48 protein-coding genes, 4 tRNA genes and 1 pseudogene (1 of these 53 running past the window's edge) are annotated in these 56,648 nt (G+C 66.1%); 27 read left to right on the top strand and 26 right to left on the bottom strand.

Features of this window, described 5'->3' with window-relative positions; genetic code table 11:
• From Q8S38_RS11925 to Q8S38_RS11955, 7 genes and pseudogenes are all read left to right on the top strand, one after another.
• Positions 1-216, top strand: a pseudogene (locus tag Q8S38_RS11925) (hypothetical protein); the annotation flags it as partial.
• 2 nt (positions 217-218) lie between these two features.
• Positions 219-1,082 carry an ABC transporter ATP-binding protein gene (locus Q8S38_RS11930; RefSeq protein WP_305680949.1) on the top strand — a complete coding sequence of 288 codons (864 nt, stop codon included), beginning with the start codon at positions 219-221 and terminating at the stop codon, positions 1,080-1,082.
• A 196-nt stretch (positions 1,083-1,278) separates the two neighbouring features.
• A complete protein-coding gene (locus Q8S38_RS11935; protein ID WP_305680650.1) occupies positions 1,279-2,061 on the top strand; it encodes an ABC transporter permease in 783 nt (260 codons plus the stop codon).
• A gap of 32 nt (positions 2,062-2,093) precedes the next feature.
• A complete protein-coding gene (locus Q8S38_RS11940) occupies positions 2,094-3,137 on the top strand; it encodes an ABC transporter substrate-binding protein (protein WP_305680651.1) in 1,044 nt (347 codons plus the stop codon).
• A gap of 95 nt (positions 3,138-3,232) precedes the next feature.
• The gene (locus Q8S38_RS11945; protein ID WP_305680652.1) at positions 3,233-4,225 is read left to right on the top strand and encodes an ornithine cyclodeaminase family protein; all 993 of its coding nucleotides are present in this window, start codon (positions 3,233-3,235) and stop codon (positions 4,223-4,225) included.
• A complete protein-coding gene (locus Q8S38_RS11950) occupies positions 4,222-5,670 on the top strand; it encodes an amidohydrolase family protein (RefSeq protein ID WP_305680653.1) in 1,449 nt (482 codons plus the stop codon). The genes Q8S38_RS11945 and Q8S38_RS11950 overlap by 4 nt, the downstream gene beginning before the upstream one ends.
• On the top strand, positions 5,667-7,022 hold the full coding sequence (locus tag Q8S38_RS11955) for a dihydroorotase (protein ID WP_305680654.1): 1,356 nt from the start codon (positions 5,667-5,669) through the stop codon (positions 7,020-7,022). The genes Q8S38_RS11950 and Q8S38_RS11955 overlap by 4 nt, the downstream gene beginning before the upstream one ends.
• Before the next feature lie 102 nt (positions 7,023-7,124).
• Here Q8S38_RS11955 and Q8S38_RS11960 read toward each other — a convergent pair whose 3' ends face one another.
• Positions 7,125-7,991 (bottom strand): LysR substrate-binding domain-containing protein, encoded by an 867-nt coding sequence (locus tag Q8S38_RS11960; protein ID WP_305680655.1) that lies wholly within the window; start codon positions 7,989-7,991, stop codon positions 7,125-7,127.
• Between the two features lie 110 nt (positions 7,992-8,101).
• On the opposite strand from Q8S38_RS11960, the gene Q8S38_RS11965 reads away from it, so the two are divergent.
• The 4 genes from Q8S38_RS11965 to Q8S38_RS11980 are packed head-to-tail and all read left to right on the top strand — an operon-like array spanning position 8,102 to position 13,660.
• Entirely contained in the window at positions 8,102-9,064 is a 963-nt protein-coding gene (locus Q8S38_RS11965; RefSeq protein ID WP_305680656.1) for an extracellular solute-binding protein, read from the top strand.
• The gene (locus tag Q8S38_RS11970) at positions 9,061-10,200 is read left to right on the top strand and encodes an ABC transporter ATP-binding protein (RefSeq protein WP_305680657.1); all 1,140 of its coding nucleotides are present in this window, start codon (positions 9,061-9,063) and stop codon (positions 10,198-10,200) included. The genes Q8S38_RS11965 and Q8S38_RS11970 overlap by 4 nt, the downstream gene beginning before the upstream one ends.
• A complete protein-coding gene (locus Q8S38_RS11975; RefSeq protein ID WP_305680658.1) occupies positions 10,197-12,338 on the top strand; it encodes an ABC transporter permease in 2,142 nt (713 codons plus the stop codon). Before Q8S38_RS11970 ends, Q8S38_RS11975 begins: the two co-directional genes overlap by 4 nt.
• Positions 12,335-13,660 (top strand): aminotransferase class III-fold pyridoxal phosphate-dependent enzyme, encoded by a 1,326-nt coding sequence (locus tag Q8S38_RS11980; protein ID WP_305680659.1) that lies wholly within the window; start codon positions 12,335-12,337, stop codon positions 13,658-13,660. Before Q8S38_RS11975 ends, Q8S38_RS11980 begins: the two co-directional genes overlap by 4 nt.
• On the opposite strand, the gene Q8S38_RS11985 is transcribed toward Q8S38_RS11980, so the two are convergent.
• The 3 genes from Q8S38_RS11985 to pdxR form a co-directional block, all read right to left on the bottom strand.
• Positions 13,604-13,948 (bottom strand): RidA family protein, encoded by a 345-nt coding sequence (locus Q8S38_RS11985; RefSeq protein ID WP_305680660.1) that lies wholly within the window; start codon positions 13,946-13,948, stop codon positions 13,604-13,606. The genes Q8S38_RS11980 and Q8S38_RS11985 overlap by 57 nt on opposite strands.
• An 85-nt stretch (positions 13,949-14,033) precedes the next feature.
• Positions 14,034-15,644, bottom strand: a complete 1,611-nt coding sequence (locus tag Q8S38_RS11990) for a GMC family oxidoreductase (protein WP_305680661.1) — start codon at positions 15,642-15,644, stop codon at positions 14,034-14,036.
• Between the two features lie 110 nt (positions 15,645-15,754).
• Positions 15,755-17,239, bottom strand: coding sequence for a MocR-like pyridoxine biosynthesis transcription factor PdxR (gene pdxR / locus Q8S38_RS11995; protein ID WP_305680662.1), 1,485 nt, complete (start codon positions 17,237-17,239; stop codon positions 15,755-15,757).
• 144 nt (positions 17,240-17,383) lie between these two features.
• Here pdxR and Q8S38_RS12000 point away from each other — a divergent pair, with 144 nt between their 5' ends.
• The 7 genes from Q8S38_RS12000 to Q8S38_RS12030 all read left to right on the top strand — a co-directional run bounded on the left by Q8S38_RS12000 (position 17,384) and on the right by Q8S38_RS12030 (position 25,393).
• Positions 17,384-18,490 (top strand): mandelate racemase/muconate lactonizing enzyme family protein, encoded by a 1,107-nt coding sequence (locus Q8S38_RS12000; RefSeq protein ID WP_305680663.1) that lies wholly within the window; start codon positions 17,384-17,386, stop codon positions 18,488-18,490.
• Positions 18,487-19,980, top strand: coding sequence for an aldehyde dehydrogenase family protein (locus Q8S38_RS12005; protein ID WP_305680664.1), 1,494 nt, complete (start codon positions 18,487-18,489; stop codon positions 19,978-19,980). Before Q8S38_RS12000 ends, Q8S38_RS12005 begins: the two co-directional genes overlap by 4 nt.
• Before the next feature lie 23 nt (positions 19,981-20,003).
• On the top strand, positions 20,004-21,302 hold the full coding sequence (locus Q8S38_RS12010; protein ID WP_305680665.1) for an NAD(P)/FAD-dependent oxidoreductase: 1,299 nt from the start codon (positions 20,004-20,006) through the stop codon (positions 21,300-21,302).
• Between the two features lie 152 nt (positions 21,303-21,454).
• Positions 21,455-22,507, top strand: coding sequence for an ABC transporter substrate-binding protein (locus tag Q8S38_RS12015; protein ID WP_305680666.1), 1,053 nt, complete (start codon positions 21,455-21,457; stop codon positions 22,505-22,507).
• A 26-nt stretch (positions 22,508-22,533) separates the two neighbouring features.
• Positions 22,534-23,652 carry an ABC transporter ATP-binding protein gene (locus Q8S38_RS12020; protein ID WP_305680667.1) on the top strand — a complete coding sequence of 373 codons (1,119 nt, stop codon included), beginning with the start codon at positions 22,534-22,536 and terminating at the stop codon, positions 23,650-23,652.
• Entirely contained in the window at positions 23,652-24,563 is a 912-nt protein-coding gene (locus tag Q8S38_RS12025; RefSeq protein WP_305680950.1) for an ABC transporter permease, read from the top strand. Before Q8S38_RS12020 ends, Q8S38_RS12025 begins: the two co-directional genes overlap by 1 nt.
• 2 nt (positions 24,564-24,565) lie before the next feature.
• Complete coding sequence (locus Q8S38_RS12030; RefSeq protein ID WP_305680668.1) at positions 24,566-25,393, top strand: ABC transporter permease; 828 nt, start codon at positions 24,566-24,568, stop codon at positions 25,391-25,393.
• Between the two features lie 273 nt (positions 25,394-25,666).
• Here the strand turns inward: Q8S38_RS12030 and Q8S38_RS12035 are convergent.
• A tRNA-Asp gene (locus tag Q8S38_RS12035) sits at positions 25,667-25,743 on the bottom strand.
• A 253-nt stretch (positions 25,744-25,996) separates the two neighbouring features.
• Here Q8S38_RS12035 and Q8S38_RS12040 point away from each other — a divergent pair.
• A tRNA-Val gene (locus Q8S38_RS12040) sits at positions 25,997-26,072 on the top strand.
• A 39-nt stretch (positions 26,073-26,111) separates the two neighbouring features.
• Here Q8S38_RS12040 and Q8S38_RS12045 read toward each other — a convergent pair.
• The 6 genes from Q8S38_RS12045 to Q8S38_RS12070 all read right to left on the bottom strand — a co-directional run bounded on the left by Q8S38_RS12045 (position 26,112) and on the right by Q8S38_RS12070 (position 31,813).
• Positions 26,112-27,287, bottom strand: a complete 1,176-nt coding sequence (locus Q8S38_RS12045) for a tyrosine-type recombinase/integrase (protein ID WP_305680669.1) — start codon at positions 27,285-27,287, stop codon at positions 26,112-26,114.
• 332 nt (positions 27,288-27,619) lie between these two features.
• Positions 27,620-27,949, bottom strand: a complete 330-nt coding sequence (locus Q8S38_RS12050; RefSeq protein ID WP_305680670.1) for a DUF2190 family protein — start codon at positions 27,947-27,949, stop codon at positions 27,620-27,622.
• A gap of 3 nt (positions 27,950-27,952) precedes the next feature.
• Positions 27,953-28,162 carry a phage head-tail joining protein gene (locus tag Q8S38_RS12055; protein ID WP_305680671.1) on the bottom strand — a complete coding sequence of 70 codons (210 nt, stop codon included), beginning with the start codon at positions 28,160-28,162 and terminating at the stop codon, positions 27,953-27,955.
• Positions 28,163-28,167: 5 nt separating this feature from the next.
• Complete coding sequence (locus Q8S38_RS12060) at positions 28,168-29,952, bottom strand: prohead protease/major capsid protein fusion protein (protein ID WP_305680672.1); 1,785 nt, start codon at positions 29,950-29,952, stop codon at positions 28,168-28,170.
• Positions 29,949-31,325 carry a phage portal protein gene (locus Q8S38_RS12065; protein ID WP_305680673.1) on the bottom strand — a complete coding sequence of 459 codons (1,377 nt, stop codon included), beginning with the start codon at positions 31,323-31,325 and terminating at the stop codon, positions 29,949-29,951. Before Q8S38_RS12065 ends, Q8S38_RS12060 begins: the two co-directional genes overlap by 4 nt.
• On the bottom strand, positions 31,325-31,813 hold the full coding sequence (locus tag Q8S38_RS12070; RefSeq protein ID WP_305680674.1) for a hypothetical protein: 489 nt from the start codon (positions 31,811-31,813) through the stop codon (positions 31,325-31,327). The genes Q8S38_RS12065 and Q8S38_RS12070 overlap by 1 nt, the downstream gene beginning before the upstream one ends.
• A gap of 441 nt (positions 31,814-32,254) precedes the next feature.
• Between Q8S38_RS12070 and Q8S38_RS12075 the strand changes: the two genes are divergently transcribed.
• Positions 32,255-32,512, top strand: coding sequence for a hypothetical protein (locus Q8S38_RS12075; RefSeq protein WP_305680675.1), 258 nt, complete (start codon positions 32,255-32,257; stop codon positions 32,510-32,512).
• A gap of 211 nt (positions 32,513-32,723) precedes the next feature.
• On the opposite strand, the gene Q8S38_RS12080 is transcribed toward Q8S38_RS12075, so the two are convergent.
• The 4 genes from Q8S38_RS12080 to Q8S38_RS12095 form a co-directional block, all read right to left on the bottom strand.
• Positions 32,724-34,490: a phage terminase large subunit family protein gene (locus tag Q8S38_RS12080; RefSeq protein WP_305680676.1), complete on the bottom strand. Its 1,767-nt coding sequence runs from the start codon at positions 34,488-34,490 to the stop codon at positions 32,724-32,726.
• On the bottom strand, positions 34,487-35,545 hold the full coding sequence (locus Q8S38_RS12085) for a hypothetical protein (RefSeq protein ID WP_305680677.1): 1,059 nt from the start codon (positions 35,543-35,545) through the stop codon (positions 34,487-34,489). The genes Q8S38_RS12080 and Q8S38_RS12085 overlap by 4 nt, the downstream gene beginning before the upstream one ends.
• Entirely contained in the window at positions 35,529-36,044 is a 516-nt protein-coding gene (locus Q8S38_RS12090) for a hypothetical protein (RefSeq protein WP_305680678.1), read from the bottom strand. Before Q8S38_RS12090 ends, Q8S38_RS12085 begins: the two co-directional genes overlap by 17 nt.
• 358 nt (positions 36,045-36,402) lie before the next feature.
• Positions 36,403-38,505: an AAA family ATPase gene (locus Q8S38_RS12095; RefSeq protein ID WP_305680679.1), complete on the bottom strand. Its 2,103-nt coding sequence runs from the start codon at positions 38,503-38,505 to the stop codon at positions 36,403-36,405.
• Positions 38,506-38,614: 109 nt separating this feature from the next.
• Between Q8S38_RS12095 and Q8S38_RS12100 the strand changes: the two genes are divergently transcribed.
• Positions 38,615-38,682: transfer RNA gene (locus tag Q8S38_RS12100), tRNA-Val, on the top strand.
• Positions 38,683-38,703: 21 nt separating this feature from the next.
• Here Q8S38_RS12100 and Q8S38_RS12105 read toward each other — a convergent pair.
• The 6 genes from Q8S38_RS12105 to Q8S38_RS12130 all read right to left on the bottom strand — a co-directional run bounded on the left by Q8S38_RS12105 (position 38,704) and on the right by Q8S38_RS12130 (position 47,484).
• Positions 38,704-40,503: a methyl-accepting chemotaxis protein gene (locus Q8S38_RS12105; RefSeq protein ID WP_305680680.1), complete on the bottom strand. Its 1,800-nt coding sequence runs from the start codon at positions 40,501-40,503 to the stop codon at positions 38,704-38,706.
• A gap of 119 nt (positions 40,504-40,622) precedes the next feature.
• Positions 40,623-43,049, bottom strand: coding sequence for an endopeptidase La (gene lon, locus Q8S38_RS12110; protein ID WP_305680681.1), 2,427 nt, complete (start codon positions 43,047-43,049; stop codon positions 40,623-40,625).
• 420 nt (positions 43,050-43,469) lie between these two features.
• On the bottom strand, positions 43,470-44,738 hold the full coding sequence (gene clpX, locus Q8S38_RS12115; RefSeq protein ID WP_305680682.1) for an ATP-dependent Clp protease ATP-binding subunit ClpX: 1,269 nt from the start codon (positions 44,736-44,738) through the stop codon (positions 43,470-43,472).
• Between the two features lie 285 nt (positions 44,739-45,023).
• Complete coding sequence (locus Q8S38_RS12120) at positions 45,024-45,647, bottom strand: ATP-dependent Clp protease proteolytic subunit (protein ID WP_371125873.1); 624 nt, start codon at positions 45,645-45,647, stop codon at positions 45,024-45,026.
• A 176-nt stretch (positions 45,648-45,823) separates the two neighbouring features.
• Positions 45,824-47,257, bottom strand: coding sequence for a trigger factor (gene tig / locus Q8S38_RS12125; RefSeq protein WP_305680683.1), 1,434 nt, complete (start codon positions 47,255-47,257; stop codon positions 45,824-45,826).
• A gap of 142 nt (positions 47,258-47,399) precedes the next feature.
• Positions 47,400-47,484 (bottom strand) — tRNA-Leu (locus Q8S38_RS12130).
• A 187-nt stretch (positions 47,485-47,671) separates the two neighbouring features.
• On the opposite strand from Q8S38_RS12130, the gene Q8S38_RS12135 reads away from it, so the two are divergent.
• Together Q8S38_RS12135 and Q8S38_RS12140 are read left to right on the top strand one after the other, a co-directional pair.
• A complete protein-coding gene (locus Q8S38_RS12135) occupies positions 47,672-49,099 on the top strand; it encodes a multicopper oxidase family protein (protein ID WP_305680684.1) in 1,428 nt (475 codons plus the stop codon).
• Between the two features lie 38 nt (positions 49,100-49,137).
• Positions 49,138-49,500 (top strand): DoxX family protein, encoded by a 363-nt coding sequence (locus tag Q8S38_RS12140; protein ID WP_305680685.1) that lies wholly within the window; start codon positions 49,138-49,140, stop codon positions 49,498-49,500.
• A gap of 11 nt (positions 49,501-49,511) precedes the next feature.
• Here the strand turns inward: Q8S38_RS12140 and Q8S38_RS12145 are convergent, their stop codons facing one another.
• Genes Q8S38_RS12145 through Q8S38_RS12155 form a run of 3 tightly spaced genes read right to left on the bottom strand, consistent with a single transcriptional unit; the run spans position 49,512 to position 51,988 of the window.
• On the bottom strand, positions 49,512-50,039 hold the full coding sequence (locus Q8S38_RS12145; RefSeq protein WP_305680686.1) for a gluconokinase: 528 nt from the start codon (positions 50,037-50,039) through the stop codon (positions 49,512-49,514).
• Between the two features lie 6 nt (positions 50,040-50,045).
• The gene (gnd, locus tag Q8S38_RS12150; RefSeq protein WP_305680687.1) at positions 50,046-51,032 is read right to left on the bottom strand and encodes a phosphogluconate dehydrogenase (NAD(+)-dependent, decarboxylating); all 987 of its coding nucleotides are present in this window, start codon (positions 51,030-51,032) and stop codon (positions 50,046-50,048) included.
• 47 nt (positions 51,033-51,079) lie between these two features.
• Positions 51,080-51,988, bottom strand: a complete 909-nt coding sequence (locus Q8S38_RS12155; protein ID WP_305680688.1) for a LysR substrate-binding domain-containing protein — start codon at positions 51,986-51,988, stop codon at positions 51,080-51,082.
• A gap of 137 nt (positions 51,989-52,125) precedes the next feature.
• On the opposite strand from Q8S38_RS12155, the gene argH reads away from it, so the two are divergent.
• The 4 genes from argH to Q8S38_RS12175 are packed head-to-tail and all read left to right on the top strand — an operon-like array spanning position 52,126 to position 56,062.
• A complete protein-coding gene (argH, locus tag Q8S38_RS12160) occupies positions 52,126-53,550 on the top strand; it encodes an argininosuccinate lyase (RefSeq protein ID WP_305680689.1) in 1,425 nt (474 codons plus the stop codon).
• The gene (locus Q8S38_RS12165; protein WP_305680690.1) at positions 53,547-54,416 is read left to right on the top strand and encodes an amino acid ABC transporter permease; all 870 of its coding nucleotides are present in this window, start codon (positions 53,547-53,549) and stop codon (positions 54,414-54,416) included. The genes argH and Q8S38_RS12165 overlap by 4 nt, the downstream gene beginning before the upstream one ends.
• Complete coding sequence (locus tag Q8S38_RS12170) at positions 54,409-55,185, top strand: amino acid ABC transporter ATP-binding protein (RefSeq protein ID WP_305680691.1); 777 nt, start codon at positions 54,409-54,411, stop codon at positions 55,183-55,185. Before Q8S38_RS12165 ends, Q8S38_RS12170 begins: the two co-directional genes overlap by 8 nt.
• 46 nt (positions 55,186-55,231) lie before the next feature.
• Entirely contained in the window at positions 55,232-56,062 is an 831-nt protein-coding gene (locus Q8S38_RS12175; protein ID WP_305680952.1) for an ABC transporter substrate-binding protein, read from the top strand.
• A 47-nt stretch (positions 56,063-56,109) separates the two neighbouring features.
• Here the strand turns inward: Q8S38_RS12175 and Q8S38_RS12180 are convergent, their stop codons facing one another.
• Both Q8S38_RS12180 and Q8S38_RS12185 read right to left on the bottom strand, forming a co-directional pair.
• Positions 56,110-56,412, bottom strand: coding sequence for a hypothetical protein (locus tag Q8S38_RS12180; protein ID WP_305680692.1), 303 nt, complete (start codon positions 56,410-56,412; stop codon positions 56,110-56,112).
• Between the two features lie 5 nt (positions 56,413-56,417).
• A protein-coding gene (locus Q8S38_RS12185) for a 1-aminocyclopropane-1-carboxylate deaminase (protein WP_305680693.1) crosses the window boundary here: on the bottom strand, positions 56,418-56,648 show its end. The gene runs 780 nt beyond the window's last position; 231 of the gene's 1,011 nt are visible here — the last part of the coding sequence; the start codon falls outside the window, past its right edge — the gene reads right to left on this strand; its stop codon occupies positions 56,418-56,420.

Raw genomic sequence — 56,648 nt, forward strand, 5'->3', positions numbered from 1 at the left:
TTCGAGGGCGTCTCCGTCACCGGCATCCCCGTCCACACGCTGGTGCGCGGCCGCTTCGTCCAGCGCGACCGCCAGCTCGTGCCCGAGACGAGCGGCTGGGGCCGGCAGGTCACCGCCATCCAGGCCATGCCGACACCCACCATCCGCAACGCCGACCAGACGCTGGCCGCCTGTTTGCAAGGGCCGGCCGGCAGCGCCAAGGGAGCGGCATCGTGAACATGGGCATCACCGACATCCGGCCGGTCGAAACCGGGCCGGCCTCGACCTTCATCGAGTTCGAGCAAGCCTCGATCACCTATGGCCGCGGGCCCAAGGCGATCCAGGCGCTTGCGCCGACCTCGCTGAAGATCGCCGAGGGGGAATTCGTTGCGTTGGTCGGCCCCTCGGGCTGCGGCAAGTCGACGATCCTGAAGATGGTCGGCGAATTGCTGGCCCCCTCGACGGGCCACGTCTTCGTCTCCGGCCGCGAAATCGGCGCGACGCCGATCCGCATCGGCATGGCCTACCAGAACCCGACACTGCTGCCCTGGCTCAACATCCGCGACAACGTCATGCTGCCGCTCAAGATCGTGCCGCCCTTCCGGCAGGGCTACCGGTCCAAGCGCAAGACCGAGTACCGCGACCGGGTCGAGGCGCTGCTGGCGCAGGTCGGGCTGGGCGGCTTCGGCGACAAATATCCCTGGCAGCTCTCCGGCGGCATGATGCAGCGCGCCAATCTCTGCCGCGCCTTGATCCACGATCCCGACCTCCTGCTGCTGGACGAGCCCTTCGGCGCGCTCGACCAGTTCACCCGCGAGGAGCTCTGGGCGATCATGCAGGACCTCTGGCTCTCCAAGAAGCTCACCGTGCTTTTGGTCACGCACGACCTCAAGGAGGCCGCCTATCTCGCCGACCGCATCTGCGTGATGAGCGCGAGGCCCGGCCGCATCCTCGACGATTCACCTGTCGCGCTGGCGCGGCCACGCACCATCGACATGACCTTCGAACCGGATTTCGTGGCGCTGAACCAGCGCCTGCGGGCGATGATCGTCGGCGCGCGGGGCGGCACCGGCATCGTCAACCACGCGCCCGGCGCGGCGTGAGGATCGTCCAGATGCAGCGCTCGTCACACCCTCCTCGTCATCCCGGACAAGCGGCGAAGCCGCGTCGATCCGGGATCCATTCCGGAGCCTTGCCGATTGAGGTTCAGGAATGGATCCCGGGTCTCGGCTTCGATCCGCCCAGGATGACGGCGCTTGGCAGATGCTTCGTTGGGATACGCATAAGGGGAAACCTCTGATGGAACGTCTCGGCGAGATCATCCGCGAGAAGGGCGCCTCGACGGCGCTCATCATCGGCGTCTTCCTGTTCTGGGAGCTGTTCTGCCTGATGGCGGGCATCTCCGACATCCTGCTGCCGCGCCCGACGCAGATCATCGCGGCGCTGATCCAGTACTGGCCGGCGATCTGGCCGCACACCTGGCAGACGCTCTACACCACGATCGTGGGCTTCAGCATCGGTGTCGTCATCGGCCTTTTGCTGGGCATCCTGATCGGCTCTTCCAAGCTCGCCTACGACACGGCCTACCCTCTGCTCGTCGGCTTCTCGTCGATCCCCAAGGTCGCGGTCGTGCCGATCTTCGTGCTCTGGTACGGCGCCGGCACGGTCCCGGCGATCCTGACCGCGATGATCATCTGCATCTTCCCGATCGTGGTGAACGTCGCGACCGGCATCGCCACCGTCGAGCCCGAGCTGGAAGACGTGATGAAGACGTTGAAGGCGTCGAAGACGGACATCCTCTGGAATGTCAGCCTGCCGCGCGCCATGCCGTATTTCTTCGCGGCGCTGAAGGTCGCGATCACGCTCGCCTTCGTCGGCTCGGTGGTGGCGGAGACGGTCGCCTCCAACCGCGGCATCGGCAACATGATGATGATCGCCTCGTCGAGCTTCAACGTGCCGCTCGTCTTCGCCGGTCTGTTCGTCCTCGCGGGCCTGGGTGTCTCGCTCTACGTGCTGTTCTCGCTGATCGAACGGCGCGTCACCGGCTGGGCCCATCGCAAGACCGATCTCGCCTCCGCCTGACCTCCCCCACCCGCAGCCCGAAGGAGCCCGCCATGCGTCGCCATTTCCTGAAAGCCACACTCGCCGCCGTGATGACCGCGAGCCTGGGCTTCGCCTTGCCCGCCCAGGCCCAGGCACCGACCAAGATCCGCTTCACGCTCGACTGGAAATACCAGGGCGTCCACTCCTGGTATTTCCATGCCAAGGAGAAGGGCTATTTCGCCGCCGAAGGGCTCGACGTCACGATCGACCAGGGCGACGGCTCGGCTGCGACCGTGACCCGCATCATGGGCGGCGCCTATGACGCCGGCTTCGGCGACATGAACGCGATCATCCAGCAGTCCGTGAACAAGCCGGGTGAGCAGCCGGTGATGGTCTACATGATCTATAACAAGGCGCCCTTTGCGATCATTCACAAGGTCGATGGCCCGATCAAGACGCTGAAGGACCTCGAAGGCCGCAAGCTGACCTCGCCGGCGGGCTCGGCGACGCACCGGCTGTTCCCGATCTTCGCCAAGCTCAACGGCATCGACGCCAGCAAGGTCGAGGTCGTCAACATCACGCCTTCCGTCCAGGAGATGATGATGGTGCAGGGCCAGGTCGATGGCGGCTTCGTCTTCACCGTGACCTCCTACATGAACCTGATCGGGATGAAGCAGAACCCTGAGAAGGACTACAAATTCATCATGTATTCCGACCACGGCATCGAGTCCTACTCGAACGGCGTGATGGTCTCGCAGAAGCTGATCAAGGAGAACCCGAAGGCCGTCGCCGGCCTGGTCCGGGCCATCAACAAGGCGATGCTCGAACTCGCCGCCAACCCGGCCGAGGGCGGCAAGGTGATGAACCGCGTCGAGCCGACGGTAAATGCCGAGATCGAGGCCCAGCGCATCGCCTTCACCTACAAGGCGCATATGCTGACACCCGAAACCGAAAAGCTCGGCGCCGGTGACGTCTCCGATGCGCGGATGACCAAGGCGATCGCGCAGATCGGCGAGGCCTTCGAGCTCAAGAGCACGCCGAAGGTCGAGGACGTGTTCAACCGCTCCTTCCTGCCGCCGCTGGCCGAGCGCAAGATGCCCGCGCCCAAGAGCTGAGCATCGCCGCCAAGCTCCCTTTGCGGAGCCTCGCCGGGCGCGCCACCGGGCGCCCGGCCCTTTCCCCGGCAGCATCGCGAACGGACGGGCCCGACATGATCGTGCTGAGCGAGGCCGACATCCGGGCCCTGATCCGCCCAACCGAGGCCGTGGCCCTGGCCGTGGAGGCCTTCAGGCTGACGGCCGCGGGCAGCGCTCTCGCCCTGCGCGGCGATCTGCGGGCCGAAGAGCCGCGTCGGGGCTGCCTGCTGCTGACCGGCAGCGCCGGGCCCGACAGCCTGTCGATCAAGAGCAATGTCCACGCCCAGCCCGAGACGCCCGATGCGCCACGCCGCTGGGCGAGCCTGCTCACCCTCTGGGACTGGCAGCGTGCAGAACCGCGCGCGCTGATCTCCGCCGGGCTGTTCAACGAGCACCGCACCGCGGCGGGCTTCGCCGCCGGCCTCGACCGGCTCGCCGCCCCCGACGCCACGACGGCCGCGATCTTCGGCGCCGGCCGCAGCGCTCCCCTCGCGGCGCTCTATCTCAAGATCGCGCGGCCCTCGCTGAAGCGCCTGTATCTGGTCGGTCGTTCGCCGCAGCGGCTGGCGGCCCTCGCAGCGAACCTGGCCGGCGAACCCGCTATGGCCGATGTCGAGCTGATCACCACCGCGACGCCGGCTGAAGCGGTCGCCGCAAGCGAGATCGTCGTCACCGTCACGACCTCCGAGGAACCCGTCTTCCCCGGCAAGGCCGCCCGACCGGGCGCCTGCATCGTGCTCGGCGGCGCCAACCGCCCGGGCGCGCGCGAGGCCGATGACGAGTTGATCCGGCGGGCCGACATCTATCTCGACGCCCGCGCGGACGCCTTCGCGAAGGCGGGCGATCTCGTCCAGTCAAAGGCCTCCGGCGCGCTCGACCCCGCCCGCATCCGCGCCGAGATCGGCGCGCTGCCGGGCGGCGCGCTGCCGTTCAGCCCCGGCGCCGACCTGACGGTCTTCAAGTCGATGGGCCTGCCGCTGCAGGACGTGCTGCTGGCGGAGGCCCTGGTGACGAAGGCGCTGGCCTGCGGCCTGGGCACGCCGGTCGACCTGCAGGGGGCGCCATGACCGAAGCGACGATCCTGATCCGCGGCGCGCGCATTCTGGCCGGCGCGCAGGCGGCGACGACGCCGATCGGCGACATCCTGATCCGCGGCAACACCATCGTCGCGGTCGGCGAAGTGCCGCCGCAATCGCCGGGATCGATCGACCGCGAGATCGACGGGCGCGGCCTGCTCGCGGCGCCCGGCCTGATCAACGCGCATATGCATTCGCAGTCGTCGACGATGTCGGGCTTCGCCGACGGGCTGAGCCACCCGGCCTTCATGTGGCTGACGCAGGCCCATACCTCACGCCGCACGCCGCAGGAGATCCGGCTGGCGGTGCTGCTGTCGGCGGCACAGATGCTGACGACCGGCACGACCGCGCTGATCGACCATTTCCCCGGACAGCGCTTCAGCACCGCCGACATGGACGCCGTGCTCGCAGCCTGGGAGGAGACCGGCCTGCGCACGACGCTGGCCATGCGCTTCTTCGATGGGGTCTTTTCCGACATCATCCCCGCCGGCATCGAGGTGCCGGCCTCGGTCACGGCGCTGGTCAGCGGTTCCGGGCTGCTGGCGCCGCATCCGCTGGCCGAGCTGCGCGAGCAGATGCCTGACCTCATCACCCGCTGGCACGGCCGCTCGGGCCGCATCGGGCTCTGCCCCGCCCCCTCCAACCCGGACCGCTGCAGCGACGAGGCGCTGCTCTTCTGCGCCGAGCTGGCGCAGCGCCACGACCTGCCCATCCACACCCATCTGCTGGAGACGAAGGCCCAGGCGCGGATCGCGCGGGAGCGCTATGGCGAGAGCACGGTGGCCCATCTCGAACGCCTCGGAATCCTCTCCGACCGCTGGTCCTGCGCCCATGCGATCTGGCTCGACGAGGCCGACATCGCCCTGATGGCGCAGCGCCAGGCCATCGCCGTCCACAATCCCGAAAGCAATGCCCGCATCGGCACGGGGCGGATGCGGACGCCGGAGATGCTGGCGGCGGGCGTGCCGATCGCGCTGGGCACCGACGGCTCCGGCGCCAACGACAACCTCGTCATGCAGGAGGCGATGCGCGCCGCCGCGCTGCTGCACCGGTCCGACCTGCCCGATCGGCGCCAATGGGTCAGCGCGCGCGATGCCTTGCGCATGGCGACGCTGGAGGGTGCTCGCGCGATCAGGCTGGCGGGGCAGCTGGGCGAGATCGCGCCGGGCCAGCTCGCCGACATCGTGCTCTACCGGCTCGACGCGCCCTGGTGGCGCCCGCTCAACGACGCCGCCTCGCAGCTCGTCTTCGCCGAGACCGGCGCCGCCGTGACGACTGCGATTGTCGATGGCCGCGTCGTGCTCGAGGATGGCAGGATCACGACCTTCGACGCCGAGGCCGCGCTCGCCGAGATCGAGGGCATGGAGGCAACCCTGCGCCTGCGCAACGCCGACCTGTTTGCCGCCGCCGATGCCATTGCGAGGGCCGTCCGATGAGCACGATCGTCGATCTCGTCATCCGCGACGCGCTGCTTGTCACCCCCGACGCGAGCCGCCCCGGCGCGGTCGCGGTCGCGGGCGGCCGCATCGTCGCGATCGGTCGCAGCGAGGCGATGCCGGCTGCGCGGCGGGTCATCGACGCCGGCGGGCGGCCGCTCATCCCGGGCGCGCTCGATGTCCACACCCATGTCCGCGAGCCCGGCTTCTCGCACAAGGAGACCTGGGCGACGGCCACCGCCGCGGCGGCGGTGGGCGGCGTCACCACGATCTTCGATATGCCCAATACCGACCCGCCGACGGCAAATGCCGCCGCGGTGCGGGAGAAGATCGCCATCGCCGCCCCGCAGGCTCATGTCGATTTCGGCGTCTACGGCTATGTCGGCGAAACCAATCTCGCCGATCTGCAGTCGATGGCCGATGCCGGCGCCAGCGCCTTCAAGCTCTTCCTCGGCAGCGACAATCCGCTCGTCCCCTGCCCGAACGACGGCGCCGTGCTCGATGCGCTGGCGCTGATCCGGCAGACCGGCCTGCGCTGCACCGTCCATGCCGAGAACACGCCGATCCTGACCTGGCGCGGGGCGCAGATGAAGGCCGCCGGTCGCGACGACCTCGCCGCCCATCTCGCCCAGCATGCCGACATCGCCACCGTCGAGGCGGTGCAGCGGATCGCCTTGTTTGCGGAATGGACGGGCTGCAAGGTCCACATCGCCCATGAGAACTGCCGCCACGCCTTGCCGGTGATCGCGGCGGCCAAGCGGCACGGCGTCGCCATCACCGCCGAGACCTGCCCGCACTATCTGTTGCTGAGCATGGACGACGCCGAGCGTGCCGGCGGCAACGCGCTGCGGGTCAAGCCGCCGGTGCGCGAAGCGGGCCATGCCGACGCGCTCTGGGCTGCCGTTCTCGACGGCACGATCGACATGATCTCGACCGACCATGCCCCGCATCCGGTTGAGGAAAAGCACCGCGCCTCGATCTGGGAGACCTCGCCGGGCTTCCCGGGCGTCGAGACCTCGATGCGCCTGATGCTGACCGAGGTCGCCGCCGGGCGACTGACGCTGAAGCACTACGTCAAACTGGCCTGCGAGGCCCCGGCGCGCGCCTTCGGGCTCTGGCCGCGCAAGGGCGCCCTGCTGGTCGGCGCCGATGCCGATCTCGTCCTGCTCGATCTCGACCATCGCGCGCCGATCCGCGGCGCGACCTTCCAGTCCAAGGGCAAGGTCACGCCCTTCGAGGGGCGCGAAACCCAAGGCCGCGCCGCGATGACCTTTGTGCGCGGCACCTGCGTGGCGCAGGACGGGCAGGTCACCGCCCCTCCCGGCAGCGGCCAACATCTGCGGTTGCGCTGACGAGGACGGACCGCCGCCCCCTCACCGACATCATGGTCGAAGGGGCGCCCCTGCGAGAGGCTGGGAAAGAGGCCTGGTTCCCGCGACGCGGACAGAGGGCGTTCAGGCGAAGGCCTGTCGCGACACCTCGAAGAACGCCGCCACCGCCCCCCTCGGCCGCAGATCCGGGAGCGTGACGAGATACTCCCCCGCCGCCATCGCCGCCTCATCGACCGGCACGCCGCGCAGGCGCGGATCGCTGCCGCGCTCGCGGCTCAGCACGACCCCGAGGCCAAGGCCGGCAGCGACCGCCTCCTTGACCGCCTCTCGGCTGCCGAGCACCAGCGCCGGCGTGATTTCAACGCCGCGTGCGGCCATCCCGCGCTCGAAGAGGTGGCGCGTCATCGACCCCTCCTCCCTGAGAACGAAGCGCTCGCCGCCCAGTTCGGCCGGGTTCACGCTCGCGCTGTCCCACCAGCGATGGCCGGCCGGAACCAGGATCTCGATGTGCTGGTCGACCAACTTTTCGCAGATGAAGCCATCTGCGGGAGCCGTCAGCGTCACGATCACGACATCGATGCGATGGTCGGAGAGCAGGCCCAGCAGGCGGCTGGAATTGTCGAAGCGGACGTCGAGGCGCAGGCCCGGATGAAGCGCTGAGAAGCGCTGCAGGATCGGCATCGCGATGAAGGGCGCACAGAGACCCAGCGCCAGATGGCCCGAGCGCAGCGCCCGTCCGCTCTCCATCCGCGCGCCGAGATCGTCGAGCGTCAGGATGGCCTCCCGGACCTTGGGCAGCAGGTCACGGCCGTCGCGGGTCAGTTCGACGCCGGTGCCGGTGCGCAGGAAGAGGCGTGCGCCAAACGCCTGCTCCAGCGCCTTCACATGCTGCGTGATGGCAGGCTGGCTGACGCCGAGCGCCTGGGCGGCGGCCGAGAAGCCGCCATGGGTGGCGATGGCGTGGAAGGCGCGGAGCTGGGCGAAATTCACGGCATGTCCTGTTTTTGAATAAGCCTGACTTCACATGACCGTCACAGACTTAAGCATAACTTATATGACCGTCGGCCCAAGCCGGCATCCGCATGCGTCTGGAGCACGTCATGGCCAATTCGACATCCGGTTTCATCGGTCTTGCCGCCGCCCTTGCGATGACGCTGTCAGGGAGCCTGGTCCAGGCGGCCGAAGTCGTCATCTACAACGCCTCCGACAGCGTCAACTCCGCCCTCGTCGCGGCGTTCAAGGCCAAGCACCCGGGAATCGACGTCAAATTCGTGTCCGGCTCCACCGGGCCCATCACCGAGCGCGCCATCGCGGAGAAGGGCAATCCGCAGGCCGACGTCGTCTATCTCGTCAACAACGATGCACTGGAGCAGCTGAAACAGGCCGGCGTGTTCGAGCCCTATGCGCCCAAGGCCTCCAAAATCGCCGCCGATTTCCGCGAGCCCGACGGCTTCTACACCAAGCATTTCGCCACGACGATGTGCATGGTCGTCAACAAGGACCGGCTGGCGCAGAAGAAGCTGCCGATGCCCACCACCTGGGAAGACCTGATCAAACCGGTCTACGCCAAGGAGATCTCGCTGCCCTCGCCTTTGAAGTCCGGTACCGGCGGCGCCATCCTGACCACCTTCGTCGATGCCTTCGGCTGGCCCTTCGTCGAGAACCTCAACGAGAACGTCTATCAGTACGCCGATGGCGGCTCGGGCGGGGCGGAACTCGCCTCGGTCGGCGAGATCGCCATCGGCCTGTCCTTCGACACGACCTGCTACAAGCTCAAATCCGCCGGCCGGCCGGTCGAGATCGTGTTCGGGCGCATCACGCCCAACATCACCGAGGGCGGCGGGCTCGTTGCGGGCGGACCGAACCCGAAGGAAGGCAAGATCTTCCTCGATTTCATGGCGAGCGACGACGCGGCCAAGGTGCTCGGCAAGGTCGTTGGTGCGACGGCGGTTCCCGGCCACGGCCTGGTCGATCTCAGCCAGATCACGCTCTGGAAAATGCGCCGCCCCGTCGATGTGCCCGAGTTCCGCAAGGCCTTCGCCAGCCGGATCCTGAAGCAGTGACGGATGCGACCAACACGGTGGCGATGGGGCCGCTCGCGGAAGGCGGGCCGCCCCATCTCGCCGTCGAGGCGGTCAGCAAGGCCTATGGCGACGCCGTCGCCGTCGATGGTGTGTCACTGTCCCTGCGGCGCGGCGAGTTCGTCACGCTGCTCGGCGATTCCGGCTGCGGCAAGACCACGCTGCTGCGGATCATCGCCGGCTTTGCGAGGCCGGATGCCGGCCGGGTCCGCCGCTCCGGGCAGGACATCACGGATCTCGGCCCGGCCAAGCGCCGGCTCGGCTTCGTTTTCCAGTCCTATGCGCTGTTCCCGACCAAGACCGTGGCGGAGAATATCGGCTTCGCGCTGTCGCTGAACGGGAGATCGCGTGGCGAGACCCGCGCGCGCGTCGGCGAACTGGCGGCGATGGTCGAGCTCGGCCATCTGCTCCAGCGCTATCCGGGAGAACTGTCGGGTGGTCAGCAGCAGCGCGTCGCGCTGGCCCGCGCCCTCGCCAGCGAGCCCGAGGCGCTTCTGCTGGACGAGCCGATGTCGGCGCTCGACGCCCGCATCCGCGGCAAGCTGCGGCAGGAACTGCGCGACCTCGTGCACCGGCTCGGCCTGACCACGCTCTACGTCACGCATGACCAGGACGAGGCGATGGCGCTGTCGGACCGGGTCGCGGTGATGCGTGCGGGCCGGATCGAGCAGATCGGCACGCCGTCGGAGATCTATCACCGCCCGGCCTCGCGGTTCGTGGCGCAGTTCGTCGGGTCGTCGAACCTGATCGAAGGCCGCGTCGTGGCCGGCGGCGTCGACAGCGGCGGCGCGCTCTGGCCGGTCGACTGGCCGGCGCCGCCCGAGATCGGCAGGGTCGTCACCGTGCTCTACCGGCCCGAGCATCTGGCGATCGAGGCCGGGGGGACGCGCGGGATCGGCGGGACGATCGTCGCTTCGACCTTCATGGGCGCCATCATGCGCCACCATCTGCGGGTGGGCTCGGGCGATACGATCATCGTCGACCTGCCCTCGCTCGCGCCGGAGGCGAGGCTGCCCGTCGGCCGCACCGTCGCGATCCTGCCCGATTCCCGCCATGCCGTTCCGCTTGCGGGCGCGGGCGCGATCTCCGTGCCGGCACCGGCGCGAGCCGCCGCGTGAGGTCGCAGCCACTAACGCTGCCCGGCTTCGTCGTCACGATCATCGTGGCGGCGCTGCTCGGCATCTTCATCGCCTATCCGATCGGTTCCGTCCTAGTCGAGAGCCTCGTCGTCAGGGGGCCGATGCCGCTGCCGCGCCTCCAGGCGGTGACGACGGAGGCGCTGGCGCTGCTTCCCGAGGAGGAGCGCGAATCCTCGGTTCGCCGCTGGGTCGCCGCCGCGACCGAAAAGGAGCATGTCGAGGCCACGGCCGCCGCCTTCGCCCTCGTCGGCGAGCCCGTCGCCTGGGACCGGCAGGCGCCCTATTCGCAGCAGGCGCGCGACATGGAGGCGGTCCTGAAGGCCGTGGGCGGCGACACACGCGCGGCCGTCGCCGCAGCCTATCCGACGGCTCACATCATGCTGCACAAGCGCATCGCGCTCGCCTTCAAGGTGCGCGACGCCATCGGCCCCGCCGGGTTCGACCGGCTGCGCAGCGGCAGCGAGAGCCGGATCGGCGTCGACCACTACCTGGCGGTGATGCAGGAGCGCTATCTGCGGCAGGCGGCGCTGAACAGCCTGATGCTGGCCAGCCTGACGGTGCTGGCGACCGTCTCGCTCGCGCTGATGCTGGCTTATGGCATTAATGCCGGCGCCATTCCCTGGCCGAACGCGACGCGCTCGCTCCTGCTGCTCCCGCTGGTCGCGCCGCCGGTCCTGGTCGCGACCGCGACGCTGATGCTGTTCGGCCGGCGCGGGCTCGTGACCTTCTCCCTGCTCGACCAGACGCTGGGCCTGATCGACGCGGACGAGACCAATCTCTACGGGTTCTTCGGAGTCGTGCTGGCGCAGAGCGTCTCGTGCCTGCCTGCGGCTCTGATCGTGTTCGACAATGTCCTGCGCAAGCCCAATGGCCGGCTCGACGAGGCGGCCGCCAATCTCGGCGCGGGCCATCGCCGCATCTTCACGCAGGTGACGCTGCCTTTGGCCTGGCCGGCGATCAAGCGCGCCGCCGTTCTCGTCTTCATCCTGAGCCTGACCGATTTCGGCAATCCGGCCCTGCTCGGCGGCGACATGCCGGTGCTGGCCGGCGTGGTCTACGACCAGATCCTGGCCTATCGGAACACGCCTCTGGCGGCCGCGCTCTGCGTCTGGCTGCTGGTGCCGCCGCTCCTGCTCTATGCCGGGCTCGAATGGTTCGGCCGGCGCAAGAGCTACGCCGTGAGCGACGCCGGGGGCCGTTCCGAACTGGCGATGCCCGCCGCCTGGCGGTTGTCGCTGACGATCGCGGCCGGCGCCGTCGGTCTCTTGATCGCGACGATCTATGTGACGATGGCGCTTGGCGCGGTCACCCGCATCTGGGGCGTCGACTGGCGCCTCACGCTCGGACATTTCTCGGGCGCGGGCGTCGATACCGGGCTGTCGGGCTCGGGCTATGGCAGTTCCGAGCGCGGGCTCGGGCTGGTCTGGGACAGTTTCAGGATTGCGGCGATGGCGGCGCCGCTCGGTGGGCTTCTCGGCATCGTCATCGCCTATGTCGTCGAAAGGCTGCGCCCGCCCGGCCGCAGCGTGATCGCCAGCCTCGCTCTGATCCCGGCGATCCTGCCCGGCATCATCTTCGGCGTCGGCTACATCATCGCCTTCAACGCGCCGCTGGGCTTCAAGAGCCTGTCCCTGACCGGGACCTCGGCGATCCTCGTCATCAATGTGCTGTTCTCGAACCTGTTCGTCGGCTTCCTGGCGGCGCGCGCGGCCCTGCAGCGGCTCGATCCCGCCGTCGACGAGGCGGCGGAAAGCCTCGGCGCGGGACTGGTCTCGCGCTTCTGGCGCGTCACCCTGCCGATGCTGCGGCCGGCGCTGCTGCTCGGCACGCTCTATGTCTTCATCGACGCGTTGACCACCTTCTCGTCGGTGATCTTCCTGATCTCGGGCCATCACAAGCTGGCCTCGGTGGCGATCTTCAACCACGCGGTCTCCGGCGATTTCGGGCAGGCCGGCGCCAAGAGCGTCGCGCTGCTGGCACTCGCGCTCGCGGCCATGTCGCTGGTCTGGCTGATCGAGCGCCAGCCTGAGCGTCGCCGCGAGCGGGCGGCTTCGAAGCCTGCTGCCGTCGCGCCGGATGCGAGCTTGCGGCCGGCCATGGAAGGCCTGGCGCGATGAGCGGAGACCTCGTCGCGCGCGATGCCGCTGCCTTCTTCCATCAGGATGGCTCCAGCCCCTGCGTCTCCGCCCTGCACGGAGTCGATGGCGTCTGGCTGGAGGACGAAGATGGTCGCCGGCTGCTCGACCTGCACGGCAACACCGCCCATCATATCGGCCATGCGCACCCCGAACTGATCGCCGCGCTCAAGGACCAGCTCGACACGCTGCCGTTCTCGCCCCGGCGCTTCACCAACGAGCCGGCGGTGGCGCTGGCGGAGACACTCCTGTCGAAATGGCCGGGGCCGCCGGCCCGCGCCCTGTTCGCCACGGGCGGCTCGGATGCGATCGAGATCGCCCTCAAGCTCGCCCGCGTCGCAACCGGCAAGCACGAGACGATCTCGATCGAGGGCTCCTATCACGGGCATGGCTTTGGCGCCTTTGGCCTGTCGCGCGCCGCGCCGGACGCGAGGCTGGGCCCGTTCCTGCCTGGACGGCACCATGTCACGCCCTACTGGCATCAAGATGACGGCGCCCTGCGGATGGTCGCGGATGTCCGGCGGGCCCTGGAGGCGTCCTCCCGGATCGGTGCGCTGATCGCCGAGCCGATCCGCTCGAACTGCCATGTGCCGCCGCCCTGGCTCTGGCCCCAGATCCGGCAGCTTTGCGACGCCCATGGCGTCCTGCTGATCTTCGACGAAATCCCGTCGGGCCTCGGCAAGACCGGCCGCTTCTTCGCCTTCGAGCATGTCGGCGCGACGCCCGACGCCGTCGTGCTCGGCAAGGCGCTCGGCGGCGGCATCCTGCCGATCGCAGCGGTGATCGCCGATGCGCGCCTCAACCTGGCGCCCGAGCTTTCGCTCGGCCACTACACCCATGAGAAGAACCCGATGACGACGCGGGCGGCGCTGACCACGATCGAAATCATCGAGCGGGACGGACTAATCGCACGCGCTGCAGGGCTGGAACGCGAGCTTCATTCGCGCGTGGCTGTGATGCGCAAGGACAATCCCCTCGTCGATCACATCCGCGGCAAGGGCCTGCTGCTCGCCATCGGTCTCGATCCCGAGCGCGTGAACGCGGCCCGCCTGCCGATTGCCACCGTCGTCCACCTTCTGCGCGAGCACGGGCTGTCAGCGACGGCCAAGGATCCATCGAGCTTTGGATTCTCGCCGCCGTTGACCATCACGGACGCTGAACTCGATTGGGCTCTCGACCGCCTTCAGGAGGCGATGATGGCCGCTTCCGAGCTCACAGCCCCGGGGAGTGCAGCGATACAAAATGGTTCACGCCAGCGCCTGAACCTGGATCTCGACGAGGATGTCATCGGCGGCCAGGCGTGACTCGACGGTCGCGCGGGCCGGCGGCTGCGTCCGGTCCACCCAGGCTTCCCAGGCTGCGTTCATCTCGGCGAAGGTCGAAATGTCCTTGAGCCAGATATTGGCGACGACGATGCGGGTCTTGTCGGTTCCGGCGAGCGCCAGATAGCCGTCGATCTGCGCGAGGATGTCCGCCGTCTGCTCCTTGACCCCGCCGCTGCGGTCCTTGGCGGTCAGGCCCGAGAGAAAGGCGAAGCCGTTGGCGACGAGGACCTTGCTCAGCCGTCCGGTGATTTCATGGCGCGTGATCATGGGGGTCTCCTCGGGGAAAAGCGGGGGGTGGCGAAGGTCCGGCGCCTGTGTCCGCGATCCGGGCGCCGATGGCAATGCGCAGCCGTCAGCGAGCGAGCATGAGGTCGGCCGCACGTTCGCCCACCATCATCGCGGGCGCATTGGTGTTGCCTGATGGAATCGTGGGGAAGATCGAGGCGTCGGCGACGCGCAGGCTTTCAAGTCCGTGGACCCGCAATTGCGGATCGACCACGGAGTCGGCGGGGTCGGGCCCCATGCGGCAGGTGCCGCAGGGGTGAAAGACCGAATAGGCCTGCTGGCGGATCGACTGGAGCAGCGCCGCATCGTCGGCGCAGTGCGGGCCGGGCTTGATCTCGCTCTCGATCAGGGCGGCGAAGGTCGGCGTCGCTGCGAGCCGGCGCAGGAAGCGGGCCCCGGCGAGGATGTCGACGACGTCGCGCGGGTCGGACAGATAGTTCGGCGCGATCTCGGGCGCGACGCGCGGGTCGGCGGAGCGGATCGCGACATGGCCGCGGCTGTGGGGCCGGCAGGGGGAGACGCTGGTGCTGAAGCCGGGAAAGGGATCGGGCTTCATCAGCGCCCGCACGCCGGGCAGCGCCCGCTCATAGCTCAGCGGCGAGAAATAGAGCTGCATGTCGGGCCGGTCGAGATCTGGCCGCGTTTTCAGATAGCCGCCGCCCTGGTTGACACTGAGCGAGAGCGGACCACGCCGGTGCAGGAGATAGGTCAGCGCCATGCCGATGCGGCCGGGCCAGGACAGGAGGTCCTCGTTCAGGCTCGGGCGCTGCGACCGGTAGACATGGTCGTAGCAGAGATGGTCCTGCAGATTCCGGCCGACCGCCGGAAGCGCCTGCACGGTCGCGATGCCGTGCCGGGCGAGCGCGTCCGGCGCGCCGATGCCCGAGAGTTGCAGCAGTTGGGGTGAGTTGATCGCGCCGGCGGCGACGACGATCTCGCCTTTGGCGCGGTAGCTCACGCGCTGCGCGCCTCGCCACCCTTCGACCCCCACGGCGCGCGTCCCCTCGAACAGGATGCGCGAGACGAGGATGCCGGTTTCGACCTTGACGCGTCCGCTCCGGCGGGCCGGGTGCAGATAGGCGCGGGCCGCGGATTCGCGCAGGCCGCCGCGTGTGGTGATCTGGTAGACGCCGGCGCCCTCGCAGGTCTCGCCGTTCAGATCCGGATTGAAGGGCAGTCCGGCTTCCTGGGCCGCCTGGACGAACAGCGGCGTCAGGGGATGCACGGCTTTCGAGATGTCTTCCACATGCAGCGGGCCGCCGGCGCCATGCCAGGCCGAGGCGCCAAGCGCGTGGTCCTCCATGCGCCGGTAGGTGGCGAGCACGTCGCGCCAGCCCCAGCCGGGATTGCCCATGCGCGCCCAACCGTCGAAATCCTCGGCCTGGCCGCGCATGTAGACCATGGCGTTGATGGCGCTCGACCCTCCGACGACCTTGCCGCGCGGCTGGTAGATTTCCCGCTCGGCGAGACCGGGCTGGCGTTCCGTCCGGTACATCCAGTTGAGGCGCGGGTGGTAGAAGGTCTTGCCGTAGCCGATCGGCAGATGCAGCCACGGGTTCAGGTCGCGCGGGCCGGCTTCCAGCACGAGGATGCGGTCGCGCCCGGACAGAGCCAGACGCCCGGCCAGCGCACAACCGGCCGAACCGGCGCCGATGACGATGACGTCCCACTCCTCCAAGGCGAACTCCCTGCCGGCTTCGATCGTTTGCGGCGTACAGGCTGTAGGGTGAATTGGGCTCGTCACGAAGGGCCGTTCTGTTCGGCTCGCCAGTCCAATTCCGTCGTGGTTCAGCGCGCCGCGAGATCGCCGATCGCCTGTCGCAGGCCTATCACACCGGCCAAGATCTGCGCGGGCGTGAAGCCGCTGAAGCCGAGGACGAGACCGTCGCGCGCGACCGGCTCCAGGCCGAAGCGGCTGATCGGCGCGACCGTGATGCCTCGTTCCGCGGCGGCTCGTGTCAGCGCGATGGCGTCGAGCCCCTCGCGCAGATACGCGATGGTGTGCATGCCGGTATGGGTCGGAACGACGTCGAGATCTCCGGCCAGATGGGTCGCTGCCGCCTCCAGCAGGGCCTGATGCCGCTCCTGGTAAAGCTTGCGCATGCGCCGGACATGGGTGGCGAAATGGCCCTCGACGATGAAGTCGGCGACGATGCCCTGCAGCGCGGTCGGCACGCCCGGCGAGTAAGCGTCGAGGCAGATGCCGATCTGCCCGGCGAGTTGCGGCGGCGCGACCAGGAAGCCCAGGCGCAGCGACGGAAACAGCGTCTTCGAGAAGGTGCCGACATAGATCACCCGACCGGTCAGGTCGATGCTGGTCAGCGTCGCCATCGGCGCGCCCTGAAAGCAGAATTCGCCGTCCCAATCGTCCTCGATGATCCAGGCCGCGCTCGCCTGGGCCGCTTCGAGCAAAGCGAGGCGACGCTCGAGGCTCATCTTGGCGCCGAGCGGCTGCTGATGGGCCGGCGTGACGAAGGCGAGCTTGAAGTCCGGCGCGCGGCGCAGCCCTTCCTCGACGACGAGCCCGGACTCGTCGACCGGCACCGGCACGATGTCGGCCCCCGACAGGATCAGGCTGTTGCGGGCGCCGATCGCGCCGGGATTCTCGAACCAGACCTTGTCGCCCGGGTTGATCAGGGTCGCCGCGAGGAGCTGGAAGGCCTGCTGGGCGCCTGCGACGATGAAGATCTGCTGCCATTCGCAGGCGATGCCCCGGTTGAGGCGCAGATGGGCTGCGATCGCCTGCCGCAGCACCGCCTCGCCATGGGGGTCGGGATAGCCCAGCACCTGCTGGCGCGCCCTGCGCCAGTGCCGGCCTGACAGCTTGGCCCATTGCGCCATCGGGAAGGCATCGAAGGCGGGCATCGCTGTGGTGAAGGCGCGCGGCTGGTGCGGCAGGCGCGCGCCGAACAGCTTCGAGGCGGAGTCCATCGCCTGAGCCAGCCGCAGCTTCGCGGTCGGCACGGCCACCGCGGCGGCAGCCGGCGCCGGCCGCTCGCTCGCCAGCGCCTGGCTGACATAGGTGCCGGCGCCAACGCGCGTCTCGACCAGCCCCTCGGCCGCGAGACGGTCGAAGCTCTCGACGATCGTGGTGCGGGCAACACCGAACTCCTGCGCCAGCGTGCGCGTCGCCGGCAGGCGCTCGCCGACCTTGAGCGCGCCGCTCAGGATCAGCTCGCGCAGGCCCACGCAGATCTGCACGCTCAGCCCGTGCGGCCCGTCGCGATCCAGCACGATCGACTGCAGCAGGACGCCCTCCTCGCGCTTGACCATGACGTCTCCTCAGGGCGCGCCCTGAGGATTGGACTGCCGCTTTGATCAGAATGGACCTTGGGTTCAGACCAATTCAAGCCCCCTCTCCGAACATGCCGGAGGCCGCAATCGCGCGGCGTCGCGGCGTCAGCATTGGCAGTGGCTATGAAGATCACGCGGCTCGAAAGCTTCACCACGGTGGATGTCGGCTTCGTCCGCGTGACCTGCGAGGATGGCAGCCAGGGATGGGGGCAGCTCTCCCCCTACAATGCCGACATCACCGCCACCGTCTTCCACCGCCAGGTCGCGCGCTGGGCGATCGGCGAGGATGCGCTCGCCATCGACGAACTCGTCGCCACCATCGGCGAGCGCGAACACAAGTTCCCAGGTTCCTATCTCTGCCGTGCCCTGACCGGGCTCGACACGGCCTTGTGGGACTGGCGCGGGCGCCGGGAGCGCAAAAGCGTCTGCGAACTGCTCGGCGGCACGCCGCGGCCCTTCCCGGTCTACGCCTCCAGCATGAAGCGCGGCGAGATCACGCCGGAGGCGGAGGCGCAGCGTCTCGCCCGTCTGCGCGACGCCCATGGCTTCCGCGCCTTCAAGTTCCGGGTCGGGCGCGAATGCGGCCGCGACCGGGACGAGTGGCCGGGCCGCACAGACGCCATTGTCCCGCAGGTGCGCGCGGCGCTGGGGGCGGATGCGACCCTGCTGGTCGATGCCAACAGCGGCTATTCGCCGGCCAGGGCGATTGCGGTCGGCCGCATGCTGCAGGACCATGGCGTCGTGCATTTCGAGGAGCCTTGCCCCTACTGGGAACATGCCTGGACGCGCGAGGTCCGCGAGGCGCTCGATCTCGACGTCACCGGGGGCGAGCAGGACTGCGACCTCGCGGTTTGGCGGGCGATGATCGAGGGCCGGGTCGTCGACGTGGTCCAGCCCGACATCTGCTATATCGGCGGTGTCGGGCGCATGCTGACCGTGGCGCGCTGGGCGGCGGAGGCCGGACTGCCGGTGACGCCGCATTCGGCCAACCAGTCGATGGTGACGGTCTTTACGCTTCATGTCATGGGTGCGCTCGCCAATGCGGGGCCCTATGTCGAGTTCTCGATCGAGGGGCCCGACTATTATCCCTGGGAGCAGGGCCTGCTGCGAAACCCGCCCACGGCCAGGGACGGTATGGTCGCGATCCCCTCCGAGCCCGGCTGGGGCGTCGAGATCGAGCCCTCCTGGCTCGAGCGGGCCGACTACCAGGTGACCGAGGTCGCAACGTGAGCTTCGACCGGGCGGAACTGGTCGCGGAGGCGCGGCGGAGCGGCACGCTGGCGGGGCTGCCGTCCGAGCATTTCATCGACGGGCGCTTCGTGGCCTCGATCTCGGGCGCGAAGATGGAGAGCTTCGACCCCGGCCGCGGGGTGCCGTTTGCGACTTTCGCTGCCGGTTCTGCCGAGGATGTCGCGCGGGCGGTGGCGGCGGCGCGGGCAGCCTTGTCGGGGCCCTGGTCCCGCCTGACACCGGCGGCGCGGGGCGAGATCCTGATGCGGGCGAGCCATCTCCTGCGCGAGCGGGCCGCGCGCTTCGCCGTCGTCGAGATGCTCGATTCCGGCAAGCTGCTGGCCGAGTCCGAGGGCGATGTCGGAGGCGTCGTCCGCTGCCTCGCCTATTACGCTGGGGCCGCCGACAAGCTGCAGGGCGACAGCGTGCCGCTCGGGCCGGACTATCTCGGCGTGACGATCGAGGAGCCGGTCGGCGTCGTCGCGCAGATCGTGCCCTGGAACTATCCGCTCTCGACCGCGGCCCGCGGCATCGCGCCGGCGCTGGCCGCCGGCTGCACGCTCGTCGTCAAACCGGCCGAGCAGACGCCGTTCACCACGCTGATGCTGGCGGAGCTGCTGCACGAGGCGGGCCTGCCGAAGGGCGTTCTCAACGTCGTCGCCGGCACCGGCGCCGAGGCCGGCGCCGCGCTCGTCGCCCATTCCGGCATCGACCACATCACCTTCACCGGCTCGGTCGCGACCGGCCAGAGCGTCATGCGGGCGGCGGCCGAGCACGTCACGCGTTTGCAACTCGAACTCGGCGGCAAGTCACCGGTCGTGCTGATGGCCGATTGCGAGATCGAGGCGGCCGTCGAGGGCGTGATCGGCGCGATCTACGAGAATGCCGGCCAGATCTGCTCGGCCGGCTCCCGGCTGATCGTGGAGAAGCCGATCGCGCAGGAGGTGCTCGAGCGGCTCGTGGCGCGGGTCGAGGCCATGGCGCTCGGGCACGGCCTGAGCGAGGCGCAGATCGGGCCGATCAACTCGCCTCAGCAGCTGGCGCGCATCGACGCCCATGTCGCGCGGGCGCGCGCCGCCGGCAACCGTATCCTGACCGGCGGCGGCATCGTTCCGGACGCCGAGTGCGGCGGGGGCTGGTTCTACCGGCCGACCATCATCCTCGCTGATGGCCTCGACGATCCGCTGGTCCAGGAGGAGATCTTCGGGCCGGTGCTGACCGTGCAGATCGTCCAGGGGCTCGACGAGGCGATCGCGGCCGCGAATGCGACGCCCTACGCCCTCGTCGCCGGCATCTATACGCGCGACCACGGCTCAGCCTGGCGCTTCGCCCGGGCGGTCGATGCGGGCCAGGTCTACATCAACGAGTTCTTCGCCGGCGGCGTCGCCATGCCCTTCGGCGGCAACCGGAAATCCGGTTTCGGCCGGGCCAAGGGCATGGCGGGCTTGCGCAGCTACTGCAAGCTCAAGAGTGTGGTGGCGCGGCTCTGATGCGGCCGGGGAGAAACGACCGTATGTCGAGCGATCTGTTCAGCGCCGATTTCAAGGCGGCGCCCTATTGGTGGGATGGCGTGCCGCGCCCCGATTTGCCGGCCTCGGACCCGCCACAGCAGGTCGATGTCGTCATCGTCGGCTCGGGCTACACCGGTCTCCAGGCGGCGCTCCAGATCGCGCGCGGCGGCCGCAGCACGGTGGTGCTCGACGCGGAAGCCGCCGGCTTCGGCTGCAGCACGCGCAATGGCGGCCAGATATCGACCAGCATCAAGCCCGGCCTTGCGGAACTGACGCGCCGACACGGCGAGGCCAAGGCCGTCGCGATCCTGCAGGAGGGCCGGCGCTCGCTGACATGGCTCGGCGAATTCGTTCGCGACGAGGGCATCGACTGCGACTTCGGCGTGGTCGGGCGGTTTCACGCCGCCCATTCGCCGGGGCAATACGAGGAACTGGCGCGTACCGTCGCGAACCAGCCGAAGGGTCTCGAGGTCGCCTGCCACATCGTGCCGCGGGCCGAGCAGCACAGCGAGATCGGCTCGGACCTGTATCATGGCGGCGCGATCTTCGCCGAGCACGCCTCGATCGACCCGGCGCGCTACCATCAGGGGCTGCTGGAGCGCGTCCTGGCCGCCGGGGCGCAGCTGGTGCCGTTCTGCCCGGCAACCGCCATTGCGCCCACGGGTCAGGGCTTTCGGGTCGAGACTCCGCGCGGGACCATCGCCGCGCGCGACGTCGTCATCGCCACCAACGGCTATACCGGCCCGCTCACCGGCTGGATGCGCCGCCGCGTCATCCCGATCGGAAGCTATGTGATCGCGACCGAGGCGCTCGACCCGGCGCTCGTGGACAAGCTCATTCCCCGCAACCGCATCGTCAGCGATACCCGCAAGGTCGTCTATTACTACCGCGCCTCGCCGGACCGGCGCCGCATCCTGTTCGGCGGGCGTGTCTCGCTGAGCGAGACCGATCCGCGCCGCAGCGGGCCGAAACTCCATGCCGACCTCGCCGGGATCTTTCCCGAACTGGCGAAGACGCGCATCAGCCATTCCTGGTGCGGCTTCGTCGCCTACACCTTCGATGAGCTGGCGCATATCGGCCGCCATGACGGCATGCACTACGCGATGGGCTATTGCGGCTCGGGCGTCGGCATGGCGAGCTATCTCGGCATGCGGCTGGGCCAGCAGGTGCTCGGCCTGGCGGAGGGCGCGACCGCCTTCGACGATCTGCCGTTCCAGACGCGGCCGTTCTACAGCGGCAACCCCTGGTTCCTGGCGCCATCCGTGCTGTTCTACCGCTGGCGCGACCGGCTGGCACGATGAGCGAGCCGGATTGGCCTTCCCGAATTCTCAGAATGGACCTTATGGGCAGACCAATTCCAACAAACTCTCCAGCGTGACAGAGGTGGGACGGGGCGCCGCGGCGACCTTCCGACTGCCGATGCAACTGTGTCGTTCAGATCAGGAGACATGACATGCCCCAGCCGATCCTGCCGTCGCGATCGACCCTCGTCCTTCTCCTCAGCCTGGCCGGCGCGATGCCCGCCTTCGCCCAGGAGCTCACCGTCGTTTCCTTCGGCGGTTCCTACCAGGAGGCGCAGAGCAAGGCGCTGTTCGTCCCTGCCGCCAAGAAGCTCGGCATCAAGCTCAAGGAAGAGACCTATAGCGGCATCGCCGATCTGCGCCTCAAGGTGAAGGCCGGCGCCGTGACCTGGGACATCGTCGCCAGCGGCTCGGGCAGCGCGGCGCGCGCCGGCTCCGAGGGCATCCTCGAGAAACTGGACTACAAGATCATCGACACCTCGAACTTCATTCCCGGCACGGCGCAGGAGCATTGCGTCGGCGGCGACGTGTTCTCGACGGTGCTGGCCTGGAACACCAAGACCTATGGCCAGAACGGGCCGCAGAGCTGGGCCGATTTCTGGGACGTGAAGAAGTTTCCCGGCAAGCGCTCCTACCGCAAGGGCGTCGCCGGTTCGCTCGAGCCGGCCCTGATGGCCGACGGCGTGCCGCCGGAGAAGGTCTACGAGGTGCTGTCGCAGCCCGGCGGCATCGACCGCGCGATCAAGAAGATCCGCGAGCTGAAGCCGCATGTCGCAGTGTGGTGGGCGTCCGGCGCCCAGCACGCCCAGCTCATGAAAGACGGCGAGGTCGACATGATCACCGGCTGGAACGGGCGTTTCGACGTCGCCGCCAAGGACGGGGCGAAAGTCGCCTACACCTTCAACCAGGGCCTGCTCGACTATGACTGCTACGGCATCGCCAAGGGCGCGCCGAACAAGGATCTGGCGATGAAGTTCCTCGCCGAGATCAGCAAGCCGGAATACCAGGCCGAGTTCACCAAATACATCACCTACGGCCCGACCAACAAAAAGGCCTACGATCTCGGCCTGATCGAGGCGGCCTATGCCAAGACCCTGCCGTCCCATCCCGACAATGCCGCCAAGCAGCTGCCGATCGACCTCGCCTGGTACACGAAGTTCGAGGCGCAGGCTTCGGCCGCCTACCAGAACATGCTGACCGAATGAGGCAGGCGGCCGATCACGGGAAGCCGATGGCGATGTCCGCCGCGGCTTCTCCCGCTCCCGCGATGGGCAATGCGCTGCCCATCGCCGTCCGGCGCCTGAGCAAGGCCTATGGCGCCGTGACCGTGCTCGACGAGGTCGATCTCGACGTCCGGCCCGGCGAGTTCCTGACCCTTTTGGGGCCGTCGGGTTCGGGCAAGACGACCCTGCTGATGGCGATCGCCGGCTTCCTGCGCCCCGACAAGGGCAGCATCCGCTTCGGCGAGCGCGAGGTCGTCCGGCTGGCGCCGCACAAGCGCGAGATCGGCATGGTCTTCCAGAACTATGCGCTGTTCCCGCATATGAGCGTGGCCCGCAATATCGGCTTCCCGCTGCGGCTGCGGCGTGTGCCAGCGGCCGAGATCGCCCGGCGCGTCGAGGCCGCGCTGGAGATGTTCCAGCTCGGCGGCTATGGCGAGCGCAGCGTCACCCAGCTTTCGGGCGGCCAGCGCCAGCGCGTCGCGCTGGCCCGCGCCATCGTCTTCGAGCCGCGCATCATCCTGATGGACGAGCCGCTGTCGGCGCTCGACAAGCAGTTGCGCGAGCGCATGCAGATCGAGCTGAGGCAGCTCCATGACCGGCTCGGCACCACCACCGTCTATGTCACGCATGACCAGCGCGAAGCGCTGACCATGTCGGACCGCATCGCCGTGCTCGACCGCGGCAAGATCGCCCGGATCGATGCGCCGCGCGCCATTTACGACCACCCCGGAAGCCGCTTCGTGGCGGAGTTCATCGGCGAATCCTCGTTCCTCGATGTCGATGTCGCGGACGGGATCTGCCGGGTGGCGGGCACCGTCATCCGGGCGCTGCAGGTTCCGGTGGCGCAGGGACGCTGTGTGATGCTGCTGCGCCCGGAGCGGCTGCGCATTCTGGACGGCAGCGAGAGCGAGGCGATGAACCGCTTCGAGGGGCATGTGCAGAGTGCGATCTATCAGGGCGACACGCTGCTCCTGCAGATCGTCCTGAACGATGGCAGCCCGGTGACCCTGCGCATGCCCACGCGCGGCGACGACGCGCCCCCGCCGGCCGGCGGCTCGCCCATCACGGTCGGCATCGCGGTCGGCGACACGGTCCTGCTCACAGATGAAGCGAAGGCACAGGCGTGATGGCGCCCTCGCTCGACCTTGCCCGGGACGCGGGGGCCGACTTCCACGCCGCCGCGCTGCGCCGCGACCATTGGCGCGAAAGGCTGGGGCTGGCCGCGCTGGCGGCGCCGGCGCTGCTGCTCGTCGGCATCATGGTGCTGCTGCCGGTGGGCTGGCTGTTCTGGCTGTCCTTCCAGGACGATGCGGGCGCACTGAGCCTCGAGCACTACCGGCGCATGCTGGCCGAGCCCTCCTATGGCCGGACCTTCCGCACCACCTTCGAGATCAGCCTCGCGACCACCGTCATCTGCATCCTGCTCGGCTATCCGCTCGCCTATTTCCTGTCGCAGCTGCCGCGGCGTGCGGCCAATCTCTGCATGATCGCGGTCCTGCTGCCGTTCTGGACGTCCCTGCTCGTGCGCACCTATGCCTGGCTGGTGCTGCTGCAGCGCAGAGGCCTGATCAACACCTGGGGCATCGAGCTCGGCCTCTGGAATGAGCCGCTGCAGCTCGTCCACAATGTCGGCGGCACATTGGTCGGCATGGTGCACATCATGCTGCCCTTCCTCGTCCTGCCGCTCTACAGCACGATGCGGGCCATCGACCGCGACCTGCTGCGCGCCGCGTCCAGCCTCGGCTCGACGCCGGCCCACGGCTTCTGGAGCGTGTTCTTTCCGCTGTCGCTGCCGGGGCTCGCCGCCGGCTCGGCGCTCGTCTTCGTGCTGTCGCTGGGTTTCTACGTGACGCCGGCCATGCTCGGCGGCGGCAAGGTGACGATGGTCTCGAACCGCATCGCCAACGACATCGAGCTGTTCTTCAACTGGGGTGCGGCCAGCGCGCTCGGCGTCGTGCTGCTGGTGATCACACTCGTCGTCCTCATGCTGGCGGCGCGGCTCTCGCGCGGCGCCGGCCTGTTCGGCGGAGGGCATTGAGCATGGGCTGGCTCGACCGTGCCGCCAGCGACACGCAGATCACGCATCGCTCGCGGCTCTGGCTCTACGCCGTCGGCGTTCTGGTCCTGGCGTTCCTCGCCCTGCCGACGCTGATCGTGATCCCGATGTCGTTCTCCCACTCGCAATATCTCGAGTTCCCGCCACGGCAATGGTCGCTGCGCTGGTACGAGGCCTATTTCTCCTCGGGAAGCTGGATGGCGGCGACCGCGACCTCGCTCAAGGCGGGAATCTGCACGGCCCTGCTGGCGACGCCGGTCGGCACGCTCGCCGCCTATGGCCTGCACGTCTCGCGGCTGCGTTTCGCCGGCGTCGCGATCCTGGCGTTGCTGACGCCGACCATCGTCCCGGTGATCCTGGTCGGAATCGCGCTCTTCTACGCCTTCGTGCAGTTGAAGATGGTCAACTCCTTCCTCGGCATCGTGCTGGCCCATACGATCCTGGCCGTGCCGATCGTGATGATGATCGTCGGATCGGCCTTGAAGAGCTTCGACCTCGACCAGGAGCGCGTCGCGCGCAGCCTCGGCGCGACGCGGACGCAGGCCTTCGTTCAGGTGACGATGCCGCAGATCCGCTTCGCCATCGTCACCTCGGCGCTGCTCTCCTTCCTGACCTCCTTCGACGAGGTGGTGGTCTCGCTGTTCGTCTCGGGCGGGGACAACTCGACGCTGACGCGCGCCATGTTCATGGCCCTTCGCGACCAGATCGACCCGACCATCGCGGCGATCTCGACGATCATGATCGTGATCACGTCGCTGCTGCTGGCGGCATCGCAGTGGCTGGGAAAGGGCGACGATCCCGCGCGGGGCTGATGGGCGCAAGCTAGAGCGATCCCGAAGCGCCCCGCTCGAGGCTCGGCCCTGTCGCTTCGCGCGAAGGGACCGGGTGCTGTGCAGGCCATGGCGGTGCCTCGGACGGATCGTGGCCGGCCGAGCCGATGACGGCGGTCAACCGGCGTGGCCGACAGGCCCGTTCCGCGCCCCAACGGGGTTCATGATTCCAGATTGACCGGCCAAGCATTCCGGTCGGGCCGCGACAGCGGCGCTCGAACCCGGATCCAACACTGTGATTTCGCAGGGGAAAAATGGCGCGGGCGACGGGGCTCGAACCCGCGACCTCCGGCGTGACAGGCCGGCACTCTAACCAACTGAGCTACGCCCGCGCAGGGCAGCCGAGGCGCGGTGGCCGTCAGCGAGGTGTGGATTATGGCGGCAGGCGGGAAGTGTCAAGCGCATGCCTCCGGCAAAATGACGATCTTGCGAATTGGCTGTGGGATCGGCCTGAGCGAGCACGATCGGAGAGGTCGGGAAAGTCGCCGACAGGCTCGAAACCCGCCCCACCCGCTCCAGACCATGCGCTGCCGCAGCGACTCAGTGCTTGATGGCGGCGGCGCCAGGGCTTACATCGACGACGCCGGGCGGTTAGCTCAGCCGGTAGAGCATCTCGTTTACACCGAGAGGGTCACAGGTTCGAGCCCTGTACCGCCCACCATATCTAATTCCATGCCGCATAATCGAAATCTCCATTCTGCTAGATTTGACGGGCAGCGGATGTTCTTCCCGCGCCCATGATATGCCCACGATTGCGCGGTCCGAACGCAGCATTGAGACCATCGCGGCGACTGACATCGAGATGGCCGTAGACCCTGTCTGCAACCTTAGCTGACATGCCTGCGACCTTCGCCGCCGTATGCAGATCCATTCCTGATGTCAGCACCCACGTCATGAACGAATGCCGCAGCACATGCGGCGTCACCCCTTCCAGTCCCGCAAGCTTGCAGGCGCGCGAGAATCCCTTCTTGACCGATGCGACAGGCTCACCATGGAAAGTGATGACCCATCCGCTATTCGTCTTCGGCTGCCAGCGGCGCAGATGAGCTAGGAGCCGATCCGGCAGGCCGATTGGCGGTTGCCGTTTGTTTGTGACGGCCCTGCCCTCGGCTAAACGGAAATATGTGCCTTGCGAAAGGTCGATGTACGAACGATCTGCGCCAGCCGTGAAACTCGCCGAAAGGATCGCTGAAGATCGAGTGCCGCTGTAGAGGCCGATGAGGATGAACCGGCATAGATGGCGCAGCGGTCGCAGGATCTGATTTTTGGGACCGTGCTGTTTGTAGCGCCAGCATGTCCATAAGAGCCGAGCGGCCTCGGCTCGCGTCAAAAACCGCTGACGTGGCTGCGGCGCAGCCGGATATGTGATTGCTGGCGCGTAGGCGAGAACGCCTTCCTTTACCGCGTGCGAGAGACAGGCGCGGAGGTGTTCCAGATCCCGGCGCACGCTCGATCGTTTTGGCCTTTTGGGCTTTCTTCCAGGCAGCGTATCGGGGGCAATCTTGCCTTCAACCCGCAAATCTACATAGCGACGACACCAGTCCGCGTTGATTGCGTCGCAGCGCGCGCCTTTCGCGTGTTGCAACAGTAGCAGCGTCAACCCGGCAACCGTATCGCCGCGCGCGAGATCTTTGGCCCTCGTCTCAACATAGAGGTTGAGAACATCGGCGATCAGGATTTGAGAGGGATCACTACGGCTGGCCTGCTTGAGGCGCGTCCGCGCGAGGTATTGCGCAAGCTCTCCTTCAGCCTGCTCACGCTCGCTTTCGCCGCAACCAGTGCTGTGTTCTCTCCCACGATCAAGGATGACCCACACGCCTTCCCTGCCCCACCGCTCCCGGAAATAGAGACGCGGTCCCTTTGCACGGCGCGGCATTTTTGAATCATCCCTTTCACGGCAGCGAGTGAGGTGTACTCACGCTTTCCAATCATCCAGGTATCGAGATGGCCCTTGTCACGTTCAGCACGCAAGGTGCGGACCGTCATTGTCCCATCTGGGAATGCTTTTGACGCCGCCACCTCTAAGGTGATCGGAGCGTCCGCATCAATGTCGACAGAGCCGAACATTCCGAGACTTACTTTTTGCGAGAGAGGACAAGCCCCGACCAATCGGAGAAGGAACTACAATTGGTCGGGGCAATCGACTGCGGGAGACCACCAACCCCACAGTCCCCGCGCCGCTCATGCAAACGGCGCGGATTACTAAAATCAGACAGGCAGGCCGAGCTTGACGTTGACCGTGCCCGATGGATTGGCGGCGACGGATACCGCTACGCCGAGCTTGGTGTTGCCGCTGGCGGTTTTCGTGACGAGCTTGTTCGTGCTGTCCCAATAAACGGCGTCACCGATGGCGATGGCGAGAGCCGAAACCTTGGGCAGCTTGAAAACGCCTTCCGTCACAAGATCCAGGTCGCTCCCGGATGCGGCTGTGCCGGCTGCAATGCCTAGGATCGAGCCGATGATTACGACATCGCCAGAGAGCACATTCGCGGGCGCCGGAAGGGTCAAATTCTTCCCCGCTTGGACATAGTTTTTCATGGCTTACAGCCCTTTCGAGGTTGAGAAACGGATGGTTGTCGGATGGGCGCCGGAAAGCCGCCGTTCGGCTTCCGCGATGGCGCGGGCCATTTCCGAGTCCGTGCCGTAGCGGATGCGTTCACCGTTTTGGTCCGTCACCTCCCGGACCCCGGAGAGGCGAGCGCGCAAGAGCTTGTCACGCCAGGTTGCAAGTTGATCGACGCTGACACCCATGGGAATCAGAGCCCCGGATTGCGGACAGCGCCGCGCCAATCGACCGCGCCAGCCCCGAAATCGAGCACGACGCGATACTCTGTCGAGAGCACGTCCCAACCTTCCCGCGATGCCATCTGCGGGCCGGGCGCGGACGACAGGTAGCTGTATTCGAGCACCGGAGCCGTGGCCGGATCAGCGAAGAGATACCAACTATCATCCGTGATACGCGGCTCGATCAACGGAATGAGTTTGCCTGCGAACGGATTCACGTCGCTCACTGTATTGGCCGTGATCTGTGCGACGATCTGCTCTGCAGCCGTTTCCAACTCGGGACCGACCAGAAGGTATTTCGGGACGACCTGAATAACGGTTTTGCCGTCGAGCCCCTTCACGGTTCGCAGCGCCTTTCGAGCATCCGATAGCTCGATGAAGGTCAGTCCAGCGCCAGGAGACAGCAGGTTCCCATGATCGGCGTGGAAGAGCCGCTTGCTGTCTTCGCCCATCACGGGACCGGCGCCACTCGACTGCGAAAGGAGGCTCCAAAGAACCTCAGCTTCTGTTGCCGCTGCAGCCTGCCCTGCAACGCGCGCCCAGTCGCCGAAGGCGTTCAGATCGTCATTGATCAACGCCTTGCGCGTGATCGAGAACATGCCGGCATAGGTGTCGAGCACGTACGACTCTGAGGTCTCAGAGCGTGAGACCGCTTTGATTTCGCCGGACTCCGTCACTTTCGACAGCGCAGAAAGCTCGCCAAGCTTCAGCGCTGTCCCTGCCCGGAAATCGGGTCGCGAGCCCTGCCTGCCGATCTGCTTCAGCGGCGACGCAGCAGCAGTGTAAGCCGCCATGAGCGTGCGATTGCCGACACCCTGCAGCAACTGAGGGAAATCGCTGGTCGTATGAGCCGCGCGGAAAAGCGCATCAGGATTCATGCCGCGCGTCGAGATGCCCCGGACGTGAAGGCATTCGGTTGCCAGGTCGCGGAGACTAGCGCCGCTGAACTGCCTTCCAGCCTCACTGGGAGCCGTCCCGGTAAGCCGGGCGTCGAGAGCATCGCCCATGGCGCGGATACGAGCTTCCGGCGCTTCCTGAACCACCGTCGCGCGGATCTGCCGCGTGCCAGCCGAACGCTGTACCATGGCCTCGCGAGCTGCGGTGCGCACCTCCTCAATCGTCGCGTTGCCCGAAATCTGGCCTTCGGCGAAGGATGGCGGCAAGTCGGCAAGTTCGCCGATCGAGCGAATACGCGCCTGATCCGCATCGGGCATGATGGGCGTGCGATCGAGAATTTCGTTCTCATTATCCATGGGTAGTCCCCGAATTCTGGCGCCAGGATCGGCCCCGATAGGCACGACGGACAGCTCGAAAATTGACCATCGGACGGCCGTGCGGATGCGCCCTCCGGTCTCAGGGGTTCTGGACTCGGCCCATTGGTGGACGCGAAAGCCGATCGACACGTCGCGAAGGAAGCCGTTGCGAATTCGATCAACGATGGGCGCAGCATCGTCAGACTGTGCCAGGCGCAACACGCCGATAAGCCTGCCGGCTTCAGATCTGACCGATTGAATGATGCCGATGACGTTGCGCGCTGACGTGGCGTTGTGAGCGTCAAGAATCGGAGTCCCGATCAAACCGCGCATATCGAGGCCAGCAGGGTCCAGACGCTCGATATGATCGCGGCGCTGCACGTCTGCATAGGTCGTTAGCACCGCCTCGACGGTGAAATCGGACTCCGACCATGAGGCCGGCGCCACGTCGCCACCACGGCGATAGTGAAGCTGCAAATCGTCAGACCGGAAATGAACCGTCATGAGGCTTCATCCTCTGTCGCCGGCTTGTCTTCCGTCTTGGCGGGCTGCGGAGCACCGAACGTCAGGCCAAGCGTGCTTTCCCGCTCGCGATCGGCGGCGATCTCCGAGTCCAGCTCATCGATATTCCAACCGCGTTCGGCCACCTTCTGGCGCCGGGATGCGAGGCCAGCAGTGATTTCGGCGATATCCGCCTCAACATCTTTCGCAGGATCGACCTGCAGAGGTTTCGGCGTGATCCAATCGCAGCGGCGGTCTGCGGTCTCGTCAACCGTTCCAGCCAACATCTCGCCAGTCAGAAAGCGGCGCCAGACAGGCGCCAGCAGTTGCGGCACAAGACAGTGATATTGGAACGCCTCGATCCGGCGCCGGAACGGCAGGAGGCCAGCCCGCAAGCTGGAATAATTGGCGCCGGTCAAATCCCCATCGACCATAAAGGCTGGAAGCCCCATGCCGGCAGCAAGCGCACGGATTTGCGCCTTCAGGAGCGGAGCGACTGCCTGCGATTGCTGCGGGGAACTGAAGGTGACGGTCTTTCCACCGCCAACGCGAATGAGCGTGCCCGGCTCAAGCGACGGCTGAGCTTCACCCTTGAACGGATCTTCACCGCCGAAATCGTTTTGATCGGTAATGACGCCGCAGAACATCGCAGCGACGCTGGCGCCCATAAGGAGCGCATCCGTCAGCTTGTCGAGTTCGCCAGCGGACAAGATGATTGAGGCAGTCCAGGGCACGCCGCGCACCTGCCCCGGCATCAGCGGCCGGAAGATATGCAAGACATCATCGGCAGAGACGCGCACCGGGGGCGCCCAGGATGCAAAGGTGTCAGTCAGCCGTGAGGGAGATATCCAATAGGCGACACGCTTGCCGGCAGCGTCGAACTCAACGCCCTGCACGATCTGAGCGCCGTTACCGAGTTCGCGCGTTACGGAGCGATCGACTTGCTCGACATCGAGCACGCGGAGGGTGGAACCCGACTCATCGTATTGCAGCAGGACGAAGGACTCGCCGCGCACCACAACGTCTGTGACGATAAGCGCCTGCAGTCCGTAGAAATCAGTGCGCCCATCAGCGTCGGCGGCTTCCGACCATTCGTCGAAACGTTTGACCAGATCGGGATTTGCAGAAGACGGGCGAATTCCGCTCCCGATCGCCTCTCCGACGATGTTGCCGACCGCATTCCCGATCAGAGGGTTATTCGCGACTAGATAGGCCGATCGGCTGGCGAGCGTCTGCCCTGCCCCGCCAATCTCGGAATTGACGCGCCCGAATGTGCCGGCGCCGAACATGCGCCTGCCCATGCTCGCGCCGTCGAAACGGCGAGTCTGGGAAGGCGCTATCCAACGGGCCAGGGTGCTGCGGGCGCGGTCGAGCATTATTCGCCACTCCGCGTGCAAGCCAAGAGTCCGCGAATCTCGCGAGCCGCTGGCGCCGTGAACCGGCCCATCTCGACACTTGCGAGATATCCCGCAGCCGCAACCTCAACTCTTGCGTGCGTGTCTCGCTCCCAATCTGCGAAAATGCGAGGCGACAACTCCCCGTACTCACGCACCAAAGCGACATGAAAACTGAAATCCTCCCCCGCCTCGACGCGCCTGATCGCTTCGTGAGAGTTTTTCTGAAGCCAGCGGGCATAAGCCTCGCAAAGCCAACGATCGACCCCGCACTCATTTGCGAGATAGATCATGCGAAGGGCGCAAATCGAGGCCTCATCGTACAGGAAAACCCGACCTCGCTGATCGTCGTGTGGGAGATAAAAACGCACCGAGTAATTGCGGAGCGCCTTGTCGAGAGACGGTTGTTTCTCGTCAGGCAGGCCGTCTAACAGCGCGAACATCTTGGTGGCGTCAGAGAGTGAGAACATGAGTAACTCCCAGGGTTCGACTCCATATCTCAGATTTGAGTTGTGGAGTCCAGAGATATTTGCGATGATGATTGCGCCCATTGGTCGTGGGTATGTCTCCTTCCCGACAAGCAGCGGGGACAGGCGCAACTTACGCTTTGCCCCCGCTGCATCCGGAACCAACCGATGTGCCGAAAGCCGATATATCTTTTAGCCGTTCACGCTGAGGCCGTGCTCATTCGGGCCGGACTCGATCAGTCAGCAGCTCGCGCGCATATCGAGGAGCTACCGCAACGCTTTGTGGGCCACTGGTGGAGAGTTCGCCGGTCTGATCTGGCGAAAGCTATTCATAGCATTAGAAATCAACACAAAGTTGAAAATCCAACTTTTGGTGGATTAGATTGTGATTTGCTATAATCAATACAGGACTTCATGATGCGATCACCCGAAAAGGAGAGCGTCATGCAGTTAGTTATTCCTGATTTTCTTATTTCCGCCGATGCCTGGAATGCAGGATTGACGGGTGATTGGGCTAAAGACAATGCGATCGGCCGCCAGCGTGCTGATGCCTTGCAAGCCAACATCCGAATGACCGGCAATTATCCCCTTCTCAGCCACGCCATTACCTTGCTACGAGAGCGGCCACGCGATGGAATTGAGATTGGTTTTTTGCAGCGGCTTAGTGAAATGATCGCACCTACCCATCTAATCATAGGATAGAATCAAATGGGAATTGACCCCTTAGAGAAAGCCCGAATTAACGGACTATCAGCTGGCGTTAGGATAATTGATGACCTGGTCCACAATGGTGATTTGGACGAATGTATTAATCGTATCCGATTAGCCGCGACAAACGATTCAAAATTCAATTGGCACCTCATTGAGGCAATAGCTTCATTGGCCGCAACAGGTTTTCAATCAGATCAAAAGCCTACCGATTGAGCCAGTTACTGCGGATCACGGCAGGTGTGGGGTTCAAAGCCTGCCCTGCCGATGCCACCTCTTCCGCCCGCCTGTCGAGATTGACGCTGATCAGGCCGCGCACGGCGATCGCATAGATTGTCGCGTCGAGACATTCCGCCCGCAGTCCGGGCTTCCGCTCCCATAGCCTTGTCGGCACGCCGCGCGTGTATCGGACGACCACGCGCTCCGATGCCACTTCCTCGAAATAGCGCGGCTCCAAATCCTGCGAAAACCGAATCCCCTGACCCCGGCTTAGCTTAGCTATCAGGCGTGATTTCTCCCCATCCACGCCGACGATGAATAGACGGCTTCCCTTGGTCACGCTTGCCGCAATGGCAGGGCGAGTCCCGGAAACACCCTTGATGGCCACGATTTTGCGAGCAAAGCGCGGCTGACAGAACGAGATCACACGGTCCATGTGTTCGCCATCGCCCGCGTCCACTGCAGCCGCGTCAACCCGAAGCGTCCCGCCGTTGGGATGGGACCAGGTCGATCGCAGCAACTCGTCTAGCTCGGCCCATGTGGTGTCCTCTGCCGGGCTGCCCCAGATGACGGCATTGGCAAGAATGAAAAGCTGATCTCGGCCGTGACCGACAAAGACAATCTCGAGTCGATCGCGCTGCACGTCCACACCGCCCGTAACGATTAGCGCGTCCGCAGGAATGGCATTCAAGCCGAACGGCTCCGCTCGCGCGGCAAGTTCGTTTTCATCAACCTCTTCGGCCGCCTCGCGCCAGCCTTCGGCCATCAGCGTGTTCGTCCAAGTCTGCAATTGATCGACGTTGCGCTTCGCAGACAGGAATTCGACGGCCACTTTCCCCCATGCCGCGTTCGCGAGATGCGAGACCAGGACATTGCACCGAAAGCCCGCATGCCCCTTCACTTCAGGGCGGGTTGCGCGCCAGCGGCCTGCAGCGACCATTTCGGCCTTCTGCCTCTCTTCGACAATGCAGCCGGCAGCCTCACAGACGAAATACGCGCGTTCTGGCTGGCCTTCCGGCCATTGAATATTTCGCCATAGGATCTGCTGGAAATGACCGCAGCTTGGGCAGCGCAGCTCGAAAATTCGCTGATCGGACTCCCGGTAGCCGCGAAGAACGTGACTCGTCTCCTCATAGATGGGTGTGCTGCCCATGATGATTTTGCGATTGCCGAAGGACAGTGTCCGCCGCTCAGCGAGCGTGATAGGTGAGCCCTCGGGGCCTGACTCCATAGCGTCCGCTTCATCAATCAGCAGAATGCGGACGTTGTGACGGCGCAGATTGCGCGGCGATTTCGCCGCCACGATTTTCAGGCTACCGGCCGGGAAGCGACGGGAAAGGAGCGTTGAGCGGCCCGACTCGTCAGCCTCTGCAGAAAGCAGACCGCGCAATATCGGGCTGGCATCAAAAATCGGCTCGATATCGCTGACGACGAAATCACGCGCATCCGACTCCGTTGGCAGCAAGGCCAGGATGGGCGCCGGCTCGTTCGCCACATAGCTGGCGATTGTCGCCGTGATCAGCGTCGAAAGGCCAAGTCGTACCGGCTTCACGAGAGTCACGCGCTCGATCGCAGGATCTGAGATCGCGTCAGCAATTCCTCGTTGCACCGGAGTCAGTCGGATCGGCCCAGGGGATGCCGCGACTGACTCCGGTAGGCGGATATTTTCTTCGATCCATTCCGACAACCGCAATCGCGGCGGCGGAATGAGCGAGCGCAATGCGGCAGCGCGAGCCTTGAAAATCGCGCTCATGGCTTTGGTGTATAACCCATCATCGACAGACGCTCACGACGAGGCCCCATTGCTCTGACAAGTTTACCCTTCGACAGGGTATACCACACGCCAGGAAGCACTAAGACATCATTCACAATATCTCCGGTCTTAGCTGCAACAACATGCTCCAAAACTGGAACATCGTCGTCCCTAAGGCTCCATTCACTCAACATTAAACCGCCACCCAAAGCACATTGGGCCTTAGCATTGGGGCCTAAACCAACGGCAATACCAAATCTTCCAGCGCTCGCGTAGGCGTCTTCTTGCGGCATTTCGAGGCTGACGCTTCTACGGGCGATCGCATCGCCGCACAGTCCGCGAGCATCTGCCCATCCGCCGTTCGTTGTGACAGCGCAACCAAAATTCCCCCAAGCGTGTGCACCTCCCGCAAACGCAACGGCATTTCTATTGCTCCCGATTGTAAAGGCTTCACCGCCACTGCCGCGAGCCGCAACGTGTTTATCGTCCGAAATCACACTGCTTTGCGGAGCGCGGGTTGTGCACGTTTCATCGTTAGGCGTTGCATCATCACAAAGTATCTTCGCCAAGTCAGATAGTACCCCTTTGCGAGCCATCAGCGGGATCATGAACATGACCGCGCCGACCGCATCACCCGAATAAACAACCCACCCACGGGGCGCGCGATGTGCGCCACCATTCGCAGATGGCATGCATTCGCTTTCCAGAACTGCGATGATTTGCCAGGTCGCGTTTTTGTATCTCGCTAAACGAGTCCAGTCTCCAACCCCATTTAGGAACCCATGAATACCATAATATGCACCGCCAAAATCAGCGACGACATAGCCGCTAGAGGGGTATAGAAATGAATCTAGATCCTCCACCATAAGACGTTCTTGAATGGCCTTTCCCGACGCCAAGCCATTTTCACTGCTCGTGCGAAGCAAGTAACCAACTCCTTTGCCTGCCGGCTCGCTCAACCAAGGCTCTTTGTCAGCGAAATTCTTATGTTGAATCTTTCCACCTATCAGGGTGAAAAGATCAAATATCGAACTCATGTTATTTCCGAGCGTCATTGCCAATCTCCGTAAGAGCATCGCGGATCTCGCGATCGATAATTTCCAAATCGTGGGCGGATAGATTCAACCGGGCGGAGACTCGCGAAGGGACGGCAAGCATTCCAGCCCGGACGGTTCGCAGAATTTCGGCCCATGAGTTTTGGACCGTCACAACGGACACAAGCTCGCCGCGCTTTTCCTGATTTCGCAATTCGAGGTGATCGGCCTGCTCTTTTGCCAGGCGCAATTTCTCGGCTTTAAATTCAGGATCGGCGCCGCCGCGTATTTTCGCGGACGTTATAAGATATTGGATATAGCCGCGCGTGGCGTCCGTTGTGCTGTATCGGCCGCAAGCCGATTTGCGGATTACACTCTCGCTAAGCAGCCTTCGCACCTGCCGGGTGCTCACCCCCCAGAAGGTGGCAAGATCGCCCTCCCCGGCCAAATCTGGCCGATCAGCGTGGGGGCTGGCGTCCTTCGGCCCATCAGAGCCGAGCAAATCGTCAAAGTCGCTCATATCGGAAACTCGAATCTGAAAATACTGCAGCGAGCGAAATGCTGCGGCTCTGTGGCCCCCCTATCGGCGTCGTCAGAGAGGGACCCATCAACACCCTGTTGACGTGATCGACTTGGAATTGCGTCCGTTGTGACGAGCACGATGCTGCGCCCATGCACTGCCTCGCACTCGTCACTTACGAAGCAGTGGGGAATTGAGGGCCGGGACAATGGGACACCCCCTATAGGGGTGTGTCCCTGTCTGTCCCGCTGCCCGCCCTCAGTATTCCGGGGTACAGGGTAGGAGATGTCCCGGACATGTCCCGGATGTCCCGCCCATGAATCGGCCTTCAGAAAAAGGCGCGCTGCGAGATCGAGGCTCATTGATCAGCCTCCAAGTCGTCAAAGTCGCCATCGGGAATTGCGTGTGGATCGTCGATAAAGACGGCCTCACCAACGCGATAAACAATGCCGCTACGGAAAAGCCCTTCAAAGGCGCGCTGCACTGCCTTGCGGCATGTTTCGGGGTTTTCGCTGGCGCAGATTTTAGGTGACGAGCGACATGACGCCCGCCACTCGTCCAATGGGACACCTTGGGACTCGTCCGGGACATGTCCCGCTTTGTCCCGGAGGATTCTCAGGGCTTCGCGCTCACGCGGGTTCAGTTTGATCGGCTTCGGCGCGCTTCCGGCTTCCACCTCGTCACAACGCGCGATCGATATGGGATCACCATCATCATCCGTGCCCATGTCGACAGTGCCGATGCGGAACGCCAAATCGAGATCGCAGGGGCCGTTCCGATTTTTCGTCAGCCTTCCGCGAATGATGCCGCTCTCGTCTCGCGCCTGAAGCTCAATCGCAAAATCGAGCGCACCGTTCAAAAGGGAGTGCCCGCGCGGCGTGCCGTTGGAGTCCTTCGTGCTGTGATGGATCAGAATGACAGCGGCGCCGTGCTTCGTCAGGGAACGCGCAACCGCTACAACCCTGCCCATGCCCTCCGCTGCATTTTCCTCCAAGCCAGGAAATGCCATGGCCAGCGTGTCTATGATGATCAGCGCCGGCCTTCGTTCCGCAGCGGCCGTCCGCAACGCGGCAAGGTCTGGTGAGTCCTTGGCCAGGAGATTGGACACGCCCTCGACCAAGGTGAAGCCATCAGCGTGCCCATGAGTGAGGCGAAGTGCCGTGACGCGGCCTCGCATCCCATGGGGATCTTCAGCAGCGACATAGAAGACGCCTCCGGCTTTCGTCCGCATACCGAACGCCCGCTCGCCTTGTGCGACCTTAAAGCTGAGATATGGGGCGATCAGGGATTTACCGGCGCCAGGCGCACCGAAGATGCACCCCACGTCGCGCGGCGCGATCAATCCCTTGACGATGTAACCCCGCGACGGCGCATCGCCGCATTGATCGGGCGTCAGAAAGGTCAGGCGGGATGGCTTTGGTGCCGATGCCGGATCTATGGCGTCGAGATTGTCGAATTCGATCGGTTCCGGCGATGGCGCGCGCTTCCATGCGCGGTCTATGGCGCGTTGCCCCCTACCCTTTGCGACCTTCTCCTCTTTATCGACGTGCGATTGCGCTTTGGGATTGCCGGCGACGGATAGCTCGAAACCTGCCTTATCATCGCCGCCCGCTTTCAGCCGGCAGGCGAGACGATAGAGTTCTCCCGATGCGCTGGCATCGTCCGCATGCTCGGCTTCCTCGTCAGCCTTGCGCCGCTTTCCCTTCGGCAGCGCAGTCGCGTCGAGATCATCAGCGCGGTCGATATGGCGCCCATCAACCAGGCGCGTTTCGATCGGCGGTTGCCCTTCGACATTCCCACCATAGTAAGCTTGCGAGAGGGTGAAGCTGGCGCCGTCTAGCGCACCGTCGAATAGACCGTTCAAGCGCATCATGAAGCGCTCGCGATGATCTGGCGCTTGCTCCTCTGCGAACGGAACGAAGAGGCGCCAGCGGGGCGCTTCGGGCCGGTGTGATGGCGTCGTGTAGATCAGCGCGGCAATGTTGGCAGCCTGCAGCCGCCCTTCCGCCTCCAATGGGCTGATTTCCCCGCCGTCATAATCAGCTTCGACGCCGCTGACTGCCTGCACATTTGCGTTGTTGCGGAGGCAATTCTTATCGGTGCGCTGATCACCGAAGCGAGCCAGCTTGAACCAAGGGAGTTCGGCCTTGGTGCGCCCGCTCTCAGAACCGACCACGCGCGCCAGGTCGCGTAGTGACAGACGATGATCTGCCTTGCGGGAGGCTGCCTGTGTGGGGAATCGCGTGACATGTATGGGTTTGTCGAGCGGCGAAGTCGGTCCCAGCAGATCATCAAAATCGCTTGGATCAATATTCCCGTAATGGTAACGATGGCGCTGCTCAATATCGCTATGCTGATCGCTGCCGTGTCCCTTTGCAGAGGGCGCGGCAGTTTCGTTTGCGTGGTCGGGCGGCCAAGGCCGTCCGAAAAAAGAGGCCAGCAGTGAAGACGCTTGTTCCATCAGCGGACCGCCTTCTGCTGAAGAACGCGCCCACGGTATGCCCAAGATTGACGCGAACCTTCACGGAACGTGCCGGGAACGATGGTGAGAGAGAGTCCCGATGAGATCGGGGTTAGCGAAGCCCTCGCCTCGTTTACACCGAGAGGGTCGGCGGTTCGAGCCCGTCACCGCCCACCATGTCCACCATTATCCTGGCGATTACTGAGCCGCGATTTCCCGCGTCAGCGAAGCCGCGTGCTGGTCCAGCGTCTGTACGGCCGTGGCGACGCGACGGGAGGCCTCGTCGAGCGCCTGGACCGAGCCGCGAGCGGCCGTCGTCTCCGACCTGACCCTGTCGAGCGCCGTGAGCATCGCCCGCGCCTCTTCGAACACCGTCTGCATGTGACGCCCGATATCGGCCGACACGGCGACATCCTCGCGAAGCCTTTGCGCCAGTTCCCGTGCCGTCGCACCATCGGCGACGAGCCCTCCCGTCATGGCGGTGATCTGCGCGGCGACTTCGCCGGAGGCCACCTGGATCTTGCAGATCCGGTCCGCGATATCCTCTGTCGCCGTGGCCGTGCGTTCCGCCAGCGCCTTGACCTCGCCTGCGACGACGGCAAAGCCGCGGCCAGCGGGGCCGGCGCGCGCCGCCTCGATCGTGGCGTTGAGCGCGAGCAGATTGACCTGCTCGGCAATGTCGCGAATGACGCCGACGACATCGCCCACGCGCGTCGCCTCCGAGGCGAGGCGTCGGGTCTTGTCCTCGGCATCGCGTGAACGCCCGATGGTCGTCTCGGCATGCCGGCCGACCAGATCGAGATGCGTCTCGACGGCGCCGACCGCGGCGCCGATCGCTTCACCGAGGGAGACGACCGCCTGCCCCGCCTCATCGAGCCGGGCGGCGTGGCTTTCGGCATCGCGCACCAGATCGCCACTCACGGACGACAGGGTCGCGACCTCGTCGACGGCGGCGCGGATCGCCCCCGAGGACGAGGCGACTTCGGCGCGCAGCCTGTAGAGATCCTGACCAAGCCCAGCGCTGAAGCTGTGCAGCCGGCTCGCCCGCACCAGGCGATCCTGCGCGTCCGCTTCGGCCTCCTGCTGGAGGGTCAGCGACTTCTGGCGTTCCCGCTTCAGGCTCAGCAGGGCCCTGGCGACGACGCCGAGCTCGTCGCGCCGCTCGACATGGGGAATGACGACGTGGCTGCGGTCGTCGGCGAGCTGCCGGATCGCGCCGCTGAGGTCCCGCAACGGCCGCACGACCCGCAATGCGACGAGAAAGAAGGCCAGGAGAAGCGCAACCGCAGCGGCGATGCCCCACTGCGTCAACCGCCAGGCGATCTCGCGCGCCTCCTTCGTCGCAACTGCAAGAGGCTGCCTCAGCTCGATCAGACCGCGCACATCTCCCAGTTTCCAGGTGCGAACCGGAGAATCGGGATGGGCGTTATGACAGTCGACACAGCTCTGCGACATCCGATCGGCGACCGCGACACGCAGCACCGCCCCCGGGCCACTGCCTTCGATCGCGCTGAAGGAGGTCGAGCTTCCCTGCGACACGGCCTGCCAGGCCCTGGACTGGAAATCGTCCAGCGGAGGCCGCGACTGGCGCTGCGGCCATGGATGCGGGCTGACGAGCGTGACTTCATCGCCCGATGCGGAGAGCCGGGCGGCGTAGTCGAGGACAAAGCTGGTGGGAACGGGAATGGCATGAAGCTGTTCGGCATAGTCAGCCGTGGCCGTCACCGCGCCTTTGCGCGGGAGGCGCGCCATCACCGCCTCCGAGTAGAAGGCACGGAGCTCGACCAGCCGCATCGCCGCAACGACGGCCCGTTCGCGCGACGCGCGGATTTCGATCGCGATAATCGAGCCAGGGAGATAGGCGGCCAGCGCCACCATCAACAGGATGATCGTCGCCACGCCCGGCAGGACGATCGACCACACGAGCGACCGCCGCGAGAGCAGCCCAGCCACCGTGCCACCCGCAGCGGCGCCCTCCTCCGATGCCTGATCAAGCATTCTTCGCCACACGCCATCCGATCCCGTCGGAAGCATGCAGCACGCCCGGTTAACACATTACCATAGGAGAGGCCGCCGGTTGCCCGGCGGCCTCATGGATCGATCGACAGAGCTTGAGATCAGTGCGCGATGACGCCGGCCGCGTCGTCGTCCACCGTCTTGGCGGGGATCGCCTTGAGGTCCTCCTCCCAGACGATCGGCACCGGCTGCCGCGTCAGGGCGTGCTGAAGCACCTGCTCCATCCGCGAGACGGGAATGATCTCCATGCCCTCCCTCACGGACTTGGGCAGATCGATCAGGTCCTTGGCGTTGTCCTCGGGGATCAGCACCTTCTTGATGCCGCCGCGCAGGGCCGCCAGGAGCTTCTCCTTGAGGCCGCCGATCGGCAGCACCCTGCCCCGCAGCGTGACCTCACCGGTCATGGCGACGTCGCGGTTGGTCGGGATGCCGGTCAGGATCGAGACGATCGAGGTCGCCATCGCGATGCCGGCCGAAGGCCCGTCCTTGGGGGTCGCCCCTTCCGGCACGTGCATGTGGATGTCGCGCCGGTCGAACAAGGGCGGCTCGATGCCGAAATCGACGGCGCGCGAGCGGACATAGGATGCCGCCGCCGAGATCGATTCCTTCATCACGTCCTTGAGGTTACCGGTGACGGTCATCTTGCCCTTGCCGGGCATCATGGCGCCTTCGATGGTGAGAAGCTCACCGCCGACCTCGGTCCAGGCCAGACCGGTGACGACACCGACCTGATCCTCCGTCTCCGCCATGCCATAACGATAGCGCGGCGGGCCGAGATACTCCTCGAGCAGCTCGGTGTTGACGGCGACCTTCTTCTTCTTGGTCAGCACGATGTCCTTCACCGCCTTGCGGACGGTGTTGGAGAGCTCGCGCTCGAGATTGCGGACACCGGCCTCCCGCGTGTAGCGGCGCACCAGCGTCTGCAGCGCGTCGTCGTCGATCGACCATTCCTTGGATTCGAGGCCGTGCTTCTTGATCGCGTTGGGGATCAGGTGACGCCGCGCGATCTCGGTCTTCTCGTCCTCGGTGTAGCCAGCGATGCGGATCACCTCCATGCGGTCCAGCAGGGCCGGCGGGATGTTCAGCGTGTTGGCCGTGGTCACGAACATCACGTTCGACAGGTCGTAATCGACCTCGAGGTAATGGTCGTTGAAGGTGCCGTTCTGCTCGGGATCAAGCACCTCCAGCAGGGCCGCCGACGGGTCGCCGCGGAAATCCTGGCCCATCTTGTCGATCTCATCGAGCAGGATCAGCGGGTTGGAGGTCTTGGCCTTCTTCATCGACTGGATGATCTTGCCGGGCATCGAGCCGATATAGGTGCGCCGATGGCCGCGGATCTCGGCCTCGTCGCGCACGCCGCCGAGCGACATGCGGACGAATTCACGCCCCGTCGCCTTGGCGATCGACTTGCCCAGCGAGGTCTTGCCGACGCCCGGAGGGCCGACGAGGCACAGGATCGGGCCGGCGAGCCGGTTGGTGCGCTGCTGCACGGCGAGGTACTCGACGATGCGGTCCTTGACCTTGTCGAGGCCGAAGTGATCGTCGTCCAGCACCGCCTGGGCGGCCGCCAAATCCTTCTTCATCTTCGACTTCTTGCCCCAGGGTATGCCGAGCATCCAGTCGAGATAGTTGCGGACGACCGTCGCCTCCGCCGACATCGGCGACATCTGGCGCAGCTTCTTCATCTCCGCGATGGCCTTGTCGCGGGCCTCCTTGGAGAGCTTGGTCCGGGCGATGCGCTCCTCCAGCTCGGCCAGTTCGTCGCGGCCTTCCTCGCCGTCGCCGAGCTCCTTCTGGATCGCCTTCATCTGCTCGTTGAGATAATACTCGCGCTGGGTCTTCTCCATCTGCCGCTTGACGCGCGAGCGGATCCGCTTCTCGACCTGGAGCACCGACATCTCGCTTTCCATCAGCGAGAGAACCTTCTCCAGCCGGTGCGCGACATGGGTGATCTCAAGCACCGCCTGGCGGTCGGCGATCTTGACCGCCAGATGCGAGGCGACGGTATCGGCGAGCTTGGTCGGCTCCTCGATCTGCGAGACCGCGGCGACGATCTCGGGCGAGATCTTCTTGTTGAGCTTCACATAGCTCTCGAACTCGCTGATGACCGAACGGCCCAGCGCCTCGACCTCGACCTTCTTGCCCTCTTCCTCGGCCATGCCGACGGCCTCGGCCTGGTAGAAGGCCTCGTCGGCGACATAGGCCGTCGCCTTGGCGCGGCCGACGCCCTCGACCAGCACCTTGACGGTGGAGTCGGGCAGCTTGAGCAGTTGCAGCACGCGGGCGAGCGTGCCGATCTCATAGATGTCCTTGGTTTCCGGATCGTCGTCGCCGGCATTCTTCTGGGTGGCGAGCAGGATCAGGCCATCGCTCTTGACGACCTCCTCGAGGGCACGGATCGACTTCTCGCGGCCCACGAAGAGCGGCACGATCATATGGGGGAACACGACGATGTCGCGCAGGGGGAGAACCGGATAAACACCGGTCTCGCCGGCAACGAAAGGAGCGCGGGGCGCCGAGCCAGTCATGACTATTCCTTTGTGGTTGCGCCCGACGTCACCCCGCGATGGGCGTAGGCGCCGAACGTAAACGTCCAAGGTGACCATTCACCCCGTCCGCCCCGCGCATCAGGCCCTCAATAGGCGCCCGACTCTCGCGAGTGAAGCTAAAGTGGAGACTTCCGCGACAGCTTTCAAGCGATCTACGACGCGTTGACCCCAGAAGTTTGCACTGCGTCAATTCGAACCAGAGCAGACGGCTGCATGTCTTCGCGCCACCGCCCCACGCCTGGAGCGAAACGGCCCAAGCATCCGCCTGATCGTCGACAGCTGATCGACGCCCCGATACGCAAAACGCGCGCCATCTGGCGCGCGTTCGACGAAACCACATCTTGGATTGCGCTGCTGGAGCATCGCCGGGTCCTGCGGACTGCCGCCACGCGATCCCCGTCAGGCCGAGGCCGACTTCGCCTCTTCCTCACGCTCCGAGTAGATGAACAGCGGCCGCGACTTGGATTCCACCGCCTCGGGCCCAATCACGACCTGCTCGACGCCCTCGAGGCCCGGCAGTTCGTACATGGTCTCGAGCAGGATGCTCTCCATGATCGACCGCAGCCCGCGGGCGCCGGTCTTGCGCTCGATCGCCTTGCGAGCGATCAGGCTCACCGCCTCGTCGGTGAAGGTCAGCTCGGTGTCCTCCATCTCGAACAGGCGCTGGTACTGCTTGACAAGCGCGTTCTTGGGCTCGGTCAGGATGGTCTTCAGCGCGGCCTCGTCGAGATCCTCCAGCGTCGCCAGGACCGGTAGACGACCGACGAATTCCGGGATCAGGCCGAACTTCAGCAGATCCTCCGGCTCGACCTCGCGGAAGATCGCACCGGTGCGACGCTCGTCGGGTCCCTTCACCATCGCGCCGAAGCCGATCGAGGTGCCCTTGCCGCGTCCCGCGATGATCTTGTCGAGGCCGGCGAAGGCGCCGCCGCAGATAAAGAGGATGTTGGTGGTGTCGACCTGCAGGAATTCCTGCTGCGGATGCTTGCGCCCGCCCTGCGGCGGCACGGAGGCGACGGTGCCTTCCATGATCTTGAGCAGCGCCTGCTGGACACCCTCGCCCGAGACGTCACGGGTTATCGAGGGATTGTCCGACTTGCGGCTGATCTTGTCGATCTCGTCGATGTAGACGATGCCGCGCTGCGCCCGCTCGACATTGTAGTCGGAGGCCTGGAGCAGCTTGAGGATGATGTTCTCGACGTCTTCGCCGACATAGCCGGCCTCGGTCAGAGTCGTCGCATCGGCCATGGTGAACGGCACGTCGAGGATGCGCGCCAGCGTCTGCGCCAGCAGCGTCTTGCCCGAGCCGGTCGGCCCGATCAGCAGGATGTTGGACTTCGCGAGCTCGACGTCGTTGTGCTTGGTCGCGTGCGACAACCGCTTGTAGTGGTTGTGGACGGCGACCGAGAGCACCTTCTTGGCGTGCTCCTGGCCGATGACGTAATCGTCCAGAACCTTGCGGATCTCCTTGGGCGTGGGCACGCCGTCCTTCGACTTCACCAGCGCGGATTTCGATTCCTCGCGGATGATGTCCATGCAGAGCTCGACGCATTCGTCGCAGATGAACACGGTTGGCCCCGCAATGAGCTTGCGAACCTCGTGCTGGCTCTTGCCGCAGAAGGAGCAGTAGAGCGTGCTCTTGGAATCGCCGCCGCTGACCTTACTCATCGTCCATCTCCATTCTCGGAGCCGGAGACCACATCAGCCTGGAGCGGATGCAACCGTCGTCTCTTCGTCATCATAGGCCTTCAGTTCACGAGCATCCGGTTAACGGCTCGTTCCGAAACGCCTGAAATCGCGGCCGATCCACAATCGGATCAGGCTGAAACACCTGCGGGATCATCCCGCCTTCGTCCGATTCCCCATGCAAACATGGGGCCGGCCACCTTGCAATATGCGCGGTGACCGCCGGCGCGCCAACCCACAGGTGGCGCGCCCACTGGTCGCAGCCGATCAGGCGGCCTCTTCCGGCCGCTTGTCGATGACCTTGTCGATCAGGCCGAAATCGCGCGCCGCCTCGGCCGTCATGAAGTTGTCGCGCTCGAGCGCGGCCTCGATCTCGGCATAGGAGCGGCCGGTGTGCTTGACGTAAATCTCGTTCAGGCGGCGCTTGAGGCTCTCGACCTCGCGGGCGTGAATGAGAATGTCGGTGACCTGGCCCTGGAAGCCGCCCGAGGGCTGATGGACCATGATGCGGGCGTTGGGCAGCGCAAAGCGCATATCCTTGGCGCCGGCGGTGAGCAGCAGCGAGCCCATCGACGCCGCCTGGCCGACGCACAGGGTCGTCACCGGGCAACGGATGAACTGCATCGTGTCATAGATCGACATGCCCGACGTCACCACGCCGCCCGGCGAGTTGATGTAGAAGGAGATTTCCTTCTTGGGGTTCTCGGCCTCGAGGAACAGGAGCTGGGCGACGATCAGCGACGCGGAATAGTCCTCGACCGGGCCGGTCAGGAAGATGATGCGCTCGCGCAGCAGACGCGAATAAATGTCGAAGGCGCGCTCGCCGCGGCTCGACTGCTCGACCACCATCGGGACGAGATTGTTGTAGGTCTCGATCGGATCGCGCAGCATGAATGTATCCTTGGATGGAAGAGGCCGGGGGGCGGAAGGCCGGAAACCGGCGGTCGGTCGAATCGCAGATGTCGTGTGAGGCATCCACATAAGCACGCCAAAGGCGGCTGAAAAGAGAAGCGCCGCCCGGCACGGGGCCGAGCGGCGCAAATCTTACGATTAAGGTTTCCGTATCGTCAGACCGAAGCGTCCTCGCCTTCAGCCTTGTCGGCCTTCTTCGCCTTCTTGGCTGCGGCCTTCTTCGGCTTGGCATCAGCGCCGCTCTCGGCATCCTCGTCGGCAAAGAGCGCTTCGCGCGAGACGCTCTGGTCCTCGACCTTCACCTGACCGAGCAGATGATCGACGACCTTCTCCTCGAAGATCGGGGCGCGGATCTCGGCGAGGGCCTGCGGGTTCTTGCGGTAGAACTCCCAGACCTGCTTCTCCTGGCCGGGGAACTGGCGGGCGCGCTCGACCAGCGCCTGGGTGACCTCGTCATCCGAGATCTGCACCTTGGCCTGCTCGCCGATCTCAGCCAGCACGAGGCCGAGGCGCACGCGGCGCTCGGCGATCTTGCGGTAGTCCGCCTTGGCGGCGTCCTCGGTCGTGCCCTCGTCCTCGAAGGACTTCTTGGCGTCCTTCATATCCGCCTCGACCTGGCTCCAGACGCTGGCGAACTCCTGCTCGACCAGGGTCGGCGGCAGTTCGAAGGTGTACTTGCCGTCGAGCGCGTCGAGCAGGCTCTTCTTGAGCTTGCGGCGCGACTGCAGGCCGAAATCGCGGCCGATCTGCTCGCGGATCGCGGTCTTCAGCGCATCCAGCGACTCCATGCCGAAGGCCTTGGCGAGTTCGTCGTCGATCTTGACCGGCTCGGGAGCCTGAACCTCGGTGACCGTGACCTCGAACTCGGCCGGCTTACCGGCGAGCTGCTCGGCGGTGTAGTTCTCCGGGAAGGTGACCTTGACGGTGCGGGTTTCACCGGCCTTGGCACCCTCGAGCTGCTCCTCGAAGCCCGGAATGAACTGGCCGGCGCCGACGTCCAGCGCGATGCCCTCGCCCGTGCCGCCGTCGAAGGGCTTGCCCTCGAGCGTGCCGACGAAGGAGATCATCAGGCGGTCGCCCTTCTCGGCCTTGGCCTTCTCGCCCTTGTTGGAGAAGCTGCGGTTCGAGCCGGCCATCCGCTCCAGAGCGGCGTCGACATCGGCATCGGGAACCTCGGCGACCGGCTTGACCAGTGCGATGTCCGACAGGTCGACCAGCTCGATCTTGGGCAGGACCTCGAGCGCGACGGTGAAGGCGAGATCGCCCTTGGCCTCCATCGCGGCCTCGATCTCGTCCTTGTTCTCGGGGAACTTGATCTGCGGCTCGAAGGCGAGCTTCAGGCCGTTGTCGGCGACGATCTTCTGGTTGGCCTCGTTGACCGCGTTCTGCACGACATCGGCCATGACCGAGCGGCCATAGAGCCGGCGCAGATGGCCGACCGGCACCTTGCCGGGGCGGAAGCCGTTGATCTTGGCCTTGCCCTGCAGACCCTGGAGGCCGTCATCGAGCCGCGTCTTGAGGTCGGCGGCGTTCAACACCACCTGAAATTCGCGCTTGAGGCCCTGCGAGAGGGTTTCGGTCACGTTCATCGTTTTCGATCCGTCAACAGCTCGTTATTTCAATGTCCAAAGCGCGGCGTCGGGAGACCGCCGCCGCGCTCGCGAAAACCTATGCCCCGCCGCACACGACCTATGCATCAAAGCCGAGGGCCCGATGCGATCGCACGCTGACTGGTGCGGGCGGAGGGACTCGAACCCCCACGACTTTCGCCGCTGGTACCTAAAACCAGTGCGTCTACCAGTTCCGCCACGCCCGCCGGCCCGATGGCGTTCGCACGCGCAAACACGCAGCGCGGCCATCATGGGGCGCCGGTGCTATACGCATTTCGGGCTGGCCATGCAGCAAAAAAATGACGGTTCTGCAAAAGACGCCGGGCGGCCGCTCACGGCATCGCGCAGGAGCGCCCTCTCGCCATCGGCCGCCGCGGCGATTATGCCGTCGTCATGACCGAGCGATCCCGCCGCCCCGCCCTGTTGAGCCGCCGCGCCGCCCTGATGGGCCTGGGCGTCGCGGGCCTGCTTGTCCGCAGCGCCCCTGCCCTGGCTCAGACAGCCATGCCGGCCGCTCCGGCGGCCCAGGCCCGGACGCTCACCGCCGGCCCGGCCCGGGCTCGGCTGAGGCCGGCACCGGCCCTGGACACCGAGATCTGGGCCTTCGACGGCGCCACGCCCGGGCCCGCCCTGCGAATCAAGCTCGGCGAGACGCTGCGCCTGACCGTCACCAATAAAACGACCGCCCCGCTGAGCCTGCATTGGCACGGCCTGCGCGGCGAGGCCGCGATGGACGGGGTCGGCGGCTTCAGCCAGGCACCGATCGCGCCGGGCGCGAGCTTCGAATACCGGCTGACACCACCCGATTCCGGGACGATCCTGTACCGGCCGCTCGTCGTCGGCGCCGCCGCCGAGCCGGCGGCGCGCGGCTTGAGCGGGATGCTGATCGTCGAGGAGGCGGAGCCGCCGCCGGTCGATCTCGACCTTCCGGTGCTGGTGACGGACTGGCTGCTCGGCGACGACAACGCGCTCCAGCCCTTTGCGCCGGCGAGCCCGGAGGGGGCCGCGGCCGGACGGCTGGGCAGCTGGGTCACGGTCAATGGCGGCTCGCCGCCGCAGCGCGTCGCGGTTTTGCCGGGCGCCCGCATTCGCCTGCGCCTTGCCAATGCCTGCAATGCCCGGATCATGCGGCTGCGCTTCGACGGCATCAAAGCCGTGGTCATCGCGGTCGACGGGCAGCCGACCGAATCCTTCGAGCCGGTGCGCGCGCAGCTGCCTTTTGCGCCCGGCACGCGCTACGATCTGCTGATCGACATGCCCAGCGAAGCCGGCGCGACCGCGATCGTCACGGCGCTGGTCGGCTCCGGCGTGCCGCTGGTGCGGCTGGTCGCCGAAGGCGCTGCAAAACCGCCCTCGACCGCGCCGATGGCGCTCAAGTCCAACCCGTCCCTGCCGGCGGCCGTGCGCCTGCAGGATGCCCTGCGCCCGCAGATCGTGATCGAGGGCGGGGCCAGGGTCGCGCCCGACTTCAAGCTCGACCTGACGGGCATCGATCCTGCCCGGCCGTGGCGGATCAATGGCGGGATCGGCGACGGCGCCGGCAAGCCGCTGTTCAGCGTCAAGCGCGGCACGCCGATCGTGCTGGCCATCGACAACCGCACGGCGTTCTTCCAGCCGCTGCATGTGCATGGCCATTGCTTCCGGCTGCTGCACCCGCTCGACGACGGCTGGGAGCCCTATTTCCTCGACACGGTGCAGATTCCCGACGGCAAGCGGCTGCACATCGCCTTCATCGCCGCCAATCCCGGCCGTTGGCTGATCTCGTCGACGGTGCTGGAGCGCTTCGACCGTGGCCTGTGGACCTGGTTCGAGGTGACGTGAGGCCGACGGTCACCCTGCGAAGCGCGATGCGGTGGCTGATGGCGGCGTTCTATCTCGCCGCCGGTCTGCTGCATCTGGCGAGGCCGGACTCGTTCCTGCCGATCGTGCCGGGCTGGGTGCCGGCGCCGCGTGAGGTCATCCTGCTGACGGGCCTCGCCGAGATCGCCGGCGCGATCGGACTCCTCGTCCCGCGGCTGCGCCGGGCGGCGGGGATCGGGCTCGCGCTCTATGCGCTTTGCGTCTTCCCGGCCAACATCAAGCACGCCTTCCAAGGCGTTGCTCTCGAAGCGCTTCCCTCAAGCTGGTGGTATCACGGCCCGAGGCTGGCGCTGCAGCCCGTTCTGATCTGGTGGGCGCTCTATGCCGGTGGCGTCATCGACTGGCCGTGGCGGCGGCGATGAGCGCCTGGGCGTCAGCCCAGCCCCAGCCGCGTCATCACATCGGACACGATCGCGTCCTTCGAGGATTCGACCGAGACCACGAGCGGGTTTTCGTCCGCGCCCGGCTCTTCCAGCGCGGCGAACTGGCTGTCGAGCAAGGCGGTGGGCATGAAATGGTGCTGGCGGGAGGCCATGCGCTCGCCGATCAATGCGCGTGAGCCCTTCAGATAGACCAGCGCGACATCCTGCCTATCGCCGACGATGACGAGCCGATAGGCGCGCTTCAGCGCCGAACAGGTGACGATGCCGTTGCGGCCGGTGCTGCGCAGATCGTCGATCCAGGCCGCGATGGCGGCGAGCCAGGGCTTGCGGTCCTCGTCGTTCAGCGGCGTGCCGCCGGCCATCTTGGCGACGTTTTCGGGCGGGTGGAACGAATCGGCGTCGCGGAAGGGCCAGCCGAGCTGGCCGGCGAGACGTTCGCCGAGCGAAGTCTTGCCCGAGCTGGCGACGCCCATGACGACGATGACGGCCGGCTCCACGGCCGTGTTCGAGGCAACCATCCGGCGTCAGCCCTGCTTTTTGGGTTCGACATGGCCGCCGAAGCCGGCGCGCATCGCCGAGAGCACCTTCTCGCCGAAGGTGTGGTCGACGCGCGAGCGGAAGCGGGCAAACAGCGCCGAGGTCAGGACTTCGGCCGGGGTCGCGGTCTCGACGGCAGCGTCGACGGTCCAGCGGCCCTCGCCGGAATCGGAGACATTGCCGGAATAGGCGGAGAGATCCTCGTCGGCGGCCAGGGCCTCGGCGGTGAGATCCAGCAGCCAGGAGGTCACGACCGAGCCGCGACGCCAGACCTCGGCGATCTCGGCAGTGTCGAAGTCGAAGCCGTATTCGGGCGGCAGGCCCTCCTTGGCGGAGGCGTTGCGCAGCAGGTCGAAGCCTTCCGCGAAGGCCTGCATCATGCCGTACTCGATGCCGTTATGGACCATCTTGACGAAGTGGCCGGAGCCGACCGGGCCGCAATGCAGATAGCCCTCCTCGCTGGTGGGGTTGCGCCCGTCGCGATGCTTGGTCGGCTCGATCTCGCCCTTGCCGGGCGCGAGCGTCGCGAAAATCGGCTCCAGCCGCTCGAACGCCGCCTTGTCGCCGCCGATCATCAGGCAGTAGCCGCGATCGAGGCCATGGACGCCGCCCGAGGTGCCGACATCCATGTAGTGCAGGCCCTTGGCCGCCAGCTCGCGCCCGCGGCGGACATCGTCCTTCCAGAAGGCGTTGCCGCCGTCGATCAGCGTGTCGCCCGGGGAGAGCAGGTCCGAAAGCTCGGTCAGCGTCGCCTCGGTGATCTTGCCCGCTGGCAGCATGACCCAGATCGCGCGCGGCGCGGCCATCTTGGCGACCATATCGGCGAGGTCGGATGCCAGCACGGCGCCGTCGGCGGCGAGCGCTGCGCCGGGCTTGGGATCGCGGTCATAGACCACGCAATCATGACCGGCGCGCATCAACCGGCGCACGATGTTGCCACCCATCCGGCCGAGGCCGATCACTCCAAGCTGCATCGAGAGACCCTTTCGTCGCCGCCCTCGCGATGCGAGGCTACGGCCGTTCAGCGCGCTTCTCGCATCCCTGCTGCCTCCGCGACAAGCCAGTCCCGCAACAGCACGAAAGCCGGGCTCGGCGGTCGCTCCGCGGGAAACGTCAGCCAATAGCCGTTGCGGCTGCGAAAGCCGAGGCTGGCGGGGTTGACGAGCTGCCCGCTCGCCAGTTCGTCGCCGACCAGCGACCGGGGCACCAGGGCGAGCCCCTGTCCGGCGATCGCGGCCCGGATGACCAGCGCGTAGAAGCCGAAGCGAATCACGCGCTGCGGCGCGAGGCCTGCGACGCCGTTGGCCTCGCCGAATTCGCTCCAGCGCAGCGGCGTCTGGAAATGGTCGAGCACCGGGAAACGCGCCACATCGGCCGCGCCCGCGATGCCGCCGAACCGTGCGATCGCATCGGGCGCGCCGACCAGCGCGACGTCGCGCCCGAAGAGATAGTCGCAGACCTGGCCGGGCCAGTCGCCTTCGCCGAAGCGGAAGACGGCGTCGGGCGGCTCGCTGGTGTCCTGCGTGACGAAGGTGGTGAACTGGACGTCGATCTCGGGGTGGCGGTCGGAGAAGCCCGAGAAGCGCGGCACCAGCCAGCGATCACCGAGGATCGGCAGCACATGCAGCCTGACGCGGTGCTGCGCCGGGCGAAACGGCGCCAGCCCGGCGACGGCGGCGACCAGCCCGGCCAGGACAGCACGCGCCGGGGCGATGAAGGCGCGGCCGGCCTCGGTCGGCTCCAGCCCGCGACGGTTGCGCCGAAACAGGGGCATGCCGACGATCTGCTCCACGGCCTTGAGCTGCTTGCTGACCGCGCTCTGCGTCATGTTGAGTTCGAGTGCCGCGCCCGAGCAGGATGCGTGGCGCGCCACGGCCTCGACGACGCGCAGGCCGGTGGTCGATGGCAAAGGGTGCGAAAGCCCGGTCATGCCCCACCCTAGAAGACTCGGCGGATCAGGCAAAGTGGTATTCCGAAATGGAATGATGGTGGGAAATCATCTCCTTTGCCGGCGTGACCGTCCTCGCCCTAGGCTGATGCGCAGAGACATCGTGCCGGAGTGGACCCGTGAACCAGCCCTTGCGCCTCTGGGGCGGCCGCTTTAGCGCCGAGCCCGATCCGTCGCTGACCCGGCTTTCGCGCTCGGAGCCGAGCTATTTCCGGCTCGCGCCCTATGACCTCGCCGGTTCGCGCGCCCATATCCGCGAGCTCGGCCGCGCCGGATTGCTCGACGATGCCGAGATCGCGACGATCCTGAGCGCGATCGACGAGGTGGCGCAGCAGCATGCCGCCGGCTTGATCGAGCCCTGGCCGGAGGACGAGGACGTCCACACCTTCCTCGAGAGGGTGCTGACCCAGAAGCTCGGGCCGCTCGGTGGCAAGATCCGCGCCGGACGCTCGCGCAACGACCAGGCGGCGAACGATCTCAAGCTGTTCCTGCGCCACCGCGCCCGGACCCTGATGGCGGATCTGCTGGCGCTGCAGGATGCGCTCGTCGCGCAATCGCAGGCCCACAAGGCGACGCCCGTGCCCGGCGTCACCCATCTCCAGGCGGCCCAGCCGATCACCTTCGGCCACCATCTCATGGCCCATGCCCAGGCATTCTCACGCGATGCCAGCCGGCTGATGGACTGGGACGCGCGCAACGCCGTCTCGCCCCTGGGCGCGGCGGCTCTGGCGGGCTCGGCGATCGCGCTCAATCCCGAGCTCTCGGCCGAGGAGCTCGGCTACGACGCCTCCTTCGAGAATTCGGTCGACGCGGTCGGTGCTCGCGACCATGTCGCCGAGTTCCTGTTCGTCGCGGCGATGCTGGCGGTCCATCTCTCGCGCCTGGCGGAGGAGGTCGTGATCTGGTGCACGCAGCCCTATCGCTGGATTTCGCTGCATGACTCCTTCGCGACCGGCTCCTCGATCATGCCGCAGAAGAAGAACCCCGACATCGCCGAGCTGACGCGCGGCCGCTCGGCCCGGCTGATCGGCGGCGTCACAACGATGCTGGCGGCGCTGAAAAGCCTGCCCTTGTCCTACAACCGCGACCTCGCCGAGGATAAGCGCGCGGCCTTCGAGGCCGTCGACGGGCTGGCTCTGGTGCTGCCGGCGATGGCCGGCATGATGGCGACGATGACCGTCAACACCGAAACGATGCGGAAGGCCGCCTCGCAGGGCTTCACGCTCGCGACCGAGGTCGCCGATTTCCTGGCGCGCAAGGGCGTGCCCTTCAGCACGGCACATGACATCACCGGCGCGCTGGTCCGGCTCTGCGAAGAGCGCGACTGCGAACTCCACGAGATCGACGATGCCGCTTTGGCAGCTATCGATCCGCGCCTGACGCCCGATATCCGAGAGCATCTCACCCTGGAGGCCGCGCTCGAGGCGCGCATGGCCAAGGGTGGCACGTCGCCTGCACGGGTGGCCGAGCAGATCGAGCGGCTGTCGCGCGATCTGGCCCGGCAGCGCGCCTGGGCGCAGGACTATCGGGGACCGACGCCATGACGCAGCCCGCGCGGCAGGCTCCGGCCTTCGACCCCGCCATCCTGAACCTTCCCCGCGTCGGGCGCCTGCATCTCGGGCGCTGGCTGTCGGCTGCGCTCGTGCTGCTGGCGCTGGCGCTGGTGATCAAGGCTTTTGCCGAGGGCGACATCGCCTGGAAGGTCGTCGGCCAGTTCTTCACCGCACCCGCGATCCTCGGCGGGCTCGTCAACACCGTCATCATGACGATCTGCGCCATGGCGCTCGGCATCACGCTCGGTGTCGTCTTCGCGATCATGGCGATGTCGCCCAATGGCGTGATGCGCGGCTGCGCCGCCTTCTACATCTGGTTCTTCCGCGGCACGCCGCTGATCCTGCAATTGCTGATCTGGTTCAATCTCGCGCTGGTGTTTCCGACCATCGGTATCCCCGGCCTGTTCTCGGCCCGGACCATCGACGTGATCGGGCCGTTCATGGCGACGCTTTTGGGTCTCGGCATCAACCAGGGCGCCTATACGGCCGAAGTCGTGCGCTCGGGCATCCTCTCGGTCGATCATGGCCAGACCGAAGCCGCCAAGACGATCGGCATGACCCGGCTGACGACGTTGCGCCGCATCGTGCTGCCGCAGGCGATGCGGGTCATCATCCCGCCCGTCGGAAACGAGGTCGTCAGCATGGTCAAGCTGACCTCGATCGCCAGCGTGATCCAGTTCTCCGAGATCCTGCGCAACGCCCAGACGATCTACTACGCCAATGCCCGCGTCATCGAATTGCTGATCGTGGCCGCAGGCTGGTATCTGATCGTGGTGTCGATCCTGTCGCTGGGCCAGATCGCGCTCGAACGGCATTTCGCCAAGGGGCGCGCCGGCGCGGGAGGGCGACATGGCTGAGACCACGATCCCGATGGTGAAGGCCCTGTCGGTCACCAAGCGCTTCGGCACCCTGGCGGCGCTCGACGACGTCTCGCTCGACATCGCCCAGGGCGAGGTCGTCTGCATCGTCGGCCCGTCCGGGTCGGGCAAATCAACGCTCCTGCGCTGCATCAACCAGCTGGAGCGCATCGATTCCGGCGCGATCTGGGTCGATGGCGACCTCGCCGGCTTCCGGCAGGATGGCAGCCGGCTGGTCGAGCTGACCGACCGCGACATCGCCCGGCAGAGGCTGGCGAGCGGCATGGTCTTCCAGCGCTTCAACCTGTTTGCCCATATGACGGCGCTGCAGAACATCGTCGAGGGGCCGGTGACGGTCCTGAAGCGCCCCAGGCGTGACGCGATCGCCGAAGCCGAGGCGCTGCTTTCCCGTGTCGGCCTGGCCGAGAAGCGCGACGCCTACCCGTCCGAACTCTCCGGCGGCCAGCAGCAGCGCGTCGCCATTGCCCGCGCGCTGGCGATGCAGCCGCGCCTGATGCTGTTCGACGAGCCGACCTCGGCACTCGATCCCGAACTCGTCGGCGAGGTGCTCGCCGTGATGCGCGACCTCGCCCGGAGCGGCATGACCATGATCGTGGTGACGCATGAGCTCGGCTTCGCCCGCGAGGTCGCCAGCCGCGTCGTCTTCATGGATCAGGGCCGGCTCGTCGAGCAGGGGCCGCCGGCCCAGGTGCTCGGTGCGCCGCAACAGCAACGCACCCGCGACTTCATCGCCGCCGTCCTGAGCTGACCCACCCCTTTTCGAGCCGCCGCCAGAGGAGTTTCCCATGTCCCAGATGACCCGCAGCCTGATCGCCGCGCTTGCCTTCGTCCTGCCTGCCGCCGTGTCGGCCCAGGAACTTCCCGCCCGCATCAAGACCGCCGGCAAGATCATGGTCGCGACGCAGCCGAACTACCCGCCGATCACCTTCAAGGATCCGGCGACCAACACGCTGACCGGGCTCGATATCGAGCTCGGCTTGGCGATCGGCGCCGAACTCGGCGTCAAGATCGAATGGCAGGAAACCGCCTTCGCGCAGATGCTGCCCTCGCTGCAGACGGGCCGCGTCGACATGGTCATGGCCGGCATGTCGGACAATCCGGCGCGGCGCGAGACCGTCGATTTCGTCGACTATTTCTCGTCGGGCGCGCAGTTCTACACGATCACGGCGCTGGCCGCCGGCGGCATCAAGACCACCGACGACCTCTGCGGCAAGAGCGTGGGCGCCAGCCGGTCCACCACCTGGCCGGCCGAGATGGAGAAGTGGAGCCAGGCCAACTGCGTCGCCAAGGGCAAGCCGCCGATGACCGTCGTCGGCACCGAAGGCTCGGTCGACGCCCGCACGCAGCTCAAGACGCAGCGGCTGCAGGCGGCCGTCCAGGGCAGCGAGACGATGCCCTATTTCCTCAAGCTCGAGCCCAACACCTATGTGCCGCTGGGCACGCCCTTCACCGATGTCCGCGCCGGCATCCCCTTCGCCAAGACGGCCGAGGGCAACCAGCTGCGCGACGCGGTCAAGGGCGCGCTCGACCGGCTCAAGGCCAAGGGCGCCTATGACGCGATCTTCGTGAAGTACGGCCTGCAGACCAGCGCCCTGCCGAAGATCACGGTCAACGAAGGCAAGTGAGGACTGACACCCTGCCCCGTCGCGCGAAGGCGCGCCGGGGCAGGGTGTCAGGGGAACATCAGGGCGAGCGGTTCGATCGACCAGAGCGGCTGGACGCGCAGCAGGCGCGTCCGGGTCGTGTCCGTGAGGACGCCCTCGCCGCGCCAGCGCTCGATCAGACCGGCGGCCGCGGCCGCGCGTTGCAGCCCGATCGCGACGATGTCGCGCCCGGCCTCTCCCGGGCCTCCGGCTTCGGTTCCGACGAAGCTGAGCCTGGCCTGTCCCGAGAGGGCGAGCGCCCCGACCCGCTCCAGCAGGGCGGCGCGCCCGGGCGCTGCGGCCTCGAACTCGATGAGGAGGACGACCTCCATCGCCGTCAGCCGTTACGGAAGGTGTAGCTGTAGCCGTTGATTGCAGGCACGCCGCCGAGATGGGCGTAGAGCACCTTCGATCCGGCCGGGAAGAAGCCCTTCTTCACGAGGTCGATCATGCCCTGCATCGATTTCCCCTCATAGACGGGGTCGGTCATCATGCCCTCGAGCCGGGCGGAGAGGCGGATCGCTTCGATGGTCTCCTGCGAGGGGACGCCGTAGACCGGGTAGGCGTA

This window comes from Allobosea sp., assembly GCF_030695125.1.
GTDB lineage: Bacteria > Pseudomonadota > Alphaproteobacteria > Rhizobiales > Beijerinckiaceae > Allobosea.

Excerpts from the sequence above, each read along its gene's own strand:
- Q8S38_RS12135 (WP_305680684.1), top strand. The coding sequence starts at position 47,672 with ATGACCGAGCGATCCCGCCGCCCCGCCCTGTTGAGCCGCCGCGCCGCC.
- Q8S38_RS12170 (WP_305680691.1), top strand. The coding sequence starts at position 54,409 with ATGGCTGAGACCACGATCCCGATGGTGAAGGCCCTGTCGGTCACCAAG.
- Q8S38_RS12060 (WP_305680672.1), bottom strand. The coding sequence starts at position 29,952 with ATGACGGTTCATTTCCGGTCTGACGATTTGCAGCTTCACTATCGCCGT.
- Q8S38_RS12105 (WP_305680680.1), bottom strand. The coding sequence starts at position 40,503 with ATGCTTGATCAGGCATCGGAGGAGGGCGCCGCTGCGGGTGGCACGGTG.
- Q8S38_RS11980 (WP_305680659.1), top strand. The coding sequence starts at position 12,335 with ATGAGCGGAGACCTCGTCGCGCGCGATGCCGCTGCCTTCTTCCATCAG.
- lon (WP_305680681.1), bottom strand. The coding sequence starts at position 43,049 with ATGACTGGCTCGGCGCCCCGCGCTCCTTTCGTTGCCGGCGAGACCGGT.
- Q8S38_RS12090 (WP_305680678.1), bottom strand. The coding sequence starts at position 36,044 with ATGAGCGACTTTGACGATTTGCTCGGCTCTGATGGGCCGAAGGACGCC.
- Q8S38_RS12140 (WP_305680685.1), top strand. The coding sequence starts at position 49,138 with ATGGCGGCGTTCTATCTCGCCGCCGGTCTGCTGCATCTGGCGAGGCCG.
- Q8S38_RS11935 (WP_305680650.1), top strand. The coding sequence starts at position 1,279 with ATGGAACGTCTCGGCGAGATCATCCGCGAGAAGGGCGCCTCGACGGCG.
- Q8S38_RS12015 (WP_305680666.1), top strand. The coding sequence starts at position 21,455 with ATGCCCCAGCCGATCCTGCCGTCGCGATCGACCCTCGTCCTTCTCCTC.
- Q8S38_RS11940 (WP_305680651.1), top strand. The coding sequence starts at position 2,094 with ATGCGTCGCCATTTCCTGAAAGCCACACTCGCCGCCGTGATGACCGCG.
- Q8S38_RS12155 (WP_305680688.1), bottom strand. The coding sequence starts at position 51,988 with ATGACCGGGCTTTCGCACCCTTTGCCATCGACCACCGGCCTGCGCGTC.
- gnd (WP_305680687.1), bottom strand. The coding sequence starts at position 51,032 with ATGCAGCTTGGAGTGATCGGCCTCGGCCGGATGGGTGGCAACATCGTG.
- Q8S38_RS12010 (WP_305680665.1), top strand. The coding sequence starts at position 20,004 with ATGTCGAGCGATCTGTTCAGCGCCGATTTCAAGGCGGCGCCCTATTGG.
- Q8S38_RS12095 (WP_305680679.1), bottom strand. The coding sequence starts at position 38,505 with ATGGAACAAGCGTCTTCACTGCTGGCCTCTTTTTTCGGACGGCCTTGG.
- Q8S38_RS11945 (WP_305680652.1), top strand. The coding sequence starts at position 3,233 with ATGATCGTGCTGAGCGAGGCCGACATCCGGGCCCTGATCCGCCCAACC.
- Q8S38_RS12025 (WP_305680950.1), top strand. The coding sequence starts at position 23,652 with ATGGCGCCCTCGCTCGACCTTGCCCGGGACGCGGGGGCCGACTTCCAC.
- Q8S38_RS12075 (WP_305680675.1), top strand. The coding sequence starts at position 32,255 with ATGCAGTTAGTTATTCCTGATTTTCTTATTTCCGCCGATGCCTGGAAT.
- Q8S38_RS12165 (WP_305680690.1), top strand. The coding sequence starts at position 53,547 with ATGACGCAGCCCGCGCGGCAGGCTCCGGCCTTCGACCCCGCCATCCTG.
- Q8S38_RS12065 (WP_305680673.1), bottom strand. The coding sequence starts at position 31,325 with ATGCTCGACCGCGCCCGCAGCACCCTGGCCCGTTGGATAGCGCCTTCC.
- clpX (WP_305680682.1), bottom strand. The coding sequence starts at position 44,738 with ATGAGTAAGGTCAGCGGCGGCGATTCCAAGAGCACGCTCTACTGCTCC.
- Q8S38_RS12080 (WP_305680676.1), bottom strand. The coding sequence starts at position 34,490 with ATGAGCGCGATTTTCAAGGCTCGCGCTGCCGCATTGCGCTCGCTCATT.
- Q8S38_RS12175 (WP_305680952.1), top strand. The coding sequence starts at position 55,232 with ATGACCCGCAGCCTGATCGCCGCGCTTGCCTTCGTCCTGCCTGCCGCC.
- Q8S38_RS12000 (WP_305680663.1), top strand. The coding sequence starts at position 17,384 with ATGAAGATCACGCGGCTCGAAAGCTTCACCACGGTGGATGTCGGCTTC.
- Q8S38_RS12020 (WP_305680667.1), top strand. The coding sequence starts at position 22,534 with ATGGCGATGTCCGCCGCGGCTTCTCCCGCTCCCGCGATGGGCAATGCG.
- tig (WP_305680683.1), bottom strand. The coding sequence starts at position 47,257 with ATGAACGTGACCGAAACCCTCTCGCAGGGCCTCAAGCGCGAATTTCAG.
- Q8S38_RS12180 (WP_305680692.1), bottom strand. The coding sequence starts at position 56,412 with ATGGAGGTCGTCCTCCTCATCGAGTTCGAGGCCGCAGCGCCCGGGCGC.
- Q8S38_RS11955 (WP_305680654.1), top strand. The coding sequence starts at position 5,667 with ATGAGCACGATCGTCGATCTCGTCATCCGCGACGCGCTGCTTGTCACC.
- Q8S38_RS11950 (WP_305680653.1), top strand. The coding sequence starts at position 4,222 with ATGACCGAAGCGACGATCCTGATCCGCGGCGCGCGCATTCTGGCCGGC.
- Q8S38_RS12120 (WP_371125873.1), bottom strand. The coding sequence starts at position 45,647 with ATGCTGCGCGATCCGATCGAGACCTACAACAATCTCGTCCCGATGGTG.
- Q8S38_RS11930 (WP_305680949.1), top strand. The coding sequence starts at position 219 with ATGGGCATCACCGACATCCGGCCGGTCGAAACCGGGCCGGCCTCGACC.
- Q8S38_RS12070 (WP_305680674.1), bottom strand. The coding sequence starts at position 31,813 with ATGTTCTCACTCTCTGACGCCACCAAGATGTTCGCGCTGTTAGACGGC.
- Q8S38_RS12085 (WP_305680677.1), bottom strand. The coding sequence starts at position 35,545 with ATGACGCTCGGAAATAACATGAGTTCGATATTTGATCTTTTCACCCTG.
- Q8S38_RS11985 (WP_305680660.1), bottom strand. The coding sequence starts at position 13,948 with ATGATCACGCGCCATGAAATCACCGGACGGCTGAGCAAGGTCCTCGTC.
- Q8S38_RS12145 (WP_305680686.1), bottom strand. The coding sequence starts at position 50,039 with ATGGTTGCCTCGAACACGGCCGTGGAGCCGGCCGTCATCGTCGTCATG.
- Q8S38_RS12050 (WP_305680670.1), bottom strand. The coding sequence starts at position 27,949 with ATGAAAAACTATGTCCAAGCGGGGAAGAATTTGACCCTTCCGGCGCCC.
- Q8S38_RS12055 (WP_305680671.1), bottom strand. The coding sequence starts at position 28,162 with ATGGGTGTCAGCGTCGATCAACTTGCAACCTGGCGTGACAAGCTCTTG.
- Q8S38_RS11965 (WP_305680656.1), top strand. The coding sequence starts at position 8,102 with ATGGCCAATTCGACATCCGGTTTCATCGGTCTTGCCGCCGCCCTTGCG.
- Q8S38_RS12030 (WP_305680668.1), top strand. The coding sequence starts at position 24,566 with ATGGGCTGGCTCGACCGTGCCGCCAGCGACACGCAGATCACGCATCGC.
- pdxR (WP_305680662.1), bottom strand. The coding sequence starts at position 17,239 with ATGGTCAAGCGCGAGGAGGGCGTCCTGCTGCAGTCGATCGTGCTGGAT.
- Q8S38_RS12045 (WP_305680669.1), bottom strand. The coding sequence starts at position 27,287 with ATGCCGCGCCGTGCAAAGGGACCGCGTCTCTATTTCCGGGAGCGGTGG.